General features: G+C 65.6%; 57 protein-coding genes. 50 read left to right on the top strand and 7 right to left on the bottom strand.

What is annotated here, in order from left to right:
• Positions 1-93 precede the first annotated feature (93 nt).
• The 30 genes from ACLQ7E_RS00690 to ACLQ7E_RS00545 all read left to right on the top strand — a co-directional run bounded on the left by ACLQ7E_RS00690 (position 94) and on the right by ACLQ7E_RS00545 (position 25,956).
• Positions 94-906: a sigma-70 family RNA polymerase sigma factor gene (locus ACLQ7E_RS00690; protein WP_411730599.1), complete on the top strand. Its 813-nt coding sequence runs from the start codon at positions 94-96 to the stop codon at positions 904-906.
• A 120-nt stretch (positions 907-1,026) separates the two neighbouring features.
• Positions 1,027-1,899 carry a flagellin gene (locus tag ACLQ7E_RS00685; RefSeq protein WP_411730597.1) on the top strand — a complete coding sequence of 291 codons (873 nt, stop codon included), beginning with the start codon at positions 1,027-1,029 and terminating at the stop codon, positions 1,897-1,899.
• 165 nt (positions 1,900-2,064) lie between these two features.
• The gene (fliD, locus tag ACLQ7E_RS00680) at positions 2,065-3,372 is read left to right on the top strand and encodes a flagellar filament capping protein FliD (protein WP_411730596.1); all 1,308 of its coding nucleotides are present in this window, start codon (positions 2,065-2,067) and stop codon (positions 3,370-3,372) included.
• Positions 3,373-3,374: 2 nt separating this feature from the next.
• Complete coding sequence (gene fliS, locus ACLQ7E_RS00675) at positions 3,375-3,785, top strand: flagellar export chaperone FliS (RefSeq protein WP_411730595.1); 411 nt, start codon at positions 3,375-3,377, stop codon at positions 3,783-3,785.
• A complete protein-coding gene (locus ACLQ7E_RS00670) occupies positions 3,778-4,107 on the top strand; it encodes a hypothetical protein (protein WP_411730594.1) in 330 nt (109 codons plus the stop codon). The genes fliS and ACLQ7E_RS00670 overlap by 8 nt, the downstream gene beginning before the upstream one ends.
• A 113-nt stretch (positions 4,108-4,220) precedes the next feature.
• Entirely contained in the window at positions 4,221-4,562 is a 342-nt protein-coding gene (locus ACLQ7E_RS00665; protein ID WP_411730593.1) for a flagellar basal body rod protein FlgB, read from the top strand.
• Positions 4,562-4,954 carry a flagellar basal body rod protein FlgC gene (locus ACLQ7E_RS00660; RefSeq protein WP_411730592.1) on the top strand — a complete coding sequence of 131 codons (393 nt, stop codon included), beginning with the start codon at positions 4,562-4,564 and terminating at the stop codon, positions 4,952-4,954. The genes ACLQ7E_RS00665 and ACLQ7E_RS00660 overlap by 1 nt, the downstream gene beginning before the upstream one ends.
• A complete protein-coding gene (locus tag ACLQ7E_RS00655; RefSeq protein WP_411730591.1) occupies positions 4,954-5,262 on the top strand; it encodes a flagellar hook-basal body complex protein FliE in 309 nt (102 codons plus the stop codon). Before ACLQ7E_RS00660 ends, ACLQ7E_RS00655 begins: the two co-directional genes overlap by 1 nt.
• Complete coding sequence (fliF, locus tag ACLQ7E_RS00650) at positions 5,262-6,860, top strand: flagellar basal-body MS-ring/collar protein FliF (protein ID WP_411730590.1); 1,599 nt, start codon at positions 5,262-5,264, stop codon at positions 6,858-6,860. Before ACLQ7E_RS00655 ends, fliF begins: the two co-directional genes overlap by 1 nt.
• Positions 6,860-7,888, top strand: a complete 1,029-nt coding sequence (fliG, locus tag ACLQ7E_RS00645) for a flagellar motor switch protein FliG (protein ID WP_411730589.1) — start codon at positions 6,860-6,862, stop codon at positions 7,886-7,888. Before fliF ends, fliG begins: the two co-directional genes overlap by 1 nt.
• Complete coding sequence (locus ACLQ7E_RS00640; protein WP_411730588.1) at positions 7,878-8,492, top strand: FliH/SctL family protein; 615 nt, start codon at positions 7,878-7,880, stop codon at positions 8,490-8,492. The genes fliG and ACLQ7E_RS00640 overlap by 11 nt, the downstream gene beginning before the upstream one ends.
• Positions 8,489-9,808: a FliI/YscN family ATPase gene (locus tag ACLQ7E_RS00635; protein ID WP_411730587.1), complete on the top strand. Its 1,320-nt coding sequence runs from the start codon at positions 8,489-8,491 to the stop codon at positions 9,806-9,808. Before ACLQ7E_RS00640 ends, ACLQ7E_RS00635 begins: the two co-directional genes overlap by 4 nt.
• Positions 9,808-10,233 carry a flagellar FliJ family protein gene (locus tag ACLQ7E_RS00630; protein ID WP_411730586.1) on the top strand — a complete coding sequence of 142 codons (426 nt, stop codon included), beginning with the start codon at positions 9,808-9,810 and terminating at the stop codon, positions 10,231-10,233. Before ACLQ7E_RS00635 ends, ACLQ7E_RS00630 begins: the two co-directional genes overlap by 1 nt.
• Complete coding sequence (locus tag ACLQ7E_RS00625; protein ID WP_411730585.1) at positions 10,230-11,057, top strand: C40 family peptidase; 828 nt, start codon at positions 10,230-10,232, stop codon at positions 11,055-11,057. Before ACLQ7E_RS00630 ends, ACLQ7E_RS00625 begins: the two co-directional genes overlap by 4 nt.
• Entirely contained in the window at positions 11,054-12,664 is a 1,611-nt protein-coding gene (locus ACLQ7E_RS00620; RefSeq protein WP_411730584.1) for a flagellar hook-length control protein FliK, read from the top strand. Before ACLQ7E_RS00625 ends, ACLQ7E_RS00620 begins: the two co-directional genes overlap by 4 nt.
• A gap of 13 nt (positions 12,665-12,677) precedes the next feature.
• A complete protein-coding gene (locus tag ACLQ7E_RS00615) occupies positions 12,678-13,184 on the top strand; it encodes a flagellar hook assembly protein FlgD (protein WP_411730583.1) in 507 nt (168 codons plus the stop codon).
• Between the two features lie 60 nt (positions 13,185-13,244).
• Positions 13,245-14,420, top strand: coding sequence for a flagellar hook protein FlgE (locus ACLQ7E_RS00610; protein WP_411730582.1), 1,176 nt, complete (start codon positions 13,245-13,247; stop codon positions 14,418-14,420).
• Between the two features lie 93 nt (positions 14,421-14,513).
• A complete protein-coding gene (locus ACLQ7E_RS00605) occupies positions 14,514-14,750 on the top strand; it encodes a flagellar FlbD family protein (RefSeq protein ID WP_411730581.1) in 237 nt (78 codons plus the stop codon).
• Positions 14,751-14,763: 13 nt separating this feature from the next.
• On the top strand, positions 14,764-15,585 hold the full coding sequence (locus tag ACLQ7E_RS00600; RefSeq protein ID WP_411730580.1) for a motility protein A: 822 nt from the start codon (positions 14,764-14,766) through the stop codon (positions 15,583-15,585).
• Positions 15,582-16,415, top strand: a complete 834-nt coding sequence (locus ACLQ7E_RS00595; protein WP_411730579.1) for a flagellar motor protein MotB — start codon at positions 15,582-15,584, stop codon at positions 16,413-16,415. Before ACLQ7E_RS00600 ends, ACLQ7E_RS00595 begins: the two co-directional genes overlap by 4 nt.
• A 294-nt stretch (positions 16,416-16,709) precedes the next feature.
• Positions 16,710-16,949, top strand: coding sequence for a hypothetical protein (locus ACLQ7E_RS00590; RefSeq protein WP_411730578.1), 240 nt, complete (start codon positions 16,710-16,712; stop codon positions 16,947-16,949).
• 638 nt (positions 16,950-17,587) lie between these two features.
• Complete coding sequence (locus tag ACLQ7E_RS00585; protein WP_411730577.1) at positions 17,588-18,511, top strand: flagellar motor switch protein FliM; 924 nt, start codon at positions 17,588-17,590, stop codon at positions 18,509-18,511.
• Positions 18,508-19,254: a flagellar motor switch protein FliN gene (gene fliN / locus ACLQ7E_RS00580; RefSeq protein ID WP_411730576.1), complete on the top strand. Its 747-nt coding sequence runs from the start codon at positions 18,508-18,510 to the stop codon at positions 19,252-19,254. Before ACLQ7E_RS00585 ends, fliN begins: the two co-directional genes overlap by 4 nt.
• Positions 19,255-19,256: 2 nt before the next feature.
• Positions 19,257-19,802, top strand: coding sequence for a flagellar biosynthetic protein FliO (locus tag ACLQ7E_RS00575; protein WP_411730575.1), 546 nt, complete (start codon positions 19,257-19,259; stop codon positions 19,800-19,802).
• Entirely contained in the window at positions 19,799-20,620 is an 822-nt protein-coding gene (gene fliP / locus ACLQ7E_RS00570; RefSeq protein ID WP_411730574.1) for a flagellar type III secretion system pore protein FliP, read from the top strand. The genes ACLQ7E_RS00575 and fliP overlap by 4 nt, the downstream gene beginning before the upstream one ends.
• Before the next feature lie 2 nt (positions 20,621-20,622).
• The gene (gene fliQ / locus ACLQ7E_RS00565; protein ID WP_411730573.1) at positions 20,623-20,898 is read left to right on the top strand and encodes a flagellar biosynthesis protein FliQ; all 276 of its coding nucleotides are present in this window, start codon (positions 20,623-20,625) and stop codon (positions 20,896-20,898) included.
• 2 nt (positions 20,899-20,900) lie between these two features.
• Positions 20,901-21,665, top strand: a complete 765-nt coding sequence (locus ACLQ7E_RS00560) for a flagellar biosynthetic protein FliR (protein ID WP_411730572.1) — start codon at positions 20,901-20,903, stop codon at positions 21,663-21,665.
• Entirely contained in the window at positions 21,662-22,777 is a 1,116-nt protein-coding gene (locus ACLQ7E_RS00555) for a flagellar biosynthesis protein FlhB (RefSeq protein ID WP_411730571.1), read from the top strand. Before ACLQ7E_RS00560 ends, ACLQ7E_RS00555 begins: the two co-directional genes overlap by 4 nt.
• Before the next feature lie 88 nt (positions 22,778-22,865).
• Positions 22,866-24,920 (top strand): flagellar biosynthesis protein FlhA, encoded by a 2,055-nt coding sequence (locus ACLQ7E_RS00550; RefSeq protein WP_411730570.1) that lies wholly within the window; start codon positions 22,866-22,868, stop codon positions 24,918-24,920.
• Positions 24,904-25,956 (top strand): hypothetical protein, encoded by a 1,053-nt coding sequence (locus ACLQ7E_RS00545; protein ID WP_411730569.1) that lies wholly within the window; start codon positions 24,904-24,906, stop codon positions 25,954-25,956. Before ACLQ7E_RS00550 ends, ACLQ7E_RS00545 begins: the two co-directional genes overlap by 17 nt.
• Before the next feature lie 200 nt (positions 25,957-26,156).
• Here the strand turns inward: ACLQ7E_RS00545 and ACLQ7E_RS00540 are convergent, their stop codons facing one another.
• Positions 26,157-26,942 (bottom strand): hypothetical protein, encoded by a 786-nt coding sequence (locus ACLQ7E_RS00540; protein ID WP_411730567.1) that lies wholly within the window; start codon positions 26,940-26,942, stop codon positions 26,157-26,159.
• Positions 26,939-27,922 (bottom strand): type IV toxin-antitoxin system AbiEi family antitoxin, encoded by a 984-nt coding sequence (locus ACLQ7E_RS00535; RefSeq protein WP_411730566.1) that lies wholly within the window; start codon positions 27,920-27,922, stop codon positions 26,939-26,941. Before ACLQ7E_RS00535 ends, ACLQ7E_RS00540 begins: the two co-directional genes overlap by 4 nt.
• Before the next feature lie 752 nt (positions 27,923-28,674).
• Between ACLQ7E_RS00535 and csrA the strand changes: the two genes are divergently transcribed.
• The 9 genes from csrA to guaB all read left to right on the top strand — a co-directional run bounded on the left by csrA (position 28,675) and on the right by guaB (position 39,583).
• On the top strand, positions 28,675-28,941 hold the full coding sequence (gene csrA / locus ACLQ7E_RS00530; RefSeq protein WP_411730565.1) for a carbon storage regulator CsrA: 267 nt from the start codon (positions 28,675-28,677) through the stop codon (positions 28,939-28,941).
• 182 nt (positions 28,942-29,123) lie between these two features.
• Entirely contained in the window at positions 29,124-29,420 is a 297-nt protein-coding gene (gene groES / locus ACLQ7E_RS00525; RefSeq protein WP_411730564.1) for a co-chaperone GroES, read from the top strand.
• Between the two features lie 60 nt (positions 29,421-29,480).
• Positions 29,481-31,088: a chaperonin GroEL gene (gene groL, locus ACLQ7E_RS00520; protein ID WP_411730563.1), complete on the top strand. Its 1,608-nt coding sequence runs from the start codon at positions 29,481-29,483 to the stop codon at positions 31,086-31,088.
• A 216-nt stretch (positions 31,089-31,304) separates the two neighbouring features.
• Positions 31,305-33,413: an acyltransferase family protein gene (locus ACLQ7E_RS00515; protein WP_411730562.1), complete on the top strand. Its 2,109-nt coding sequence runs from the start codon at positions 31,305-31,307 to the stop codon at positions 33,411-33,413.
• 493 nt (positions 33,414-33,906) lie between these two features.
• Positions 33,907-34,731: a hypothetical protein gene (locus ACLQ7E_RS00510; protein WP_411730561.1), complete on the top strand. Its 825-nt coding sequence runs from the start codon at positions 33,907-33,909 to the stop codon at positions 34,729-34,731.
• Between the two features lie 314 nt (positions 34,732-35,045).
• Positions 35,046-36,689 (top strand): glycoside hydrolase family 10 protein, encoded by a 1,644-nt coding sequence (locus ACLQ7E_RS00505; protein ID WP_411730560.1) that lies wholly within the window; start codon positions 35,046-35,048, stop codon positions 36,687-36,689.
• Positions 36,690-36,867: 178 nt separating this feature from the next.
• Positions 36,868-37,152, top strand: a complete 285-nt coding sequence (locus ACLQ7E_RS00500; protein WP_411730559.1) for a hypothetical protein — start codon at positions 36,868-36,870, stop codon at positions 37,150-37,152.
• Positions 37,137-37,952: an HTTM domain-containing protein gene (locus tag ACLQ7E_RS00495; RefSeq protein ID WP_411730558.1), complete on the top strand. Its 816-nt coding sequence runs from the start codon at positions 37,137-37,139 to the stop codon at positions 37,950-37,952. The genes ACLQ7E_RS00500 and ACLQ7E_RS00495 overlap by 16 nt, the downstream gene beginning before the upstream one ends.
• 125 nt (positions 37,953-38,077) lie before the next feature.
• On the top strand, positions 38,078-39,583 hold the full coding sequence (gene guaB / locus ACLQ7E_RS00490) for an IMP dehydrogenase (RefSeq protein WP_411730557.1): 1,506 nt from the start codon (positions 38,078-38,080) through the stop codon (positions 39,581-39,583).
• A 181-nt stretch (positions 39,584-39,764) separates the two neighbouring features.
• On the opposite strand, the gene ACLQ7E_RS00485 is transcribed toward guaB, so the two are convergent.
• The 3 genes from ACLQ7E_RS00485 to ACLQ7E_RS00475 all read right to left on the bottom strand — a co-directional run bounded on the left by ACLQ7E_RS00485 (position 39,765) and on the right by ACLQ7E_RS00475 (position 43,556).
• Positions 39,765-41,297: a putative bifunctional diguanylate cyclase/phosphodiesterase gene (locus tag ACLQ7E_RS00485; protein ID WP_411730556.1), complete on the bottom strand. Its 1,533-nt coding sequence runs from the start codon at positions 41,295-41,297 to the stop codon at positions 39,765-39,767.
• Complete coding sequence (locus ACLQ7E_RS00480) at positions 41,294-41,740, bottom strand: hypothetical protein (RefSeq protein WP_411730555.1); 447 nt, start codon at positions 41,738-41,740, stop codon at positions 41,294-41,296. Before ACLQ7E_RS00480 ends, ACLQ7E_RS00485 begins: the two co-directional genes overlap by 4 nt.
• Before the next feature lie 805 nt (positions 41,741-42,545).
• Entirely contained in the window at positions 42,546-43,556 is a 1,011-nt protein-coding gene (locus tag ACLQ7E_RS00475; RefSeq protein WP_411730554.1) for a hypothetical protein, read from the bottom strand.
• 250 nt (positions 43,557-43,806) lie between these two features.
• Between ACLQ7E_RS00475 and ACLQ7E_RS00470 the strand changes: the two genes are divergently transcribed.
• From ACLQ7E_RS00470 to ACLQ7E_RS00460, 3 genes are all read left to right on the top strand, one after another.
• Positions 43,807-43,962 carry a hypothetical protein gene (locus tag ACLQ7E_RS00470; RefSeq protein ID WP_411730553.1) on the top strand — a complete coding sequence of 52 codons (156 nt, stop codon included), beginning with the start codon at positions 43,807-43,809 and terminating at the stop codon, positions 43,960-43,962.
• 401 nt (positions 43,963-44,363) lie between these two features.
• Positions 44,364-45,800: a glycosyltransferase family 2 protein gene (locus ACLQ7E_RS00465; RefSeq protein WP_411730552.1), complete on the top strand. Its 1,437-nt coding sequence runs from the start codon at positions 44,364-44,366 to the stop codon at positions 45,798-45,800.
• Positions 45,801-46,031, top strand: coding sequence for a hypothetical protein (locus tag ACLQ7E_RS00460; protein ID WP_411730551.1), 231 nt, complete (start codon positions 45,801-45,803; stop codon positions 46,029-46,031). It abuts the gene before it with no gap.
• Between the two features lie 720 nt (positions 46,032-46,751).
• Here ACLQ7E_RS00460 and ACLQ7E_RS00455 read toward each other — a convergent pair.
• Positions 46,752-47,261 (bottom strand): VanZ family protein, encoded by a 510-nt coding sequence (locus ACLQ7E_RS00455; RefSeq protein ID WP_411730550.1) that lies wholly within the window; start codon positions 47,259-47,261, stop codon positions 46,752-46,754.
• A gap of 162 nt (positions 47,262-47,423) precedes the next feature.
• Here ACLQ7E_RS00455 and ACLQ7E_RS00450 point away from each other — a divergent pair, with 162 nt between their 5' ends.
• A complete protein-coding gene (locus tag ACLQ7E_RS00450) occupies positions 47,424-47,963 on the top strand; it encodes a GNAT family N-acetyltransferase (protein WP_411730549.1) in 540 nt (179 codons plus the stop codon).
• A gap of 33 nt (positions 47,964-47,996) precedes the next feature.
• Here the strand turns inward: ACLQ7E_RS00450 and ACLQ7E_RS00445 are convergent, their stop codons facing one another.
• Entirely contained in the window at positions 47,997-48,797 is an 801-nt protein-coding gene (locus tag ACLQ7E_RS00445; protein WP_411730547.1) for a DUF427 domain-containing protein, read from the bottom strand.
• A gap of 267 nt (positions 48,798-49,064) precedes the next feature.
• On the opposite strand from ACLQ7E_RS00445, the gene ACLQ7E_RS00440 reads away from it, so the two are divergent.
• The 7 genes from ACLQ7E_RS00440 (at position 49,065) to ACLQ7E_RS00410 (ending at position 56,545) form a co-directional block, all read left to right on the top strand.
• Positions 49,065-50,645 (top strand): J domain-containing protein, encoded by a 1,581-nt coding sequence (locus ACLQ7E_RS00440; protein WP_411730546.1) that lies wholly within the window; start codon positions 49,065-49,067, stop codon positions 50,643-50,645.
• Between the two features lie 118 nt (positions 50,646-50,763).
• Positions 50,764-51,582 carry a class I SAM-dependent methyltransferase gene (locus ACLQ7E_RS00435; protein WP_411730545.1) on the top strand — a complete coding sequence of 273 codons (819 nt, stop codon included), beginning with the start codon at positions 50,764-50,766 and terminating at the stop codon, positions 51,580-51,582.
• Positions 51,583-51,733: 151 nt separating this feature from the next.
• Positions 51,734-52,978: a DUF4872 domain-containing protein gene (locus ACLQ7E_RS00430; RefSeq protein WP_411730544.1), complete on the top strand. Its 1,245-nt coding sequence runs from the start codon at positions 51,734-51,736 to the stop codon at positions 52,976-52,978.
• 101 nt (positions 52,979-53,079) lie between these two features.
• Positions 53,080-54,225 (top strand): GuaB3 family IMP dehydrogenase-related protein, encoded by a 1,146-nt coding sequence (locus ACLQ7E_RS00425; protein ID WP_411730543.1) that lies wholly within the window; start codon positions 53,080-53,082, stop codon positions 54,223-54,225.
• A gap of 239 nt (positions 54,226-54,464) precedes the next feature.
• Positions 54,465-54,965 carry a PTS sugar transporter subunit IIA gene (locus ACLQ7E_RS00420; protein WP_411730542.1) on the top strand — a complete coding sequence of 167 codons (501 nt, stop codon included), beginning with the start codon at positions 54,465-54,467 and terminating at the stop codon, positions 54,963-54,965.
• Between the two features lie 252 nt (positions 54,966-55,217).
• On the top strand, positions 55,218-56,084 hold the full coding sequence (locus ACLQ7E_RS00415) for an SURF1 family protein (RefSeq protein ID WP_411730541.1): 867 nt from the start codon (positions 55,218-55,220) through the stop codon (positions 56,082-56,084).
• Positions 56,081-56,545 (top strand): DUF3817 domain-containing protein, encoded by a 465-nt coding sequence (locus ACLQ7E_RS00410; RefSeq protein ID WP_411730540.1) that lies wholly within the window; start codon positions 56,081-56,083, stop codon positions 56,543-56,545. The genes ACLQ7E_RS00415 and ACLQ7E_RS00410 overlap by 4 nt, the downstream gene beginning before the upstream one ends.
• The last annotated feature ends 97 nt before the right edge of the window (positions 56,546-56,642 follow it).

Raw genomic sequence — 56,642 nt, 5'->3', positions numbered from 1 at the left:
TGTTGGGGTAATTCGCATTTGGGGAAAAACGTACATGGCCAGTGGCAATAGCCGGTGGCTTGATCATCACTCAAATTGACAAGGACGATCCGGTTGGAGCGACAGGCACGCAACCAGTTGGTTATAGAGAACCTTCCCCTCGTCGGATATCTCGCGGCAGAACTTTGCGCCAAGGCGACGCACCTCTCTCGGGAGGATCTGGCATCGGTGGGTGCCATCGCACTCATTACCGCAGCGGATGCCTTCGACGACTCCTTAGGTGTTCCCTTTGGTGCATACGCCCGTCGGCGCATCCTCGGCGCTTTCGCGGACGACATGCGCTCGAACGACTGGGCAACCCGCGGTGCGCGAAAGAAGATCACTGAGACCCGCACCGTCCAGGAATCCCTGACGGCGGCCTTGGGTCGAACCCCTACGATTTCCGAGCTTTCCGAGGCCCTCGGCATGGACCAGGCCGCCACCCTTGCGGTTCTGAGCGACGCGTCTCGAACGGTGGTGTCGATCGAAGACACCATGAACGACTATTTGGTGTCCGGCACCGAGACCCCCGAAGAGGCCTTGCTCGAGGCGGAGCACACGAAGGTCATCCGGGACGCCGTTGCGGCCCTGCCCGAGAGCCTGCGCGTCATCATCGAACGCATCTATTTCAAGGGATCAACGGTGAAAGAGCTTGCAGCCGAAATGGGTGTCACCCATTCGGCTGTTTCCCAGCGCCGAACCACGGCCATGAAGTTGCTCCACGAGGGACTGCAAACGCGATATGTGCCGGAGCAGAGACCCGCACCCGAATCAGCAATGACCCGGGCTGCGACCCAGCGGCGCGACGTCTACCTTCAGGACTTTGGCGAGCGCGTGGCCGGCGGGATCGTGCGGCTCACCGACAATAGGGTCTTGCCTTCTGCGTAGCAGGCCCGAAAAATTTGTTTCCTTCAACCGCTAACAAGCGTTGAAAGACGGCCGATAGTCGGTGATTGAGGTCCACGGACGGACCTCAGAACAGACACCCGTCTCACGGAGGAATTCACCATGGGTATGCAGATCAACACCAACATCGCGGCATTGAACGCTCACCGCAACCTTTCCAGCACGCAGAACGACCTCTCCAAGTCGCTGGAGAAGCTGTCCTCGGGCCTGCGCATCAACCGCGCAGCCGACGACGCTGCAGGCTTGGCAATCTCCGAGGGCCTGCGCTCGCAGGTCAACGGCCTCACCGTTGCAGCCCGCAACGCCCAGGACGGCATCTCGGTCATCCAGACCGCTGAAGGCGCCCTGACCGAGGTCCACTCCATCCTGCAGCGCATGCGTGACCTTGCTGTACAGGGTGCAAACGACTCGAACAACGCCGATTCCCGTGATGCCATCAAGGCCGAGGCAGACGCACTTGGCTCCGAGCTGTCGCGAATCTCCGAATCCACCAACTTCAATGGCATCAACCTGTTCCAGGGCGGACTGGCGGCCGGACCGGCCGCACTCAACTTCCAGGTAGGTGCCGAGGGCGATGCTGCCTCGCAGATCACCGTCGACCTCGACAGCCTGGCCACCTCGCTCTCGGGCGTCGTGACCATGGTCGGTGGCACCGTTTCTTCCGATGCGGCCGGATTCGATGTCACCGATGCCACCACGGCCCAGGCCACCGTCGAATTGATCGACACCGCCATCACGAGCGTCTCGACCTCGCGTGCCGGCCTTGGTGCCAACCAGAACCGGTTCGAGTCGGCCATCAACACCCTCAACGTTTCCCGCGAGAACCTGCAGGCCGCAGAGTCCCGCATCCGCGACGTTGACATGGCTGCCGAAATGGTCAGCTTCACCCGCTCGAACATCCTGTCCCAGGCCGGTACCGCCATGCTCGCACAGGCCAACCAGGCCAACCAGGGCGTGCTGCAGCTCCTCGGCTAATAACCACCAGCCGATCAGCCGCTAGGCGTTTCCTGGAACCACATATGGTTTCGCTGAACACGCCGAGCATCCAACGATCTCCCGTGACGGGCATCGACTCACCGAGTCGGGGGCCCGTCACGGGAGATTCGCGGTATCCACACCAAAGCTAGAAGCGGAGACAACATGGGCATGGCACTCGATGGACTTGCCAGCGGGCTGGACACCACATCACTGATCAAATCCCTCATGCAGGTCGAGGCGATCCCGCAGAACATCCTGAAAAACAAGGTCTCGTCGACCAAGACCATGGTGTCGGCACTCCAGGCGCTTAACACCAAGGTGGCCGACCTGGCCACGTTGGCCACCAAACTTGCCAAGCCGGAGTCCCTGCAGCTTTTCAGCACCGCGGCAAGCTCCGAGGGACTCAAGGTGACCACCGCCGCCGGGGCAAGCGTTGGATCGCTGGACCTTACGGTGAACAAACTGGCCCAAAGCCAGCTACAGGTTTCCGATGCCGTCACGCAGTGGACCGAATCCAGTTTCTCCATCACCGTGGACGGTACCGAAACCGTCATCACGGCACAGTCGAATTCCCTGGATGACATCATTGCTGCAGTCAATGCCTCCGACTCCGGGGTCGAAGCCGTCAAGGTCTCCGCCGGCAACGGCCAATACCGGGTGCAGTTTTCCTCCCGCGAAACCGGTGCCGCGAACACCTTCACGATTTCCGGAACCGCGGTCCCGATGACACAGATCCGTGCTGCGCAGGACGCCGAGGTCACACTCTGGGCCGGCAGCGGGGCTGAGCAAACGGTCGGTTCCGCCACCAACACCTTCGCCTCCCTGCTGCCCGGGGTCGACGTCACAGTCTCAAAAGTCTCCACAGATCCAGTCACGGTATCCGTCGAACGCGACACCGAGGCAACCTCAAAGGTTGCCTCGGACCTGGTGGGTTCCCTCAACGGACTCTTCAGCTTCATTGCTGCCAATTCGTCTGTGACCATTGGAACCGGCGGTGCCACCAAGGGCATGATCTTTACCGGGGACAGCACCATCCGCGACGTCAAGCAACGCGTCATGGATGCCGCGATCATGCCGATTGACTCCAAGTCACCGTCGGAAATCGGCATTTCGATCACCAAGGACGGCAAACTCGAGTTCGATGCCGAGAAGTTCGCGACGGCCATGGCCGAGGATCCCGCACGCGTCGAGAGCGTGCTGCAAACCATTTCCTCCCGCGTCGCCACGGTGGCCACCGCCATGTCCGACAAATACGACGGGGCAATTACATCCCGGATCAAGGGCCAGGAATCCGTGGTGACCCGGTTGGATGACCAGATTGCCGATTGGGACCTCCGCCTGAGCAACCGGGAATCGACGCTCAAGCGCATCTACTCGGCCCTCGAGGTGCAGCTGAGCAATCTCAACTCCCAACAGTCCTACCTGACGTCGCAACTGGCCTCGCTCCCGACTACCAACCAATCGAAGTGATGATGAACGCCGCCCAGAAACGTGCCCAACTCAACCGCGAGGCAATCCTATCGGCCAGCCCGGCGCGCCTGCTCACCATGCTCTACGACCGTCTCTTGGTGGACTTGAACCGCGCCGAAGCTGCACAGCTTACCGAGAATTGGCCGGTGGCCTCGGAAAACTTGGTGCACGCCCAAGCCATCATTTCCGAGCTCAGCTCAAGCTTGGACGCCGCGGCCTGGTCGGGCGCCCCGGGACTGCAGAGCATCTATGCCTTCGCCACACAGCTGTTGATCGACGCCAACATCAAGCACGATCCGGCATTGACCCGGCAGGCGATTTCGCTGATGGAACCATTGCGTCAAACCTGGCACGAGGCCGCCATGGCCCCGGTCGCACCCGCTGCCGGCAATGCTGGCGTCCACATTGGCTGAGCAGGCGGAATTCACCGAGGCCCATCAGGCCTGGGTGCTGGTCCTGGACGGGCTGGCCGAGCACGTCGCCGGGCTGCGCGGTTGCGCCTTTGACGATTCAGCGCTTCTTGAACTGTCCACTGTGCCGTGGCAACCACCTGTCGGCATCGGCGATCTGCCGGCCGCCCTGGCTCCGCGCGCCGCGGCCCTGGTCGAAGAATTGGAAGAGCTGCGGCCTGCACTCCTGAAACGACGGGATGAAACGGTGCGGCAGCTTCGCGCAGTCGTAGCCGTCCCGCGCGATTCTACGGTGACCTCCGTCTATTTGGATTCGGTCGGATAAACCAAACAGCTAACGGTCAACCGTTGGTTGCCGATTGTCTTTTATGAGCACGGATAGCTCACTTCCTTTTGCGCCCACGGATGGGCCACGCAACGACCTTGGAGCGATTCGTCGTGTTCAATTCCGTCACCTCCCTGGCGCTGGAAAGTGCCTTGGATGGCTTGGCCCTGCGCCAGCGTGCCATCGCAAACAACATCGCAAACGTGAACACACCCGGCTACCAGGCCCGCCGCGTTGAGTTCGAGTCCGCGCTGGCCAAGTCCGTCGCCGAAGGCAACGGCCAGACCGCCGCCACCACGTCCACCTCGCTGGAGCCCACGCGTCTTGACGGATCCAACGTCAACCTGGACACCGAGACGCTGTCCAACATCGACACCGTGTTGCGCTACCAATTCGCCACGCAGGCCGCATCGGGGCCGTTCAACTCCATCCGCACCGCACTTCGGAGCAACTAATGCTTGACGCAATCGGAATCGCAGGCAGCGCCCTGACCGTTCACCGCAAATGGCTTGATGCCGTGTCCGACAACCTCGCCAACGTGAACACCGTCACCGCCACCGACGGCGAGGCCTTCCGGGCACGCTACGTCCTGGCCCAGGCCGGAAGCGAAAACACCGGCGTGTATGTGGCCGGCACCGAGTTCGGCGATGCCGAGGGCCGCATCGTGCACGAACCCAACCACCCGCTCGCGGACGAGGAAGGCAATGTCCGTTACCCGGACATCGACATGTCCGAGCAAATGGGATCCCTGATCATGGCCCAGCGCGGCTACCAGGTCAACGCGGCCGTGGTGGACCGCGCCAAGGAAACCTACCAGGCAGCACTGCAGATCGGACGCAACCAGTAATGGCCTTCGAAATCGGCCCCGTCGCCGGCGTTGCCCCCACCCTGGCCAGCGGCTACCTGAAGCCGGCCGGCGCTCCGTCCACCGACGGATCCGCCTTTGCCACCGCCCTGGGCGGGGCCGTGGACCAGGTCCAGTCCCTGCAGGCCACGTCCAATGATCTTTCGATCAAGGCAGTGACAGGGGACTTGACGGACATCCATGCCGCCACGCTGGCCTCGACGCGTTCGGCGGTCGCGCTGGAAATGGTATCCACCTTCCGGAACCGCGGCGTTGAGGCGTTCAACGAGATCATGAGGATGCAAGCCTAGTGGCCAACGTTCCAGCACCGTTGACCAAGGCCATGGATGCCGTGCGCGGCTTCAGCCTGGCACAGCGCACCATCGCCTTGATTGGCGTAGCCGTCCTGATCCTGGGAACCATCGCGTTGGTGACCTTCATGAGCCAGCCCAAGATGACGCCGTTGTTCACGGGCCTGGCACCGGAAGACGCCGCAGGGGTCGTTGAGCAACTGAAGACCGACTCGGTTCCATATGAGCTCACCGGGGGAGGCGGGACCATCTTGGTGCCCGAGGCAAATGTGTACGACTCGCGGCTCAAGGCCGCCGCAGCCGGTCTGCCCAGCGCCGGAACCAGTGGATACTCGCTGCTTGACGACATGGGCGTGACCTCGAGCGAATTCCAGCAAAGCGTCACCTACAAGCGGGCGCTCGAGGGCGAACTGGCCACCACGATCCAGGCCATGGATGGCATTAATCTTGCTTCGGTCAAGCTTGCCATCCCCGAGCAAACCGTCTTCGTGGATTCAAAGACCAATCCCACCGCATCGATCTTCGTCGAAACCAAGCCAAACATGTCATTGGGAAGCGACCAGGTCCAGGCCATCGTGCACCTGACCTCCGCCGCCGTTGACGGGCTCAAGGCCGAGGACATCTCCGTGGTGGATTCGACGGGCAAATTGCTTTCCGCAGCAGGCGTCGGGTTGACCGGCGGCGCCGAGAAACAAGCTGCCGACTACGAAACCCGGGTTGCCGGCGTCATCCAGGCCATGCTTGACCGTGTGGTCGGGCCAGGCAACGCCACGGTCGCGGTGGCCGCGGACCTGAGCCTGGAATCGGCCGAACGAACCGAGGAATCCTTCACCAACCCCGAAGGCGAACCCGCGCTGACCGAATCCAGCAAGGAAGAGGAATACGAGGGCAGCGGCGGTGCCGGCGCAGGGGTGCTGGGCCCGGATAACATCGCGGTGCCCGGAGGCACCGATGGCGAGGGGACCTTCACCTCCACCGACAACCAACGCACAAACGCGGTGAACAAGGTGACCGAAAACCGCTTGATACCCTCAGGCAACCTCAACCGCCAGAGCGTCTCGGTCGCCTTGAACTCCGCCGCCACCCAAGGTCTGAGCATTCCGGACATCACCCAGATGGTCAGCACCGCGGCCGGGATCGACGAGGATCGCAACGACACAGTGAACGTCTCGGTGGTGCCGTTCAACGCCGACGGCGCCGCTGCCGCGCAGGAGGCTCTGGCAGCTGCCGCCGAGGCCGAGACGGCAGCACGCACGGCGGAGCTGCAGCGCACACTGATCATTGCCGGGGTCATTGGCCTGGCCCTGATCCTGGCCGCCGTCTACGCGCTGTATGTGCGGCGCAACAAGCAAAACCGCGAACCCGTCGACCTGGGCGAGTTCCGCGACTTCACCCCGCTGCCGCCGGCACCGGCACCGGCCGAGGTCACGCACCCGGACACCATGGCCATCAGCCAGGTTCCGGCCGCGGCTCCGGTGATGGCGCTGGCCGCCCCGCACCACGTCAAGCGCGACGAGCTCGCGGCTCTGGCGGCCAGGGACCCGGCCAAGATGGCCGACTACCTGCGCACCGTGATGGATGACAAGGGAACCGAATAATGCAACAAGGACCCGGCACTGCCCGGAAGCTGACGGGCACCCAAAAAGTGGCCATCATGCTGATGCAACTGGACCAGGACGACGCGGCGGAAGTCATGCGCCAGTTCACCGAGTTCGAGGCAGACGAGATCGCCGCGGAGCTGGTGCGCCTGCGCCGGGTTGACTCGGCACTGGTGGAGGAAACCATCCAGGAAATCCATGACTTGGCCACCTCCGGGAAACCCAGCGCCCGTGGCGGCCGGGACATGGCGGCGGGCCTGCTCGAGGCCTCCTTTGGCAGCGAGAAGGCCAACACGGTCATGAACCGGCTTTCCTCCACGATGGCCGGGATGACCTTTGAATTCCTTGACGGCACCGAAGCCGCCCATATCGGTTCGCTGCTTGACGGGGAATTGCCGCAAACCATTGCCTTGGTCCTGGCCCACCTGCGCCCCGAGGTTGCCTCGGCCGTTCTTGCCGGATTCGAGGGGCCGCTGCGCACCGACTCCGCCAGGGCCCTGGCCACCATGGGCACGGCCGTGCCCGAGGCCGTGCGCGTGGTGGCTGAAGAACTGAAGAAACGCACCGGATCGGTCATCACCACCCTCGAACCGCTCGAGACCGTCGGCGGCATCCAGCCGTTGGTCGATATCCTGAACCGCTCGGACATCACGATCGAAAAGGACCTGCTTTCGTCCCTGGACGAACGCGATCCGGAGCTGGCCGAGGAAGTGCGCTCGCGCATGCTCTCCTTCGCGGACCTGGTCAAGTTCGATCGCCGCGACGTGCAACGTGTGTTGCGTGGCGTCGATGCGACCACGCTTGCCTTTGCCCTCAAGGGCGCCGCGGCCGAGGTCGAGGAAACGATCCGTGCCAACATCTCCGACCGCACCAAGGAAATCCTGGACGCGGAGATCTCTTCCATGGGCAGGGTGCGGGTCTCGCAGGTCGAGGAGGCACGCGCCGACGTGGTCCAGTCCATCCGGGCCCTGGAAGCCAGTGGCGAGATCACCATCAAGCGCGGCGACGAGGAAGACTATGTCCTCTGAGCCGATGGCCTTCGAACCGGCGCACTTCGGCGCGCTGGATATTTCTGCCGCGTCCCGGCGCGAGCAGGGTGCCTCGCAGGCGCACGGATACGCCACGGGCTACGCCCAAGGCATCCGTGCCGCAGAGGCCGTGGCCAGGACCCAGCGCGAGGATCTGGCGCGGGCAGCGGCAAGTGCGGAGGCCGCACGGGCGGCGGAACACGCCGAGGCGGTTCGCGCCCTGGGAGCCGCAGCCACGGCGCTGCATGCACGCACCGTCCCGGTGCTGGAGGAAGCCTCCACCATGCTGGTGGAATCCGCCCTGCTCTTGGCCGAGAAGATCGTGGGCAGGGAACTGTCCAACGACCGCTTCGGCGCGAAGGCGGCATTGGACCGCGCCCTGAGCGGCATCGATGAGGCCACCGTCCGCCAGGTCCGCATGAACCCGCAGGACCTCGCCCTGCTGGAGCTGGACACGGTTCCGGGAACCGGGATCGCGCTGGTTGCCGATCCCGCGCTGGCCCGCGGGGATGCGCTCACGGCCTTTGACGAGGGATTCCTTGACGCCCGCATCTCCACCGCCCTGGAACGGGCCTGTGCGGCGCTGCGCGGAGCAACCCCATGAGCCTGGACGCGCAATCCTGGCCCGGCCTGGGCACGGCACTGTTGGCAGCGAAGCCGGTGAGGATGGGCGTGGTGAGTTCCATCGTCGGGTTGGGGCTCGAGGTTTCGGGCCTGAACGTGCCCATGGGCACGGTGCTGGAGATCGGGGACGACAAGGTTGCCGCCGAGGTGGTTGCCGCGCGCCGCGACACCCTGCACTGCATGCCGCTGGGGCCCATGGAAGACATCAGGGTTGGCGATTTCGTGCACAGCAGCGGTAAGGCCGCCTATATTCCTGTCGGCCCGGGCCTGCTCGGCCGGGTGCTGGACGGGCTGGGCCAACCCATTGACGGCCTTGGCCCGCTGGGGGAGCACACGCTGGTCCCCATGGAGCACCAGGCACCCGCGGCACTCGAACGCAGCCGCATCACCACCGCGCTGCAACTCGGCGTCCGTGCCATGGACACCCTCACCGCGGTGGGCGCCGGCCAGCGCATCGGGCTGTTCGCCGGATCCGGCGTCGGCAAGTCCTCGCTGTTGTCCATGATTGCCCGCGGCACCACCGCGCAGGTCAATGTCATTGCCTTGGTGGGTGAGCGCGGGCGCGAGGTTCGTGAATTCCTTGAAGAAGATTTGGGTCCGGAGGGACTGGCCCGCTCCATCGTGGTGGTTTCCACCGCGGACGAACCCGCGCGCATGCGCCTGCGCGCTGCCTTTGTGGCAACTCGCATTGCCGAATCCTTCCGCGAATCCGGTGCGCAGGTGCTGCTCATGATGGATTCCCTGACCCGCGTGGCCATGGCCCAGCGCGAAATCGGGCTCTCGGCAGGGGAACCCCCGGCAACCCGCGGCTACCCGCCCTCCACCTTCTCCCTGCTGGCCCGGTTGCTCGAGCGTGCAGGGACCTCGGCCGAAGGATCCATCACCGGGATCTACACGGTGCTGGTGGACGGCGACGACCACAACGAACCCATCGCCGACGCGACGCGTTCGCTGCTTGACGGGCACATTGTCCTGGACAGGAAATTGGCGGTTTCCGGGCATTTTCCGTCCATTGATGCACTTGCCTCGGTGTCGCGCGTCGCCTCCCGGGTGACCAGCAGGGAACAAGCCAATGCCGCCGGCACGCTGCGCAGGGTCATGGCCGCGCGCCGTGCCGTGCAGGACCTGCTGGATGTCGGGGCCTACCAGCGCGGAAGCAACCCGTTGGCGGATGCCGCGGTCGACCACGAAGCTGCAATCAACCGATTCCTGCAGCAAAGGCTCGAGGAGCCGGTGCCCAGCGCCCACTCGTGGGCCGAACTTCACTCATTGCTACGGAACATGGGGGTGTCCTGATGTCCAGGGGATTTGCACTTTCGGGCCTGCTGCGATTGCGCGGACTTCAGGAGACCAAGGCTGCTGGCGACCTTGCCGCCGCCAATCGGGGCCTGCGCCAGAGGACCTTGGAACGAAACGCCATGCGCGATGCCATGGCCTCTCCCGAGCAGGCCCCGGTGGACAGCGCGACGTTGATGGCCTTGGTCGCATCCCGTGCCTCCGCGCGCGGCATGCTGCTGGAACTGGACACCCTTGTTTCCGCCCTGGACGGGCAGGCCGAAGATGCCCGCGAAAATCATCGGCAGGCCCGCAAGGAGCTCAAGGCCCTTGAAAAACTGGCCGACCGCCACGAGGCGAAGGTACGTACCGAAGCACTGTCGCGTGAGCAATTGCTGCTCGACGACCTGGGTGCCACCAACGCTTTTGAAGGGAAGACATCGTGAGCTTCAGCGACATGGCCACGCGCATCGGAGCGATCCAATCGACGCTGTCCCGCGTCAGCGGAACGCCGGTCACGGCGAGCGTTGATGCCTCGCCCGCCGGCAACACGGCAGCAGCCACGTTGGCCGGTTCCGTCGCGGGGCTCGGGGCAACCTCGGCGGCACTACCCACGACTCCGGCGGCGTTCACCCAGGCCCTGCAGCAGGCCATGGCACCGTCCGTGGCGGCCGGCCCGATCACCCCTTCGCCGGCACCAGTGCCCTCCCCGGCGCCGGGTTCCGGGGCGGCAGTGGAGCAGCCCAAGGCCGTGCGCAACGAGCCCCCGGCAACGGCGGACGGCGTAGATGGCTCGGACGTGGTGCAGACGGCGAAGAAGTACCTGGGAATCCCGTACGTGTGGGGTGGAAACAACCCCAAGATCGGCCTCGACTGCTCGTCATTTGTGCAGCACACCTTCAGGGACCTGGGAGTGGAACTTCCCCGGGTCGCCCGACAGCAGGCCAAGGAAGGAACCGAGGTTCCCTCACTGGCCCAAGCCAAGCCGGGGGACCTGATCGTCACCCGGGGAGGCGGCCATATTGGCATCTATCTGGGAGACAACAAAATGATTCATGCCCCGCGTCCGGGGGAAAGCGTGAGCATCAGGAAACTCTTTGAAACCGATGCCACGATCATGACCATTCGCCGGATTGTGCCCTCAGAAACGACCGGCGCGGCCGAGGCAAAGGCCCCCGCGACCGCCAAGGCGGCCGCCACGACGCAGCAGGCCGAGCTGACCGCGGCCGCGCAGCGCGCACTCTTCTCGAGCGCGGTGAGCGGCGCATGATTCCGTTTCTGCAAACTCCCGCTGCACTGCCGCTTGCCCCTGGCGCATCGGGCGGTGCCCCCGCATCCTTGACGTCCCGGAGTTCCCAGAAAACCGGAACTGCTCCGGCAGGCCAGTTCGCCGAGGTCTTCGCCTCCATGATCCCAACGGCGCAAGCCCAGGGAAACCAGGGCGCCGCGGCGGTCGCCGATGCAGCGATTGCCCAGACCGAACCGGGGATCACTGAAGGCGGGCAACCGGCAAGCCGCTCCCCGCAAGTCGTGTCCGTCGGATCGGAGCCGGTGGAAACCGCGGCACCAGGTACACAGGCAACCAGTACAGCCGCATCGGATGCCGGCCTCGTGATGAGCCAGCGGGCGCAGCATCCGAACTTCTCGGCTCCTGCCGTCCTGCCCGCCGGATTCCCGGCGCATTCTGGGTCCGGATCACCGGCCCCAATTGCCATCGGGTCCGCTCCGGTCCGCGAAACCGGCAACGTGGCGGCGGCCGGTTCCGCGGTGCCCACCGAGCCCACCGAACCGGCAGGAGCGGAGCGCACCGCCGAGGCCGCTTCCGTTTTGCACGTCCCCGGTCCCGGCCCACAGGAGCCGTTCCCGGTTGCTGTCGCGCCGGGGCTGGAAGTGCCATTGCCCGGGGCCGAGACGTCACCGGAAGTTGCGCCGCTGCCGGAAGGCGGCACCTCCCTACCGGTGGCACCCACGCCCGAGGCCACTGTCGCCGACCCCGATCTAACCGCAACCCCGTCACCCCAAGCACTCGCAGTGCCCGCCGGCGTCGGGACCACCGGAACCACGGTTCCATTGGCGGCAGGCACGAACGCGACGACAATCGTCACCGGGCCAACGGTCCCTGCGGTGCCGGCCAGCGGTGCGCGGGCGCCGGAACCCGCTCCGGGTTCCGCCGGTGCGCAACACGACTCTGCCGCCGGGGGAGAAACCCGGAGCAGCGATGCAGCCACGGTCCTTGCTGCCACCGAAGGGGTTTCCACCGTCGCCAACACCGCGGCCCAGTCCATCCCACCGGCTGTCGGCCAGACCGGTGCCAGGATTGCCCCCGCCGACACGTTGGCATCCGCCCTCGTCTCGGGCCATGGGGGCATCTCGTCCGTCGACTCGCTCGAGGCAGCTGCCACGGAAAGCCCGCTGGTGCGCACCCAGGCACCGGCACCACTCCACCGGCAACTGCTCGGCCCCATCGCCACCCTTGCCGCCGGACCGAACGGGGAGCGGACGCTGAGCGTGAACATTGCCCCCGAGGCGCTGGGCCCCATCACCGTCAAGGCACTCCTGGGCGGGGACGGCATCCGCATGGAACTGTCGGCACCGACGGACGCCGGGCGCGAGGCCCTGCGCGCCATGCTTCCCGAATTGCGCCGGGAGCTGGCGGCCACGGGCTCTGGAGCCATCACCCTGGCCACCGGCTCGGATTCCTCCGCCACACCGGGAGGCCACACCGGCAACCCGAACGCGGGCGGTTCGGATGCACGTCCCTTCGCCGGCTCCGCTTCGCCGGGCTTGCGCACCCGCGACGAACCGGCACCCGAAACTCCGGGCCAGGAGACCTCCCTGGCCCAGCACTCCACTTCCCATCTCGATGTGATGGCCTAGGAAGGACAACCCCATGACAGTGCCACCCATCGACGCGACGCAATTCGGGGCCTCGGCCGCTCCCGTCCGTGCTCCCAAACAAAGCATGGACGGCGAGGTGTTCCTGCATTTGCTGGTCACCCAGCTGGCCAACCAGGACCCGAGCTCGCCCATGGACACCAACCAGATGATTTCCCAGACGACCCAGCTGGCGTCCATGGAACGCATGAACACGCTCAGCGCCACCCAGGAAGCCTCGCTGGACATCCAGCAGCGCCTGGCCGCATCCTCGCTGATCGGCCAGGAAATCACCACCGGCGGGGAACCTCCGATCACCGGTGTGGTCACCGCGGTGTCCTTCGCCGGCGGCGAACCGGTCGTCACCGTGGGGGAGCAGCAGATTCCCTACGCGCAGATCATCGGCATCGCGGCACCCGCCGCACCGGGTCCCGATCCGGAGCAGGACACGACGCTGGAAACCCCGCCCGAGGGCGGGGAACCGGTGCCTGAGGCCACCGACCCGGATGCCATCGGCGCCTAGGCGCCCACCCCCAGATTTCTTGTTCCACCCAATTTCCTCCTACGCAGAAAGACACCCCCAATGCTTCGTTCACTGTATTCAGGAATTTCCGGTCTTCGCGCCCACCAGACCATGCTCGACACCACCGGCAACAACATTGCCAACGTCAACACCTCGGGCTTCAAGTCTTCCTCCGTCCAGTTCCAGGACACCCTGTCCCAAATGACCCAGGGCGCCACGACCCCGGGCGATAACGCCGGCGGACGCAACCCGGCCCAGGTCGGCCTCGGCGTGCAGGTCGCCGGCATCTCCACCAACTTCGGGCAGGGCTCGTCCCAGAGCACCGGACGTTCCTCGGACATGATGATTGCCGGCGAGGGCTTCTTCGTCACCCGCTCGGGAAACGCCACCTCACTGACCCGCGCAGGCGCCTTCGAGTTCGATGCCAACGGCCGGCTGACCAGCCCCGACGGGGGCATCGTGCAGGGCTGGATGGCGCAAGGCGGGCAGCTGGCCACCGGCGGCGCATTGACCGACGTCGCCCTGCCCCGCGACCTGGTCGCCCCGGCCACCGTGACCAGCACCGCGGGACTTACCGGAAACCTGCCCAAGGAGACGGCCGTCAACGGTACCGTCGTCCAGGACAAGGAAGTCTTCGCTGCGGACGGCACCAGTCGCACGCTGGCCATGACCTTCACCCGCACCGCCGGCGGCTGGGCCGTGGCGGCCGATGTGGACGGCGGGGCCCCGAGCAACGTCACCCTGACTCAGAACGCCAACGGCACGCTGACTCCCAGCGGCCCCCTGAACGTCGGAGGCATCACGGTGGACCTGTCCCAGGTCACCGGCTTTGCGGGCCTAAAGACCGTGTCGATCAGCGAGCAGAACGGCAGCTCGGCCGGGACGTTGGAGTCCTACACCCTGGGCTCGGACGGCACGTTGACCGGAACCTTCTCCAACGGTGCCCAGCAGGCCATCGCACAGATCGCCCTGGGAACCGTGGGCAACCCCGCGGGCCTGCAGAAGACCGGCGGCTCGGGCTACACCGTCACCGCCAACTCCGGCACCGTCGAATACGGGGTTCCGGGGGACCCGGGCATGGGCACCATCTCCGGCGGGATGCTGGAAATGTCCAACGTCGACCTCTCCCAGGAGTTCACCAACCTGATCGTCGCCCAGCGCGGCTTCCAGGCCAACGCCCGGATCATCACCACCAGCGACGAGGTCCTCCAGGAACTGGCCAACCTCAAGCGCTAAGTCACCGGCGCGAGCCACCGAAGGGCTGTCCCGTTGGCTAACGGGGCAGCCCTTCCTGCCGAGAGTGATCCACTGAAAGGACGGGGTGCTTCAATGATCGTTGTAACCAGGCTCAACGCCACACGCTTTGCGATCAATGCCGACCTCATCGAGCGGATCCAGGAAAGCCCCGACACCGTGGTGTTCATGGTCAACGGCGCCAAGTACGTGGTCACCGAAACCATGGAAGAGGTCATTTCCCTGGTGGCGGCACATCGCGCCCGGGTGGTCTCGCTGGCGCGGTACTACGAGCCGCCCCAACCATCCGTTTCGCCCCTGACGCATCGATAAGAGGACGCCCCACGTGGATCCAGCAACAATCATCGGCCTCCTGCTGGCCTTCGGCGCCATGTTCACCATGCTTTTCATGGAGGGTGCTTCCGTCACCTCGATCCTCCTGCCGGCCCCCATGATCATCGTGTTCCTCGGAACCATCGCCGTGGGCATCGCCAGCGGCACCATCAGCGACATGATGATCGCCTTCAAGGCCCTTCCCTCGGCCTTCCGCGGCAAGATCGCCCCGGTGGGGGAGCTGATCACCCGGCTGGTGGAATTGGCGGACCTCGCGCGCAAGGACGGCCTGCTGGCCCTCGAATCCGAGGCCAGGGAAACCAAGGACCCGTTCCTGGGCCGTGCCCTGCAGTCCATGGCCGACGGCATGGACGGTGACGAGCTGCGCGACCAGCTTGAGGACGAGATCTCCACCCGCGAACGCACCGACGCGATTGCGCACAAGTGGTTTGCCACACTCGGCGGCTACGCGCCCACGGTGGGCATCATCGGCACCGTGATCTCGCTGACCCACGTGCTGGAAAACCTCTCCAAGCCCGACGAGCTCGGCCACATGATCGCCGCCGCCTTCGTGGCAACCCTGTGGGGACTGGTCTCGGCCAACTTCATCTGGCTGCCCATCGGCACGCGCCTGCGCCGGCTCTCGGAACTCGAAATCGACAGGATGACCCTTGCGATGGAGGGCGTGCTGGCCATCCAGGGAGGCAGCCAGCCGATCCTGCTCGAGGAGAAGCTGCAGGCCATGGTCCCGCCGCACGCACTGGGCAAGGAGAGCCGCAAGGAATCGTTGTCGGGTCCCAAGGCCATGCTGGAAGACTTCAAGGAAGCCGCGTGAGCGGGGGCCGGAGCAGCAGCCGGCGCGGCGGCCGGAAGGGCCGCCAGTCTGCCGGGTCCGGGCACGACGGACCCGACGAGCGCTGGATGGCCTCCTACATGGACATGGTCACGGTGCTGATGTGCCTGTTCATCGTGCTCTATGCCATGTCCACCGTCGACCAGGACAAGTTCACGAAGCTGAAGAACTCGCTGGCCACCGGGTTCGGCACCGAGCAGAGCGTCACTGTCGACACCGCGGAGGGGATCGTGGTCCCGCCCGAGCTGGTGGGCACCGAGGGATTGCTGGCCAGCAGCCAGATCGACGGGCAGACCAAGGAAGCGCTGCTCGCCCTGGCCCAAGACGAGGAGGCGGACCTGCTGCAGATCAAGGACCGCATCGAAAAGCGGTTGAAGGATTCCGGGCATTCCGGGGCGGCGGTGTTTTCCATCGACAACCGCGGGCTCACCGTGCGACTGGTCAGCGCCGAGACCTTCTTTGTGCCCAATAGTGCCGAGCTCACCGACAACGCCCGAGAGATCATCGACGCCATCGCCCCGGTGCTGGCCCCCACGAAGCGCTACTTCGAGGTGGAGGGCTTCGCGGACGTGCGCCGCCCGGTCGAGCCCTATCCCACCAACTGGGAGCTTTCCGCTTCGCGCGCCACCGGCGTGCTGCGCTCCCTGGTCGAGGACGGGGGAGTCAAGGCGGCACGGATCTCCTCGGTGGGATACGGGGATGCCCGGCCGGTCCCAGGCAACAAGGACCTGTCACTGAACCGCCGGGTAGACATCGTGGTGCTGTCCAACCAGCCCGAGTCGGTCAGGGACCTGCTGACGCAAAGCCCGTAGCCAGACACCGTGCACGCAACCTAGCGGGGTCTCAACCTTTCCTCGGCCCTCAGGCCGGGGAAGGACTTTGTGCTGGACGTATCCCTCTTCTACTTCCCGTCAGGGTGTCGTAGGGTTTTGCCAAGGGAGCGGAATCACGTCACTTGGGGAAGTTGCGAGGGGCCGCTCCGGGAACACTTTTGGGGAAGTGGGTGGTGCCCAATGAGACACCGTGGAAACAAAGTGCCTTCAGGACCATTGGAAGCGCGTGTCCTTGCGCCTTCCGGAAGGCCCCGGCGAACGATTCTGACATTCGTGTTCTTCAATTTCTTCCATCTGGATGTTGCCTGGCTGGCCGAACAAAGAACCGAGGATCCCGCCGTCGGCACCGCGATGCTCCAGAGAGATGATGCTTCAAGGCAGGGTCGTGCGTTGGTCTGCTCTTGCATCCGTGCCAGCGACTTTCGGGTAATCTCCTTTCCCGATCCGGAGTGCCTGCAACACGCCTATCTGCCGGGATTGTTGACTCTTCATGGCTTCCGGAGCTTGCCATGATGGGCCACGCGGAGACGGGCTCACTCCACTATCCGCCGCGACTGTTCAATCCTCGTGCCCGTCACCATCCGTGGTGAAAACTCTGCTCTTGCTCTTACAGTCACCGAACGATCAGGTAGGCAGCAATCCCAATAACCGCTAGAACCAAAATCCCCAAACCAATGTTCTGCCACAGAAGCGGAATGCGTGGACCTTGGCTGTAGTAGCGACGCTTACTCATGATCAGCCTCCAAGTCTTTGAAATGTGATTCCCGTACAGGACCCACAGTCCAAGCTACCTGCCGTTCCTGACAGCTCGCTCAGTTCGTCGCAACCCGCGGCGGGCTTTGCCATGCTCGCGAATCCGACTATCTGCCGTGATTTTTGACTCTTCACGGCTTCCGGAGCTTGCCATGATGGGCTACGCGGAGACGGGCTCACTCCACTATCCGCCGCGATTGGTGAGTGCCAGGAGTACAGGAAGTACTACCTGGACGGGTGGTATTGCCGGGAGAATGGCAAAACGGTCCGGGTTCTCCGGAGGCGAAAAACGCAAACTCCCAAGTCAGTTTGATACCGTCGGTTCGACGAAATTCCGGGACGAATATTTGTCCCCCGCCCGCTAACCGATCGGCCATCACCTGCCGATAGTGGTGCCAGTGACGCTCTTGCCTGCGGAACACCCCGGTGCGGGTGGGCCCAATCCAACATCCCCGAACCCGGCCGCCGCCGTCGTCTATGACTTCCGCCGGCCCACGACCCTGGCCCGCGAACATGCGCGCGTGCTCGAGCTGGCCTTCGAGACCTTTGCCCGCCAATGGGGCACCCAGCTGACGGCCAAGATCCGGGTCATGTCGCAGGTGTCCATGGAACACGTCCTGATGCTGTCCTACGACGACTACGTCGCGGGCCTGCCGCCTGCCACCACCATGGTGCTCTGCGAGGCCGAGGGGCACGGCGCACGCGCCGTCATCCAGTTCCCCGCCGCAGACGCACTGAACTGGGTCTCCCACATGCTCGGCAGCCCCACCGCCACGGACGTCCCCGAACGCAAGTACACCCGCATCGAGCAGACCCTGGTGCGCGGCCTGATGGACGAGGCACTCGAGGACCTGCACTATTCCCTGGGCGCCCTGCTGCAGCGCCAGCTTGTGGTGGCAGGAATCCACCACAACTCCCAGTTTGCGCAGGCCGCCACGAAGTCCGAGATCGTCATCGCCGCTTGGCTGCGAGTCCGCGTGGGCGAGCGCAGCGCCCTGGCCTCGGTCGCGGTGCCGGCGGAGATGCTTCTGCCGCAACTCGGGGAAACCAACCCGCGCACCCCGGTGGAGAACGCCGCCGAGCTGCTCACCGAGGCGATCGCGGGGGTCCCGGTTGACGTGGCCCTGGCCCTCGGCCCGGCATTCGTCACCCCCGGCACCATCCTGAACCTGGCCGTGGGGGATGTGCTGCCGCTGCCGCACCCCGTCCACCGGCCCTTCGAGCTGTCAGTTGACGGCCGCCGCCTGGGCACCGCCGCAGCCGGTACCCGCGGCGGCCGGATCGCCGCCGTCGTCGTTTCTACCGAGGAGAGTCCCTCTTGAGTCCCGAACCATCATCCATCCCGGTCCTGCATTCGACGGCGCTGTATTCGGCCGCCGCCGAGGCGCTGGCAGGCATGCTGCCCACCACCTCCCCGGTCACCGCGGTGCTGCATTCAGGCGCCCGCGACGCCTCGACGCTTGGGGGGTCCGGCGAGCTGGTTGCCGCCGGCTTCGTCGGCCAGCACTCCGCCGACGTGTTGCTCTCCGTGGCCGCCCCTCTGCTGGGAGGTGCCCCGGGTGGGCCCGGCTCGCTGGTGTCCGCAGCCGACATCCTGCGTCCGGCCCTCGAGGCCGCCACCGGCGTGCTCGGCGCGGGCGTGCTCTCCACCGATTCCGCGGTGCACGCCGATGCGATGCTCTCGGACGCCGAGACCGTGTGCTTTGAATTGCGCAGCGCCGGGGAAGAGATCGGCTTCTTTGCCATCCGCATCCGCAACAACGAACCTGCCTCGCTGCCGGCCGGCACCGGCGCCGAGGCGCGCGAGGACGTGGCAAGCCGGCTGGGCCGAATCAACAACGTGGAAATGGCGTTGACGGTGGAGATCGGGCGCACCCGCATGTCCGTGCGCGACGTGTTGGGCCTGGAGCCCGGTGCCGTGGTGGAACTCGACCGCTCGGCCGGGGCCCCGGCGGATATCCTGCTCAATGGCCGGCTGATCGCCCTGGGCGAGGTCGTGGTCATGGACCAGGACTACGGGGTGCGCATCACCCAGATCCTCGACGTGAACGAGGTCCAGTCCTAGCAGTGGAATCCTTCTTCTTGGTGCTGCGGGTGATCGTCTCGCTCGCGGCGGTCTTCGGGCTGTTGTTCTACCTGCGCAGGCGCCTGCTGCCGCGCTTCGGTGTCCCGCGCGCCTCGCAACTCACCGTGGTCGAGCGCCAGGGCCTGGGCCCGAAGTCCTCCGTGGTGCTGCTTGACGTGCAGGGCAGGCGCTACCTGCTGGGCGTGGCAGAGTCCTCGATCAGCGTGCTGGATTCCTTCGAGGCCCCCGAGCCCGTGGTGCCAGACCCGCTTGAACAGGTGAGCGCCCCCGCCACCATGGCCGAACGCTCGCGCGCCTTCGCGGCCAGCCTGAACGCCATGCGTCTGGGACCGGTGTCAGCGAACGATCCACGGGTGGACGATGTGGACCCGGACGGACCGCAGTCGGCCGTTGGTGCGACCGCAGCAACGGCTCTGGCTTCCTCCGCGACTTCCTCCGCGCCCTCGGGCGCGCTGGCCGGCTCGATTCTGGCCCCGGACACCTGGCGTCGGGCCCTGGCCGCCGTCCGCCAAGGACGCGGCGCATGAGCGCGCTTCGCACCTCCCTGCCCCCGCGAACCCGGCTGGCACTGCTGGCCGGGCTGCTCTTGGTGCTGCTGGCCATGCTTTCCTGGGCCGGCACTCCCGCCGCGTTGGCCGCGCCCATCGACCCCGGGGCACCGGGGGACAACGGCGGGCTGTCGGTGGAAATCAACGGCCCCAACGGCACCCCGAGCTCCGCAATCGTCACCCTCATCGCGATCACGCTGCTCTCGGTGGCCCCGGCGCTGCTGCTGATGATGAGCTCGTTTACCAAGATCTTCGTGGTCCTGGCCTTCACCCGCAACGCCCTGGCGCTGCCCACCATCCCGCCCAACCAGGTGCTCGCCGGCCTGGCGCTCTTCCTCTCCCTGTTCATCATGGCCCCGGTGCTCACCACCATGAACGAGGTGGGCGTGCAACCCTACCTGGACGGGAGCATCGACCTGTCCCGGGCGCTCGAGGTCGGGGTCGTGCCGCTGCGGGAGTTCATGCTGGCGCACACCCGCGAGGCCGACATCGCGCTGATGACCCGCGCCGCGGAACTGCCCAACCCCGCCACCCCTGCCGACGTCGCGCTGACCACGTTGATCCCGGCATTCATGATCTCCGAGCTGCGCGCTGCATTCATCATCGGCTTCGTGATCTTCGTGCCGTTCCTGGTCATCGACCTGGTGGTCTCCTCGGCACTGATGTCCATGGGCATGATGATGCTCCCGCCGGTGATGATCTCCCTGCCGTTCAAGATCCTGCTCTTCGTGCTGGTGGACGGCTGGGGCCTGGTCATCACCGCACTCATCGGCTCCTACCGGATCGGCGGGGGCTAGAGATGGACCCGAATGCCGTCCTGGACATCGGCCTGTCCGGGCTGCTGGTCGCCGCGAAGCTTGCCGCCCCGGTGCTGATCACCTCGCTGGTGGTGGGTTTCGCGATCTCCCTGTTCCAGTCAATGACGCAGATCCAGGAAATCACCCTCTCCTTCGTCCCGAAGGCCGCCGCCGTCGCGATCGCGCTGCTGGTCTGCGGGCACTGGATGATTGCAGAAATGGTGCTCTTCACCAACGAGCTCTTCGAGAAGATCCCGGCCCTGCTGGGAGGCGGCTAAGGATGCTGGCCACCGTGCCGCTTCCCTGGCTGGAGGTGATGATGCTCGCGGCGGTGCGCGTCACCGCGTTCCTGGTCATTGCCCCTCCCTTCTCGCACAACGCCATCCCGCTGCGGATCAAGGGCATGCTCGGGATCGGGCTCGCCCTGGCCGTCACCCCGCGCCTCGGTGCCGGCTACGAATCCCTGGACACCGGCCCGTTCCTGGCCGCCATCGTCGCCGAACTGGTGGCGGGGGCGGCCATGGGTTTCATGGTCATGCTGGTTTTCTCCGCCATCCAGTCAGCCGGCAGCCTCATCGACCTCTTTGGCGGCTTCGCCATGGCCCAGGGCTTCGACCCCCAGTCCATGATCAACGGCGCCCAGTTCACCCGCTTCTTCCACTTCGCCGCGCTCGCCCTGCTGGTCGCCTCCGACGGGTACCAGCTGGTGCTCGCCGGGCTGTTCCGCTCCTTCGCCGTCATCCCGCTGGGCGGCGGGATCGGGCTGCCGTACGTGGCGCAATCCCTCGTGGGCGCGGTGGGGGAGATGTTCGTGGCAGCGGTGCAGATCGCCGGTCCCCTGCTGGTGGTCCTGGTCCTGGCCGACATCGGCCTGGGCCTGCTGACCCGCGCCGCCCCGGCGCTGAACGCCTTCGCCATGGGCTTCCCGCTGAAGATCATGCTGACCCTCGCGCTGGTCGGCACCGTGTTCGTGGTGCTGCCCGCGCTGGTCTCCGCACTGGTGCGCGGCGCCCTGTCCCTGCTTTCGGGGGTGACCGGGCCTTGAGCCAGGATTCGGGGGAGCGCAGCGAAAAGGCCACCGCCCAGCGCATGAAGGAAGTGCGGGAGAAGGGCAAGACGACCCGCTCGCAGGACCTTGCTGCCTGGCTGGGGATCGGGGCCGCGGCCCTGATGCTGCCCGGGGTGCTCGTGGCGGCCGATCAGGCGGGCCGCGCGCAGCTGGAGGCGGTGCGCCGCATCATTGCCGACCCCGATCCCGAGGCCGCCGTCGACGCGCTGGGGACCGGGCTGGGTTCGCTGCCGGCCTCGCTGCTGCCCCTCTTCGTGGTGGTGCTCGTGGTCGTGGTGGCCACCGCCGCGCTGCAGGGCGGGATCACGTTCAAGAAATTCAAGCTGGATCCGGCAAGCCTGAACCTCATCACCGGCATGCAACGGGTCTTCGGACTCCAGGCCCTTTGGCAGGGACTCAAGGCACTGCTCAAGGTTGCAGTCATCGGCCTGGTGCTCTGGTTCGTCGTCGCCTCGCTCATGCCGCTGCTCTTGCAATCCGGGTCGCTGCCGCTGGCCTCGCTGCTGGGCGCCGGGTCCGACGGCGCCGCCTCGCTGATCCGGGCCTCGGTCATCGCCGGGCTGGTGCTGGCGGCCGCCGACGTGCTGGTGGTCATGCGCCGGAACCGCAAGCACACCCGGATGACGCGCAAGGAAGTCACCGACGAGAACAAGCGCACCGACGGGGACCCGCTGATCAAGTCCCAGCGCCGCGCGCGGCAGATGGCGATGAGCCGCAACCGCATGATCGCGGCGATCGCCGATGCGGACGTGGTGATCGTGAACCCGACCCACGTTGCAGTCGCGCTGCGCTACGAACCCGGTAAGTCCGCTCCCCGGCTCGTGGCCAAGGGCGCCGGAAACATCGCCACGCGCATCCGCGAGGAAGCCGCCGAGAAGCGCGTGCCCATGATCCGCGACGTCCCGCTGGCCCGGAACCTGCACGAGGTCAGCGCCATCGGGGACGAGATCCCTGCAGAGAGCTACAACGACGTGGCACGGGTCCTGGCCTTCGTCATGACGCTCAAGGCCCGCGGCACCGCGCCCGGCGTCCACACGGTGCCCGGCGCCCCGCCACCGGATCCCGGGCGGCGGGCGGGCACTCCATGATGCCGCAGACCCGACGCCCGCCCAAGACCCAAGTCCGATCCACGCCCCAACCTCCGGCCAACCAACCTGCCCCAAGGAGCAAGACCGAATGAAATTTGCTTCCCTCTCCAAGATCGCGGTGCCGCTGGGCGTGGTGGGAATCATCATGCTGCTGGTGGTCCCTGTCCCCGCGGTCCTGCTGGACATGCTGATCGCAGTGTCCATCCTGTTGGCCCTGGTGATCCTGCTGACCACCATGTTCGTCAAGCGGCCGCTGGACTTCTCGGTCTTCCCCTCGCTGCTGCTGGTGGCCACGCTGCTGCGCCTGGGCCTGAACGTCGCCTCCACCCGGCTGGTGCTGGGCAACGGGTATGCAGGTGAGGTCATTGCCGCCTTCGGGTCCATCGCCGTGGGCGGCTCGCTGATCATCGGCTGCGTGATCTTCCTGATCCTGATCGTCATCCAGTTCGTCGTGGTCACCAAGGGCGCCGAGCGTGTTGCCGAGGTCGGGGCCCGCTTCACCCTCGACGCGATGCCGGGCAAGCAGATGGCCATCGACGCGGACCTCAACGCAGGGCTGATCACCGACACCCAGGCGCGCGAGCGCCGCGCCGAGGTCGCCGCGGAGGCAGACTTCTACGGCGCCATGGACGGCGCCTCCAAGTTCGTCAAGGGCGACGCCATCGCCGGGCTGATCATCATCATCATCAACCTCGTCGGTGGCATCGCCATCGGCATGATCTCCCGCGGCATGGGGATTTCCGAGGCGCTGAACACCTACGCGTTGCTGACCATTGGCGACGGGCTGGCCACGCAGATCCCCGCCCTGCTCATGGCCGTGTCCACCGGCATGATCGTCACCCGCTCCAACGCCTCGACCGACATGGGCTCCACCGCCTCGAAGCAGCTGGCCCAGTCGCGCACCGCGCTGCTGATCTCCGGGTCCGCCGCCATCGCCCTGGCCCTGGTGCCCGGGATGCCGAAGCTGCCCTTCGTGCTCATCGGCGCACTGCTGATCCTCACCGCCCAGCGCATCAAGTCCAACCTGGCCAAGGAGGAAACCCGGGCCGCGGTGGCGCGCCAAAACGAGGCAGCCGTGGTGCCGAGCGAAACCACCGAGGACCTGATCGAAAAGATGCGGGTGCACGCCCTGGAGATCCAGCTGGCCCCGGACCTGGTGGACGTGGTCAACGGGGGAGGGGATGACCTGCTGGCCCGCGTGCGCGCCCTGCGCCGCCGCGTTGCCATGGAAATGGGCATCGTGCTGCCACCGGTGCGCACCCGCGATTCCGTGGACCTGCCCCCCGCCACCTATGCAATCCGGATCGCCGGCGTCGAGGCCGGGCGCGGCACCGCGCCGCGCGGGAAGGTGCTGGCACTGGGCGAGCACCTGGACTCGCTGCCCGGGGTGTCCGTGGTGGAGGCGGTCTTCGGGCTGGCCGGCAAGTGGGTCCCCGCCGAGCTGCGGCACAACGCCGAGATGGCCGGGGCCACCACCATTGACAGGGTCTCGGTGATCGTCACCCACCTCTCCTCGATCGTCCAGGCGCAGGCCGCGCGCCTGCTCACCCGGGAGGACGTGCGGGTGCTCACCGATGCGGTGCGAGAGACCAACCCCTCGGCCGTGGAGGAACTGGTGCCCTCCCCGTTGTCCCTGGCGGAGGTCCAGCGCGTGCTGCAGGGCCTGCTGATCGAAGGCGTGCCCATCAACGACCTCGGGCGCATCTACGAGGCCCTGGCCCTGCGCGCCAAGGCCAGCACCGACCCGGAAGGGCTCATCGAGGCAGCGCGCACCGCGCTGGGCCCGGCCATTGCAGCCGGCTACCTGGAGGGGAACACGCTGCGGGTGGTGATGATCGACCCCGTGCTGGAACAACTCATGCTCGAGGGGCTGCGTCCCTCCGAGGCCGGAAGCCAGATCATGCTGGACGCGCAGCGGTTGGAAGCCGTGCTGGCCTCGGTCAAGCAGATCGCCGGGGAGCTGGAGGTCCGAGGCCTGTCCGCGGTGTTGGTCTGCGCCCCTGCGCTGCGCCCGGCGGTGCGCCGCCTGCTGGGTGTCGCCCCCGGTTCCATCCCGGTGCTCTCCTACCAGGAGGCCACCGCCGGCGGGGCAGAGATCGAGACAGTGGGGGTGGTGCGCGGTGCCGATGCGATTTCGGCTTGAGGGGCCCGGCCTGGCGGAAATCCACGAGCAGGCAGTCGCCGAATACGGGCCACACGCCCGCATCGTCTCGGCCGAGCGGGTCACCGTCGGAGGCATCGGCGGGTTCCTGGCCAAGACGCACCTCGAGGCCATCATCGAGGTGCCCGACGAGCACGCACCTGACGGCCACGTGCTGGAGTCCGGGGCCGTACCGGAGCCGCAGCGCGCCCTCGAACCCGCCCGGAAACCCCGGCCGCCGAAGCCCGCTTCCCCGGCGCTGAACACCTTCGCTGCCAACGCGCTGACACCGGATTCCACTGCAGTATCGGGCGGCATCGACGGGCTGCTGGCGCGGGCCGACGCCGCCGAGCTGCGCTTCGCCCCGCAGGCACCCGGGTCCGCCGACAGCGTCGCACTGCCGCCGCTGCCCGGAAGGCCCGACTTCGACCGCCTGCTGGACAGCCAGGCCTTCGCCCTGGAACCTGCCACCGGATCCCGCGCCGCCGGCGCACCCCCGGCAGGGACCAGCGTCCCGGGGCATCCCGGGCGCCCGGCCGCGGCGCCGGGCAGGGATGTCGTTCCCTCGCCGCTGGCCGGACCCGGGGACCTGGTCGTGGTGATCGGGCTGTGGGGCGATGCCTCGATGGCAGCGGGGGAACTTGACGACGGAACCGCCCTGCGGCGCAACGCCGGGGATTTGGCGCAGAAGTTCGATGCGCAGGCCCTGGCCCGCAAGCCCATCATGGACCGGCGCGGCATCCTGAGGGCGCGTGCCACCGCCGTGGAAGACGGAGTGCCCCTGCTCGTTTCGGTGGCCATCAATCCGCTGCTGGCACTCCCTGCGCAACTGCAATTGCTCGAGGTGCTGGCGCCTGACCAGCTGTGGGCAGCGGTGGATGCCGGGCGCAAGGCGGAGGACACCGCCGTCTGGGTCAAGCAAGTTGCATCGGCGTGCGGGATCTATGCGGTGGTGTCCCTGCACGCGGAAGAGACCCTGTCCCCGGAATCGGTCGGGGAGCTGGGCTTCCCGTTACTCGAGGCCAGGGGCCCTTCCTAACGTTGAGGAACCGGACGGAGAGGCCGCAGTCGATCATGCAGGTGAGGGCGTGGGGCTGTTGGCGAAATGATGGAAGCAGAATCCAATTGCCTGACGCAATTGCGAGTATTTCCATATGAAAAGCCTGATCTTGACAAGGCTTTACTGGCAGACCCCGCCCAGGCCGGCGTCCTCACCACGCCAAAATCCGAAGAGCCCGTTCAAGCGATATGCCTTGAGATGAGTGCTGCAAACCTAAGCCGGTTCAGATAGCCCGGTACCGGGAACCCGGTATTCTTCCGGGTGACCTTGCCTGCCAGGTCCTTCAGGATGCGCGCAGTATCTTTGCGGAACCCGATCGGATCCGGGTTACCCAGGAGCCACTCGATACTCGGGTGCGCGTCACGAATTTCGGGCAGACTGTGCAGGTCGGCCAGATCCTTCTCTGACCCACGATCTTTCCAGCTGTGGGCCTTGAGAACCACGGCCGCTTCCAGGTTGGGAATCCGGGTCTGGTACTCGATGATTTCAGTGCCACCGAGATGCGCTTCGACGTCGATGACCAGTGCCGGTGTCATCAAGGCGAACCGCAGCTCAGGCAGGGTGTCGACCTGACCGACCCCGGGGACAGACTGGGCCCGGATGCCCTGGGCGGCTCCGGTCCGAGCGAGCAACAGATTGATCTCGATCCGCTGTTCAGCACCAACGTCCTTGAACCAGATGTTCCCTCCCGTCTTGGTGAAGTTTTCAGCAACCAGGCTCTGAGCGACCGGCTTAACAACCTCGACGCTTCCCAGCGCGGCGTCCGCATCCGCCGTGGACCGGAGCACCGCGTTCGCCGTCGGGTAGACGTGAAGCAGCATGCGGACCATGTGACCGCCGATGATTCGGTAGTCGCCGCGATCTGCCACCGCCTGGGCCACCGCTTGCTGGGCACGGTAGCCGAGCGCATCCGAGATGCTGATGGCGTGGACGCGCACTTTGATTGGTGCGGTTTCGTCCGTCACTGCTTACTCCCGATTATCAGTTCCTTGAGGTGACCGGCAGCCTCCACGCTGTCGATTTCACCGCTGGCCAGGACATCCCAATAGACGATTGCGGCATCGGCCAAGGCAGGTGCCCCGGATTCTGGGCATGGTGTGGCCTGGGCAAGGCGCCACAATGTTGGGTCCCTCGGAACGCACGTGATGAGTGTTGCTTCATCCGCGGGGGCCGGGACGAAGCCATCGCCGCCAAGGTCGATGGGACTGTTGACGTAGATGCGCCCACGGGAAGGCAATTTCCATGGAGCCAGCCGGTCGGCAGCCACGTCACCACTGATCAACGGACGTGCATCAAGCAGCTCGGCGACTTTCGCAGCCTGGAGTGTCTGCTCAACAATCGGATCCAGGCTGTACCAGCCGAATTCCGGGCCGCTTGAACCGGGGTATTCCTCCACCCAATGTTCCAGGAGCCTGGCCTTGTTGGCGGCCGACAATCCGCTTCCGGCATCTGCGACAAGGTCCCCGAGCTGGCGGGCGGCATTGGATACGGATTGCTGACTCGTGCCGAGCAGTTCGGCGATCGCCGGCTGTCGCAGCGGCTCAGAGGAAAGAAGCAGGCAGCGGCCAACAGCCCAGCGAACCCACGCTGCCCGTCCGGAAGGACGTCTCCGTGCCGGAGCTGGGGCGGTCTCCTCGCCTGCGTAGACGGATCCGCGAAGCACCAGCTGGAGCGGGCGCTCGGTAAGGACATCGAAATTCCCCGCCTTGGCTTGTTCGAGCATATTGGGAGTGATTGTTCGACCGACGAACAGGGGACTGGCAGGGGACCGGCGATGGGAGGAAATGTTGCGGACCGCGTGGGAGGTGATGCGATCCACGGGAAGGATCGGCTCAACCAGAACGGGCTCCCCTGTCGGCGAGCGAAGGAGCCAGCTGCGGTCGGTGGTTCCTTCGCTGATGGCGACGTCGAGTTCGCGCAGTAGTGCAACCACATCGACTTCCATGAGAACCTCCAACAAGTTTGATCCCGAGTAACGGGTTATTGCTTGTTGGACAGTCCATCACAAGTCCGGTTACAATTCAAACCTTTTGACGAACATGCGTGATCAGACGGACGACTACGCAGCTCCCTCACTATCCCTGTGGCGCTGCCTTCGCTCCTCAGCCACCACCCACTTGGCATCTCTTTTGGGATCGTTCCGGCTACGCCTCCACGCCCTCGTTGATGGCGCGGACACGCTCTTACCCCTTCCTCGAACTGAAGATGGTCAAAAGTTCTGCAGCGCCGGATCCCAGGCGAAGCCCATACCGGAACTAATCCAGCAGCACGCCGGCCCTGCCAAGGATTTTCGGTGGTGCGGCACCTGCCGAGGGGCGGAACGGGTTCTCCAGGGGGCTCCCGTGAGTTCATGTGAGTTTGGTGAGCTTGGCTCCATTCGGTGCATGCGGGTGACCAGCGAGGTTCTTGGAAAAGGAGGCGTTGCCCGGGTCGTTGTTGACTCGGGCAACGCCCGCGCGTTCTCGGCCTGTCACTGGAAGAGGTTCTTCCAGAACTCGACGATGAAGCGACCGTTCCCTTCCGCGCTGGGAAGACCTTCACTACCGGCGCTGTTCCTTGGCGGTGGTGCCCGCAGGGAAGGTGCTCGATAGCGGCTGGACCCGTGCTGGGTAACACCGTACGCACCTGCCCCCCCACCTCGGCTGCGGCGCGCGCCCAAGGCCGAGGTGGCGCAGGGCGCTGGGCTATGATTGTGCGGTGCTGGTACTTACGCGGAAGGTCGGAGAACAGGTCCTGATTGGCGAGGACATCGTGGTGACTGTCCTCGATGTCAAGGGCGATTCGATCAAGATCGGCTTCGACGCGCCCCGCGGCATCAAGATCCAGCGGGCCGAGATGCTGGCCGCCGTGACCGAGGCCAACCAGCAGGCGGCAGCTGCCGCCACCGAGGCTGCCGAGGCCCGCCTGAAGGCCCTGTTCCCTGCCTCTTCCAAGCCCGCCGCACCCGGTGCGCCGAGGGCGTAAAAAACGACGCAATTAGCACTCACCTTGACCGAGTGCTAATGGTTGCCTAGAGTCATTCATGGCGCTTGTTGAATCCAACAAGCGTTGAAAGCCTGAGGTAATTCACCAGCTGGCACCGCGACGACGGTTGGTACCACCCGAACGGCCCGTAAACCATTGGCAACTCACGCAAAGGAGAGACGATGTCCGTCTCCATTAAGCCTCTCGAGGACCGCATTGTCGTCCAGCCGCTCGAAGCAGAAACCACCACTGCTTCCGGACTGGTCATCCCCGACTCCGCCAAGGAAAAGCCGCAGGAAGGCAAGGTCGTGGCAGTAGGACCGGGCCGCGTCGATGACAACGGCAACCGCGTTCCGGTCGACGTAGCCGAAGGCGACGTCGTGCTCTACTCCAAGTACGGCGGAACCGAAGTCAAGGTCAGCGGTGCAGAGTACCTGGTGCTCTCGGCACGCGACGTCCTGGCCATCGTCGTAAAGTAGTTTTCCTCATAAAGCCCCGGCCCCTGGCCGGGGCTTTATGTAGCTTATAAGGAGCAAGACATGGCAAAGCAGCTAGCTTTTAACGAAGAGGCGCGACGCGCCCTCGAAGCGGGCATTGATAAGCTCGCAAACACCGTCAAGGTGACCCTCGGCCCGCGCGGCCGCAACGTGGTGCTGGCAAAGGCCTGGGGCGCACCGACGATCACCAACGATGGCGTGACCATCGCACGTGAGATCGAGCTGGAAGATCCGTACGAGAACCTCGGCGCACAGCTGGCCAAGGAAGTCGCCACCAAGACCAACGACGTTGCAGGCGACGGCACCACCACCGCCACCGTGCTCGCACAGGCCTTCGTCAAGGAGGGCCTGCGCAACGTTGCCGCAGGTGCCGCCCCGGGCGAAATCAAGCGAGGCATCGAAGTTGCCGTTGAGGCAGTGGCAGCACGCCTGGCCGAGAACTCCGTTCCGGTCGAGGGCAAGCAGGTCGCCAACGTCGCCGCCATCTCCGCACAGAGCGAGGAAATCGGCGAGCTGTTGGCCAAGGCCTTCGAAACCGTGGGCACCGACGGCGTCATCACCATCGAGGAATCCTCCACGACCGCCACCGAGCTGGTTGTCACCGAGGGCATGCAGTTCGACAAGGGCTACCTTTCCCCGCAGTTCGTCACCGACCCGGAGCGCCAGGAGGCCGTCCTGGAGGACGCGCTGATCCTGGTCAACTCCGGCAAGATCTCCACCGTGGCGGAGTTCCTGCCGCTGCTGGAAAAGGTGCTGGCAGCCGGCAAGCCGCTGTTCATCGTCGCCGAGGACATCGAGGGCGAAGCCCTCTCCACCCTCGTCGTGAACAAGATCCGCGGAACCCTGAACGCCGTGGCCGTCAAGGCCCCGGGCTTCGGCGACCGCCGCAAGGCCATGCTGCAGGACATTGCGATCCTCACCGGCGCGCAGGTTGTCTCCCCGGACCTCGGGCTGCAGCTGGACCAGGTCGGCCTCGAGGTGCTGGGATCGGCTCGCCGCATCACCATCACCAAGGATTCGACCACCATCGTTGACGGTGCCGGCACGGCCGAGGATGTTGCAGACCGCGTCTCGCAGCTGAAGGCCGAACTGACCCGCACCGATTCCGAGTGGGACCGCGAGAAGCTCTCCGAGCGCCTCGCCAAGCTCTCGGGCGGCATCGGCGTGATCAAGGTCGGCGCAGCCACCGAGGTCGAGCTGAAGGAACGCAAGGCACGCATCGAAGATGCGGTCTCCTCCACCCGCGCGGCCCTCGAAGAGGGAATCGTTGCAGGCGGCGGCACCGCATTGGTTGACGCCCTCGCGGTCCTGGACACCGACCCCAACGTGCTCGCCCTCACCGGCGACGCCGTTGCAGGTGTCGCCATCGCACGCCGTGCACTGGTCCAGCCGTTGCGCTGGATTGCCCAGAACGCAGGCTTCGACGGCTACGTCGTCACCGCCAAGGTCACCGAATCGCCGGCCAACGAGGGCTTCAACGCCCTGACCGGCGTGTACGAGAACCTGATCGACGCCGGTGTCATCGACCCGGTCAAGGTCACCCGTTCGGCGCTGCGCAATGCGGCATCGATCGCTGCCCTGGTGCTGACCACCGAAACCCTCGTCGCCGAAAAGCCGGCCGGGGACACGGGAGCAGCACACCAGCACTAAGCGCCTCCCTTGAGGTGGTGCACCGAGCGCCGCCGGACTCCCGGCTTCCACCACGCCATAGTGCGTGTTGCGAGGTTGGGGGACCGGCGGCGCTCGGCGTTGGGGCGTCGATGCTGGGAACCCGCTGTAACGAACTGATAACGGTCTTTGGTAACGTTGGATGCCCATGCCCAACGTTCCGGGTGTGGGACGCTGTCAATTTTTCAGGATGTACCGATGTCGATTTCCTTTCCTGCGCCTAGCGTGGCAGGGCGGAGTCCAGTTGCTGCCCCCAAGCCCGTATCCGGTTTCAGGCCCGAACTCCAGGGCCTGCGGGCGCTGGCCGTCGTGCTGGTCATGGTCTACCACGTCTGGCTTGGCCGGGTTTCCGGCGGCGTGGATGTGTTCTTGTTGCTCTCCGCGTTCTTCCTCACCGGAGCCTTCATCCGCAAGGTCGAGGGCGGACGGCCCCTGGCCCTGCTGACCTACTGGCTCAACGTCTTCCGCCGGCTGCTGCCGGCCGCGGTCCTCGTGCTGCTGGCCACCATCGCGGCGAGCGTCGCGTTGCTGCCCAAGGCGCGCTGGAGCTCGATCATGGAGCAGATCACCGCCAGCCTCTTCTACTCCCAAAACTGGCAGCTGGCCCGCGACTCGGTGGACTACTACGCGGCCGAGCACGCCACGGCCAGCCCGCTGCAACATTTCTGGTCACTCTCCATCCAGGGGCAGGTCTTCATCCTCTGGCCGCTGTTGCTGGCGGCGGGCATGCTCCTGTGGCGGACGCTTCGCGCCAGGATTCCCGCTTTGGGCTACCGGATGACCATGGGCATTCTCTTCGGCACCGTGTTCGCGCTCTCCCTGGCGTACTCGATCCACACCACCGCCACCGCACAGCAATGGGCATACTTCGACACCGGTGCCCGGCTCTGGGAATTTGCGCTGGGTTCGCTTCTCGCCATCTTCCTGCCGTTGCTCCAAAGGCTCCCCGCGGCCCTGACCGTGCCCCTGGGCTGGCTGGGCCTGGGTGCGATCCTGTCCTGCGGCATGCTGCTGCAGGTCGAGCACGAGTTCCCCGGCTACCTGGCGCTGTGGCCCACACTCGCCGCGGCGTTCGTCATCATGGCCCCGGACAGCCGGTTCGGCGTGCAGCGGGTCCTGTCGGCACCGGTCCTGGGCTGGCTCGGAAACCTCTCCTACGCGCTGTACCTCTGGCACTGGCCGGTCATGGTCTTCTTCCTCGTCGAATCCGGAAACGAACGCATTTCCCTCGGCGCCGGGCTGGGCATCATGCTGGTGTCGCTGCTGCTGGCCTGGGCCACGACGCACATCGTCGAATCTCCCATGCGTTCCTGGCACTGGCTCTCGGCCAAGCGCCGGCGCGCGGGGCTGAGCATTGCCGTGCTGCTCTCGCTGGTGCTCGCGCCGCTGGGCGGCTGGGAGCACCGGGTCGCCGCCGAGGAGACGCGGGCCGCGTCCCAGGCACAGGTCGATAACCCCGGCGCGGCGATCCTGGACCCGGGGTTTGGGCACGAACCAAGCTCCGAGGCTGTGATGGTCCCGCTCACCACCAAGCTCGATGAGGAATGGTCGAACTTCGGTGCCGACTGCACCGGGGGCTGGGCCCCCGAATCGCCGGCCATCGAGCACTGCCAGCAGGGCGGGAACCCTCAGGCGGAGAAGACCATCGTGCTGGTGGGTGATTCGCACGCCCAGCATTGGAGCGGCGCGGTGGATGCCATGGCGCAAAAGCACGGGTGGCGCTGGGTCCTGCTGACCAAGCCGTCGTGCCGCTTCGGCGGGCCCTCGGAAACACGAGGCGAGGAATGCGGGGCATTCAACGCGGCCGCCGGCCAGTACGTGCTGGGGCACAACCCGGACGCGGTGATCACCCTCGGGTCCTTTACCGCCCTTGGCCCGGACGCGTCCGGACGCTCGGCGGGGGAGCAGGAGCGGGTGGTGCCCGACTACGAGGCCGGAATCCGCCCGCTGCTTGCAGCCGGCATCCCGGTCGTGGCGCTGCGCGACACCCCGCGCTTCACCACTCCCGTGCCCGATTGCGTGGACAGGTTCGGGGCGCAGGCCCCGGAGTGCAGCGCCCCGGTTTCCGAACTGATGGCCGCGACCTCGCCGCTGGACGGGCTGGCGGCGGGAGGGGCCCTGGGGGAGGCCTTCTCCACCCTGGATATGACCGACCAGCTGTGCCCGGACGGGATCTGCCGGCCAGTCATCGGCAACGTGCTGCTCTATCTGGACCAGTCGCACTTGACCAGCACCTTTGCCAGGACCACCGCGGCGGAATTCGAGAAGCGCTTCCTCGCCGCGGTTAGAAGCTCCATCAGCGATTAGTGCCCGATTGCGGATCTGAATCCCGCAGCAAAGGACAAGACGGACGCTGTAATTGAACCATCGACGGATAAGGACACTGCGACTTGCGCAGCCGAAAGCACATTGGAGATCTTGATTCCCAGGAATGGAAAAGAAAATGACCGAAAGTTCGCCTGGGCACCGATTGCCGAGAGTTTCCCAGACCTCGCCGGGGATTGATTCTTGGTGTTATTGGTCAGGGAAGCCAGGGGGGCTAAATTATCCGTGATGAAGCATTGCGGACCTGTTGCGTACGACGTGGTCTGTCCGCACGTTGGCGGCAACGGGTTCGTGGACCCGGACCAGTCCCACCCCGCCAGGAGCCACGCCAACGTTACAGCCGCCCAAAGAGAACCTCATCTGCGCGCTTGCCACGCGTGGTGGTCGGTTCTAACACGCAGTTGACGTGAGACACTCGTAATATGTCTTGGGGACCAAAAAAATATACATCTGTTACAGAAAAATGCTCTTTCGAATGGCGAAAGGTGATTGTTATTTTCCGGGCTGTGCTAGGAAAATCATTGAAGAAATCGACGGTGAGCCAATAATGGCCGCGAGCATCGACCATATTCGTGGCGTGGAAGTTGGGTCTGCGCGCTATGGCAAGGCGATGAAAGGGACGGAACGGTCGGAGTTCGGTAACCTGATCCTCTTGTGTACGTCCCACCACAAGGTCTTGGACCGGATGCACCCGGAAGATTTTCCGGTGGATTTATTGGAAAGCTGGAAGAACGAGAAAGAAGCGGGCAGCGGAGAAGAGATTCTTGAAACACTGACCGAGTCGAATCTGGAAGAAATCCTAACCACGGCATTTACGAATGCAGGTCCACGCCGCGAGATCCACGTTGGATTAGCCGCGGCATTCATGATGCCTGGAAACTCGTTCAAAATACCTTTCGAGCACCTGGCCGAGACCGTTAAAGCGGCCAGTCGTATCACGGTGCAGTCACATACAGTGTGTGTCACGATCACGAACTCGGATTCACGCGATGTGTGGCTCGACGACGTTTCCATCCGTTACATGCTCGGATCGTTGACTGCGCCAGGTCGTGCACCGGCTATTTCTTACCGAGGTAGAAACGTATTTGCTTCACTAAATCCTCAGACGCCATGCCGGATCGCGCCGGGTGATTCTGTGGTCTGGATGATGAAACTTCAGGCCCTTCTGGAATTCCGCGAGGCGGTCTTGGCGGACGGGGGAACCGTTTCCGGATTCTTCGCAGCTGCCCGTTTGTGCTCGGGCGAGAAAGAAGAATCAGCTGTGGTGGATTGGGCACACGCGGAGTTGGACATCATTTGAGGACAGTTGTCCGAGGCCAGTCGGGCCAGTCGGGGCAACCGGCATTGGGTTGGACTGGCCGACGGATCAGCTATGTCGATGCCGCTGTAAACGATCGATCGGGCGGGGCGGACGTTTTGGCGAAATAGATGAGTTCGGCAACCGCATGCGTCCCCGGGGCATGAGGCAACGCGTAACCAAAGTGCCGCGCAAGCGTGACGCCGAAGGCCTTTCCCGGCATCACGGCGCGGCGTAACGTTGCCTGCAAGCGGCCGAACGAACCTGCCCGGCCGTGCCCCTTGTGCACCATCGGAGGCAACGCCATGAAATCGGAAATGGCACCATCGTCCTTGGCCCTTGCGCATCCCTTGAGCCGGCGGGCCGTGCTCTCGGCGGCCGTGGCAACCCTGGCCGGGGCCGCGCTGGGCCCCGGACTCATCGTGGCCCCCGCCGCTGCGGCGGTGATCCGCAACCACATCTACACCGTCTCCTCGCGCAACACCTTCACTTCCACGACCTACCCGCGCACCGAGTTCCGCGCGCTGTGGACCGCCAGCGTGGTCAACATCGACTGGCCCTCGAAATCCGGGCTTTCCGCGGCGACCCAGCAGGCCGAATTGCGCTCGGTCCTGGACCTGGCGCTCTCGCGGAACCTCAACGCCGTGTTTCTGCAGGTCCGCCCCGCAGCGGACCGGATGTGGATGTCCACCCTCGGGGAGCCATGGTCCAAGTACCTCACCGGCACCCAGGGCAAGGACCCCGGCTACGACCCGCTGGCCTACGCGATTTCCGAGGCGCACAAGCGCGGGATCGCCCTGCACGCCTGGATCAATCCCTTCCGCGTGTCGATGGACACCTCGCTCACCTCGCTGGTGGCCAGCCACCCGGCGCGGCTGAACCCGAGCTGGTCCTTCGCCTACGGCCCGCGGCGCTACTACAACCCCGGGATCCCGGCGGTGCGCACCTACATCCGCAACGTGGTCATCGACATGGTCAAGCGCTACGACGTGGACGGGGTGCACTTCGACGACTACTTCTACCCCTACCCGGTGGCCGGTAGCTCGATCCCGGACTCCTCGACCTACAACACCTACAAGGGGTCCTTCACCTCCATCTCTTCCTGGCGCCGAAACAACATCAACGTGTTCGTCCGCGACACCCACAACGCCATCCGGGCAGCCAAGCCCAGGGTCGTGTTCGGCATCAGCCCTTTCGGCATCTGGGCCAATAGTTCCTCCAGTACCCTGGGCTCGGCCACCAGCGGGCTGGAAAGCTTCTATGCCCTCTACGCCGACACCCGGCGGTGGGTCAAGGACGGCTGGGTCGACTACATCGCGCCGCAGCTCTACTGGTACCAGGGCTACACCGTGGCCAACTACAACGTGCTGGTCGACTGGTGGGCCAAACAGGTTGCAGGGACCAACGTCAAGCTCTACACCGGGGAGGCCGCCTACAAGGTCGGAGACCCCAACACCGCGGCATGGCAGGACCCGAACGAGCTGCGCGACCACGTGACCAAGTGCCGCGCCGTGCCGGCGGTGCGCGGCCAGGCGTACTACAACACCACCGCTTTCAGGGCGAACAAGCTCAACGCCATCGGGATCCTGAAGGCACGGCATTACGCGCGGCCGTCCCTCCCGGTTCCCTATGCGCAGCTGAACGCCACCCGCCCGTACACCCCGACCATCACCAAGGCCGTGCGCGAGGGCACCGGGGTACGGTTGAGCTGGACCTCCAGTTCCAGCGGCGAGCCGCTCAAGCTCATCGCGATCTGGCGCTGGGAGTCCACCGGCTCCGTCGTCCCGTACATCCAGTCGACCGCCACCTACCTGCGCGCCGTGCGCCGCCGCACCACCTCGGCCCAGTCCTGGCTGGACTCCGGCGTGGTGCTCGGGCACTCCTACTGGTACATGATCCAGTCGATCAGTCAGACCGGGACCGACTCCTTGCGTGCCACCGCGATCTTCATCAGGGCGTGACGAATCCCTCGTTCGGGGGCATGGCTCCGATCATGGCATTGGGGGATGTTGGGGAATTTGCGCCGGTAACGGCTGCGAGCGTCAATGGCGGCACGGACACGATCGCCACGGGTGCCTCGCCGCCCGCGCGATCGAGGCTGCTGTTGCGCGGGATCGTCGTGTCCGCCGCCGTGGGGTGATGCTGCTTGGACCGCTGCTGGCCACGGGCGGTGAGGGCCCGCAGCGCTTTGGCTGGAACATGTACGCCCGGTATGTGTCCGTGCCCGAGGCCGAGGTGAGAACCGTCGAGGGGACGAAGGAGCAGGTTTCCCTTCGGGAGGTTGTCTCCGGGCTGCGGATCGAAATCGACTACTTCGCACCCTCCGCCGAATTCCTCTGCCGCACCCGGGACGATGTCCTAAGCGTGCGCGTGTGGAACGAAACCCCGGCGCGCGAGGAGGTCTTTCCATGCTCCGGATTCTGAGTCGCACCATCGACGCCAGGCCCCTGGCCATGGGCAGGATCCTCGTGGGGCTCGCCTCCCTGATCGTGGCCACCGAGTGGTTTTCGACGCTCGGCCGGCTTTCCACCGGCACCCGGCTCTCGCTGCCCTACTTCGATTCGATGCCGGCCATCGGGCAATCCGCGGTCTTGGCCATGTTCGGAGTTGCCATGGTGGCGGGCCTCGGAGCGGTGCTGGGGATCGCCGGGCGCCTGCCGATGATCCTCGTTTGTGCCACGTCAGTGGCGGCGCTGGCGGCGGATAAGCAGGCGTTCAGCAACCACCTGGTGCTGCTGGCCCTGCTCGCGCTCTACCTGTCTTTCAGCGGGGCAGGCCTGACCCTGAAAGTGGGGGCGTGGAATCGGGAAGTCCAGGTGCCGTATTGGCCGGCCTTCCTGGTGAAGGTCCAAATCACCACCGTCTATGCGTGGACGGCCATCTCGAAGATCAACGAGCAGTTCCTGTCGGGGGAGGTCATCGGCCACCACCTGCGCGACTGGGTCCCCGTCTCCCAGCAGCTGCTACCGCTCCTGGCGCTCGGCAGCGTGGGGGCGGAGCTGTTCCTGTCAGTGGCCCTGTGGATCCCCGCGCTGCGGCCGATCGCGTTCCTGGTCGGTGCAGGGTTGCACCTGGGCATAGTGCTGATGCTCACCACCGCGATGCCACTGATCGCGTTCGCGCTGATCATGCTGGCCGGGTACGTGTTGTTCGCCCACGATGCCCTGCGCGGACGCAGGGCCAAACAGGGAATCCGGCCCGAACGCCGGGCGCTCGCCGGGTAGCCGCACGGCCGCGCTGGATCGCCGCGAAACGTTGCGTTCGCCACACCACCGATGCGGGGAATGTCGCTTGGGGGTGAAGCGTTCTAGGATGTAATCAATCCCCGCACCGGCGTGAAAGGTCCCCCGTGACTGAGTTCAACCCATTTGCCTTTGAAGGCCTCACCTACGACGACGTTTTGCTGCTTCCCGGCCCGACGGATGTGATCCCTTCGGAAGCCGACACCAGCACGCGCCTGACCAAGCGGATCAACATCAACATCCCGTTGCTTTCCGCGGCAATGGACACCGTGACCGAGGCCCCGATGGCCATTGCCCTGGCCCGCCAGGGCGGCATCGGCATCATCCACCGCAACCTGTCCATCGAGGACCAGGCCAACCAGGTGGACCAGGTCAAGCGCAGCGAATCGGGCATGATCACCAACCCGGTGACAGTGAACCCCGGGGCGACGCTGGCCGAATGGGACGACCTGTGCGCGCACTACAGCGTTTCGGGCCTGCCGGTGGTGGATGAGAACCGCAAGCTGCTGGGCATCATCACCAACCGCGACACCCGCTTCGTGCCGCGCGAAAACTACATGACCACCAAGGTCTACGAGGTCATGACGGCCATGCCGTTGATCACCGCCCGGGTCGGCGTAAGCCGCGAAGAGGTCATCAACCTGCTGGGCAAGCACCGCATCGAGAAGCTGCCGCTGGTCGACAACGACGGCCTGCTCCAGGGATTGATCACCGTCAAGGACTTCGACAAGGCCGAGCAGTACCCGCAGGCCACCAAGGACGACGAGGGCCGCCTGCGCGTCGGCGCCGCCGTTGGCTTCTTCGGCGAGGGTTATGACCGCGCCATGAAGCTCATCGAATCAGGTGTCGACGTTCTGGTGGTGGACACCGCCAACGGCCACTCCCAGGGCGTGCTGGACATGATCGCCCGCCTGAAGAAGGACCCCGCGGCCAAGCACGTGGACGTCATCGGCGGCCAGGCAGCAACCCGCGAGGGTGCCCAGGCACTGATCGACGCCGGCGCCGACGCCATCAAGGTCGGCGTGGGCCCGGGCTCCATCTGCACCACCCGCATCGTCGCCGGTGTTGGCGTACCGCAGGTCACCGCCATCTATGAGGCGGCCAAGGCAGCCATCCCTGCAGGCGTTCCGGTCATCGCCGACGGCGGCCTGCAGCACTCCGGCGACATCGGCAAGGCACTGGTGGCCGGCGCCGATTCGGTCATGCTCGGCTCCCTGCTGGCAGGCACCGCCGAGTCCCCGGGCGACCTGGTCTTCATGAACGGCAAGCAGTTCAAGGCCTACCGCGGCATGGGCTCGATCGGTGCCATGGAAACCCGCGGCAAGAACACCTCCTTCTCCAAGGACCGCTACTTCCAGTCCGACGTGCCCTCCAACGAGAAGCTGATCCCCGAGGGCATCGAAGGCCAGGTCCCGTACCGCGGCCCGCTCTCGGCCGTGGCACACCAGCTGGTCGGCGGCCTGCGCCAGACCATGTTCTACGTCGGTGGACGCACCATCCCCGAGCTGAAGAACCGCGGCAAGTTCGTGCGCATCACCGCCGCGGGCCTGAAGGAATCCCACCCGCATGACATCATGATGACCGTCGAGGCGCCGAACTACCGTTCGCGCTAAGACTTCGTCTGATGTGAAGGCCCCGGCCACCGGCTCCCGCAACGGAAGCCGAGGCCGGGGTCTTCGGCGTTTGTTGGTCTCGGGCCGAAGGACCGCCCGTGGCCGGATACGGGTGTTGGAGTTACCTGCAGTGGCTTGTTCCCGCGCCTCGTTGGCCGAATCGGGGCGGCGCAACACGCGCTCATCTGCACTGGCGCAAGACTTCCGCGAATCCCTTTGCTTCGAGGGGGCGGCCGTAGAGGAATCCCTGTACCGTGCCGAAGCCCATGGCCTTGAGTTGGTCGGATTGCCCGCTGGTTTCGACGCCTTCGACCACGCATTGCAGATCGCAGGCGTTGATCAGGTCGAAAATGGCCCGGAGAAACCTTTGCGGCTTGGTATCGATGGCGATGTCTTGAACCAAGGACCTGTCAATCTTGACCCCCGCGACCGGCAATTGCCTCAGGTAACTGATCGAGGAATAACCGGTACCGAAGTCGTCGATGAACACCTCCACACCCATGTTCCGCAAGGCCAAGAGCGTGTACTGGTGCAGGTTGTCACCTGACATCAGCCGATTCTCGGTGATTTCCAGGGCCAGGACGTTGGCAGGAAGATCATGTAGTCGCAAAGCCGCGCGGATAAGATCCGGGAAGCCGAGATGATGCAGTTCCCGTGAGGTGACATTCAAGTGCACCTTGAATTCTGCGTCCACGATTCCCAAAGCCCGCCAGCCGGCCAAGTCGGCCAGCGACCTGTGGAGCATGCACTCCGTGAGTTGCCCAATCATTCCCGATTCCTCGGCCACGTGCAGGAACTCACCCGGTCCGATCAGGCCATGGCCCTTGCGCTGCCACCTGACCAAGGCTTCCGCTCCAAGGACACCCTCACCATCAAGTGAGTGCAGCCCTTGATACACCGGAATGAACTCGTTATTTCCCAGCGCCGATTGCAGGTCGGTAATCATTTGGGCCCGCTGTCTGCGTTCATGAAGCATGTAGGGCTCGAACTCAACCACCTTCTCGGTGTTCGACCGCTTTGCCACGTACATGGCGGTATCGGCTTCAATCAGCAATTGGTCTGCGGCATCGTTTGCCTCGGCCCGGACCATTCCCAAACTCGCGCTCGGGGAGAGGTGAATGCCGTCGATAATCATGATCTCGTTCATGGCCGAAACGATTCGCTGTCCTATCTCCATCGCCCCGTGCTCGGGCATGGGGATCAAGACGGCGAATTCGTCACCACCGAGTCGGGCGACGAAGTCTTCGGACCGCACCGACGCGCTCAATCTAGCGGCAAGGTTGCGCAGCATCTTATCGCCCATGTCATGCCCATAGGTGTCATTGATGCTCTTGAATGCATCCAGATCCAGCAGCAAGAGAATGGGTGCTGTCTGTCCTTCGCCAATGCCCTCAATGGCGGAATCGACCTCGCGTACGAGGGCCGAACGATTGGCCAGTTGCGTCAACTGGTCGGTGTAGGCCATCTTCGTCATGTTATCTCGAGCGATTTCAAGCATGTGGGTTCGTTCGGACACTCGCCGGTCAAGCGTGGAATACGCACCCTGAAGTTCGCCCACCATGGCATTTATTCCCACGATGATGGCATCGATTTCGTCGCGCTGGCGGCTCGGCTGCAACAAGGTGCCAAAATCCATGTCGGCAATCCGGAGGATGGCGTCGACGATTTGCCTGATGCGGGGATCTGCCCCCGGCGCCTGCCACACCACGGTCATGGCTTATAGAGGAAGGCGATGGCTTCCTCCCGCCCCTCGACATAGGCACACAGGTGCTCAGGATGGAGGTTGCGCATGAAGAATCGGGCCAGAACCTGATCCGCCGGGCCCGAACCAAGCAGCGCCACGCGAACATTTCTTGAGAACTTGCTAAAGACACGGGCAACATCCGTATCGACATTGCTGAGTCCGGAAATGTTGGCCAAAAGATGCCCCGTCTTGGTTTCAAGACGGGAGGTGAGCGCGTTCAAGATGTCCTGCACCATGGATATCGTCAGCACCGTGCCAGGCGTGAAGCTCACTTCGAGCAAGTCATCGTCGAAATAACGAATCTGGACGTGTGGTTGCGTGCTTTTCCAGAGCAGTTGTGCCGCTCCGGGCGCCACCACTTCCGATGCAGTAGCCGGCTCCAACGTATCCGTGGAATCACCCAGGATGGTCATGGGGATACTTCACCCAAATGGGCTTGCGTGGAATGTCCCCGCCGGGTAGTTCGCGGTTGAGGGTGTGGATCGCCTTGGGACAACCAAGCCGAACAATTCGTGTTCCCCGGCTTCGCGACCGGATACGGCACGGGTTTGGCCTTGCGCGCCAGGTTGGCTACTGGCAGGGGTCGCGAGTGTTTCCCTGCGCACCATATGCATGTCTGCAAACCTAGCCCGGAGCCAGTCGAATCACTATCCAGCATCATCAAAACTATTTGCCCCCAAGCAAAATACTGTCGACCTTGATCTAATCAAAGCCGAGATTACCGCGTCTGGCCTTGATCATAACGCACGATTCCAGCCAGGTTTGCGCAACGTCACACTGAGCAATGCGACGCCGGGGTTACCGAACGAGTGACGGTTTCCCTATCCATGCCTGGCACCGCGTCGCAAATGCCCTGTTCGATTCCCCAAATAAGTAGTGTTCACCGTCCTTTGTTACGCGGCCTGGTCGGCGGGATACGCAAAAAGTCAAACGCATTTGGGGTTCGGAATCAGCTACGGGTGCAGGTTCTGGGGCGTGGCCAGACTCCGGTTCTTCCTGCCAACGACGCCGGAGCGTCCAATGGTCTCCGGGTGGCCAAGGCCATCCACGAAAATGAGGGACCGGAAACCCCTTGGGAAGCGAACCTCCGAGGTAGTGTGGCGGCCCCGGGTTCAAAGCCCGGATAGTGGGTCCAAGAGCACTGCGCTTTTGCCGTTGAGCCTTCCGACCAGCTGACTGGTAAGCGGCAAACTGGCAAGCGAAACAGGCTCTTCTCAGTTAGACCGCGGGTCCCTGGCGATCTCTGCGCTCAAGATTGGCCATGGAGTCTTGGATTCGGCCCGCGTTGCCGCGTTCACGCTCGGCCTCCGAATGGCGGCCCAGGTCGGCGAGGATCTGGGCCCAGAGGACATGGGCCGAAGCGTCTTCCAACACTTGGCCCTCATCGGTCGATCTGGTGGCCAGCTCCAAAATTTCGCTCGCACGGGCCAGCTCGCCCGTGGCGACATTCCAGCGCGCCCGTGTCACGGAGAGGCCAAGGAGTTCCGATGCGCTGCCCCCGATAATGCCGTAGGCCAATTCGGCCCGTTCGATGCAATCGTGTGTCTTCTCATTGGCGACACCTGCCTGCAACTGCATATCGGCGCTGGCCTTGTTGAACCTGGCCCACACATGGATGTCATTGGCAAGCCGCAGGAATCCAGCTGCCCGGCCATGGTATTCCATTCCCTCGGAGGTCTGGCCGTGGGCGAAGGCCAGGTTTCCAAGCGTCCAGTATCCGTGCCCCGCCAATTGCGCGTCCGAGATTTCACCCAGTGTCTTGGCCAGCAGTTCACGCAGCCCCCACGCCTCGTCGATCTTGTCAGCCTCGACCAGGCTGGCAATGAGCGACTGGCAGGCCTCGGCCCGTATGCGGAAACTTCCCTTCACGGACTCCAGCGTAGCCAGCGCCTGGCGTGCACTCTCGATTGCCGGTCCATGATTTGACTGATTTCGCAGAGCGGCGGCTCGCAATATCAGGGTCTTGGCCTTCAGCACCGGGTCCAGTTGGACTATTGGGGAGTCGAATAGCAGCTCAGTAGTTTGCAGCGAAGCGCCATAGGCGCCGGCGAGAATCTGGCATGTTCCGAGGATATGCAGGAATTCGCACTGCTTTTCTGCGTTCCCGATGGCACCGTAGGCACGAACGCATTCGTCGGCGGCAGCTGCAATTAGTTGCTGATCCCCTGAAAGCCTTGCTTTTCTGTAGCCAGCTTCAACACGGGCAGATTCTGACTCGGGCGAACTCAATGGCATTTCTCAATTATGCGTCATGGTGGCACCCCCTGCAGCGGCCTTAACACGGGATGGCCGCCGGCGGACCTGCTTCGCCTGCAAGCTCAGCGGAGGCAGGGACTTCACATTTCAAATTAAGGGCAAATCGTTACAGGTGAGCATTACAATCGACCTTTGGGGTGCCGGTTCCTTTATGGGCCGTCGACATATACGGGCCCGACGCCGCCCCACTTGACGAATACCAATCAATTGAGACGGAGTCACCGTGAAGAAATTCGTAGGTTCAGTATTGGCGACCATGCTGTTTGCAGGAGCCCTGTTCGTGGGTGGAGCTGCGGATGTCCAGCAGAGCCACACCGATGAAGCAGCCCAGGCCGCCGGCATTAGCCGAACCTTGGGCAACAACAACTGGCCGCTGTAGCTGTATGCCGATGGCTCGGGCAATCGCCCGGGGCCTTGCACTCGGAGACCTTCGTTCGGTGAGAGGGGCCAGAATGTGTTCCATATCGGTGGGCGCAGCATCCCGGGTCTGAAGCAATCGCGCAGGCACAACAACAGGATGACCGACCGGGACCCGAACCAGGGTTCACATTGGTTCCGGGTCTGAATCGCAGGTTCTCATAGTTGGTCCGGATCGGACCACTGCGGGAGCCTGCATTCTGTTGGCTGGGCTGGTTTGCTACTCCGGCACAGGCATTCGCCAAATTGCCGAGAACAAGTCGACGTCCGGTCCCGCAGTCCCGGACAGTGATCTTGGGTGGACACCGGGTACGTGTATCGGTGGGAACGGGCACCAGCGCCCGGACTGGTAGCATTCCCCCCATGCGAGAAGCAAAGTTGCGGCGATCGGTGGGGATCGTCATCGCGGCGTGCGTGTGTGGCGCTGCCGGAGTGCTCTGGATGGTCGCGGCCGCTGCCAAGCCGACGGCAATCGAAAATCCCATACACCGGATGACCCTGGGGATCTGGAACATCCTATACAACGGGCAAGCCCCTGGGCTTGTGGTGCTTCTGGCCGCAGTTGCCCTGGCCACGGTGCTGGCAGTCGGCGTCGGTGTGGCGGACTGGCGCATTGCCACGCGGACGCGACGCTCCTCAAATGTCGAATCTGCGCCGCTCGCGCCAAAGATCGTGATGATGGAAACCCGTGGTGTCTATGCCGGCCCAGTTACCGTCACGGTTCTGATCCCGGCGCACAATGAGGAAGCTTCGCTGCAGGCCACCATCGACTCACTGATGGCGCAGTCGCACCCGCCGGAGCGCGTGGTTGTGGTGGCCGACAATTGCACCGACTCAACCGTTGCCCTGGCCATTCGGGCGGGCGTCGGGGTCTTCGAGACGGTCAGCAACACCAAGAAGAAGGCCGGTGCCCTCAATCAGGCGCTCATGGCGAGGCTCCACGACCTGGCGGAAAATGACGTCGTGATGGTCATGGATGCCGATACGATCCTCGATGACAAGTTCCTGGAGGTGGCGCGCAAGCGTTTCACCGACGACCGGGCACTGATGGCGGTGGGCGGACTTTTCTACGGGGAAGTAGGCCATGGGCTGCTTGGACAGTTCCAGCGAAACGAGTACATCCGGTACGCCCGAGAGATGAAGCGTCGACGCGGACGAGTCTTCGTGCTCACCGGCACTGCCTCGATGTTCCGTCCCCGGGCGCTGCGTACCGTCGCAGAGAGACGAGGCACGGCGCTGCCCGGCACAAACGGCGACGTCTATGACACCACCGCGCTGACCGAGGACAACGAGGTCACCATCGCACTGAAGTCCCTCGGCGGCCTGATGATCTCCCCGGCGGAATGCACCGTGGTCACCGAGCTGATGCCCACATGGCGCATGCTGTGGGCGCAGCGGCTTCGCTGGCAAAGAGGGGCCTTGGAAAACATCGGAGCCTATGGCGTCACCCCGCAGACCCTGCGCTATTGGGCCCAACAGTTGGGCATCGGGTACGGCGTCATCGCCTTGGCCGCATATCTCGTGCTCATAGTGGTCACGTTGCTGTCCATGGACAATTGGATTTGGTTCCCGTTCTGGATGGGGTTGGGGCTGGTCTTCATCATTGAACGTGTCGTGACCGTGTGGAAGGGCGGATGGCGCGCACGGCTGCTGGCGATGACGTTGTTCCCTGAACTGCTCTTCGACTCGTACCTCAACGTGGTCTACGTGAAGGGCGTTGTGGACATCGCCCTGGGCCGGCAGGCGGACTGGAAACATCTTGCCCATAACCGAACCAGTGAAGAGTTGGAGGTGGCCTAAGTGATTTCACTTTCTTCGAGATCTGGCTTTCCGACCGGGATCTTGCTGCCGGAGTCTGTGATGCGAACGGATCTGTTCACTATCTTGATGATGTTCGTGGCGATCAATACGCTGATCTATGTTTCCCTCGCGGTGGCCAAGATTCTACCGAAAATACACCCCACGGACTGGGTGCGGCGCCGTGGCCGGCGCTCTGAAACCCGCAGCATCGACCCTGACGCGCCCGTGTAGGGCCGCAAGCCAAAAGAGGATAGCCAGGTCGGTGCGTGGCTGCAGTGGTCCGCTCGGGCAAGTTGGCGTTTGATTTGTGGCATGCGACGAGAGTCCGGACTGCCATGTGGAAAGGGGACTCGGTTGCCTAGGGTTTTCAGTCTTAGGGCATCCGGTGACACATTTCGTCCGGCCCCGAGGCTTCTCTATGCAATGCAAGGACCCGAACCCCGACCGCGGGGGGCGAGACTGTACTGCGTCTGGCATGGGCGTTATCCAACTGTTTGCGAATAGTAATGCCAAAGCAGTTGGGCATGACAACAAAACGTAGGTAGGCTGGGGGACTGGTCCTGCCTCCCCCAAGCGCAGGGCCATGTCGGAAGTAGCTGGTTACCCCCAAGTGCCAGTTCCTTCCAAGGGAGATACACCGCAGACCCCAAGCTGTCGGTTCTCCGGGCAGGGTTTTGCTGATACGTCAGCGGGTCCCTGCCCCTTCCTTTTGCCATGTGACGCTACGCCAAGCAGCATGGTGATGAAAGCATTCCTGCGGCATTTCCCATACTCGACTTGGGGTGCCAAATACTTGTTAGTCCCGGGCCGACTACTTGCTCCGTGTACGCGAGAGGCCCCGAATCCCTGCGTCCCCGGCCCCGAGCAGCCGGTGAAGCCCTTCGAGTCCGAGGACGTCGTGGTTTGGACCCGGGTCCACGACAAAACACATTGCCTGACGGAGGGAAGTGTCTATGCGATCGTTGACCGACGCGATGCGTTGCCGGTGGCTTCCGGTTCCGGTGTGGCCGCCAGCCCGTGGTTCCCAGCCGTGGCCGCAGACAGCCTGCGTCGCAGGTGCATGGAATGCAGCACCGCAAAGATCACCGCGCCGAGGGCCGCTCCGGCGGTGTTGGCCACGACGTCCAGGAACGAGCCAAAACGGTTCGGCAGCAGTAGCTCCTGGCCGAGCTCGATGAGGAAGGACGCGGCGAGGCCCGCGGCCAGCGGGTGCCACCACTTCCTGGTCCAGGCCGCCACGATGTAGCCGAACGGCATGAAAAGCAGGATGTTCGCGCCGAACTCGATCTTGTTGTAGCCGATGAACGAGGGCATGCCATGTGCATGCAGCCACCCGATGAGACCGGTCAGGCTCCCGCTGACCGGACGATCCACCGGGGTCGGCCAAAAGGCGATCAGCACCAATGCAAGAAGATAGGCAACTGCGAGGATGGCGGCGAAACGAACATGTGGTTTGGTCATCGGACTCAGTCGGGGTGGAGGGAATCGTGGAGGTGGCACGGCCGGGAAAAACACGGCTCGGCGCCGAGCCCAGTTTACGCCACGGCAACAGCCGGCGCCCGGTCCCGCGGGGGAACCGGCCGCCGCGGGAAGACGGGTGTGCCGGGAGCTCGGATTGCGTCCATGGAGACCGCCGCGAACCCGACACCACACGCCGCCGAGGTGCGCGATGCGATCGAAGAGGACGCCTCGGCCCTCGCGGAAGCCCTCGTCAAGGCGTGGCGCGCCGCCTATGCCGGCATCATCGAAGCCGGATTCCTGGACGGGATGAACGTGGAACTCATCACCGGGCGGTGGTCCCTGACCTTGGCCGGAGGAACCGTTTCCCGCCCGATCGTGGCGGTGGTCGGCGGGGAAGTCGTGGGCTTCTGCCAGTTCGGCGTGCCGCGGGACGAGGCGGCCACCGGCGTCGGTGAACTTTATGCCCTGAACCTGCTGCCTGCCTGCTGGGGCCGCGGGCTGGGGACCCTGCTCCTGCGCGAGGCGTCCAACCGGTTGTGCGCGGCCGGATATTCCGAGGCCTACCTCTGGGTGGCCGACGGGAACCAGCGGGCCATCGACCTGTACCTGCGCCATGGCTGGCACGACGCGGGGAGGACCAAGGCAGAGCGGCGCTTCACCCCGCCGCTGTTGGAGCGCCGGTTCCGCATCGGGCCCGACTGACCAGGGCCCCGTCCCGGGTGCGCCGGGCAACGGTTACCGGAAGGGCGAATCCGGACGGCCCAGGCGGTGCCCGTCAACCAGAAGGTCGGTGCGCTCGTGGTAGAAGGCGACCAACCCTGCGATCGCAGCGGATTCGGGCAACGGCTTGGCGTAGCTCCAGGCGACGTTCCGGCCCCCACTCGCCGGGGCCCAGTAGTTGGCGGTTCCCTTGTACGGGCACATGCTCGAGGTCTCGGTGGCCACCAGCACATCCCACCTCACCTCCGCGGACCTCAGGTAGTAGCGCGGCGGAAGGAGCGTTTCGAAGAGCACGACCGGGTGCGCGGACTCGGCCAGCACCATGCCTTCGAGTTCCACGCGCACGGCCCTGCTGCTGGGAATGATGTCGATCCGGCAGAACGGGTCCCGCGGGTGGGCGTGGATGGGCTGATCCTCTTCCAACCAGTCGAACGCCCGGAAATCAAGGAGCACCATGCCCGGCAGGTCCGGATCCGCCAGCCGGAAGGCTGCCGCTTCAAGCGCGTGCCCGGGGACCTGGACGTCCAGGGCGGTGCCGTCGGAGGTGTGCAGCGCAAAGGCGTCGTCGGGCGTCAGCACCATGGCCTCGTCCGGGGCACGCATTGCCTCCGCCCGGGATTCGGCAAGGTCGGCCAGCACGTCGGTCTCCGGCACGGCGTAGATCGGCACGGTTCGCCGCGGTTCCCAGATCAGCACCGCGTGCGTGGTGTCCAGGACGGGCTGCCCGCCGAGGCTCGCACGAACCCGCTTGGAGGTCGGTTCGTACCTCAGGGTGGGCAATGCCTGGTTCAACAGGTGTGAAATTCGGGTGGCCACGGCGCCAGTATGCGCCCCGCCCGCCGCGGGGTCAACGCCGAGAAGCGTCCCGGGCCAGGGGACCGGGCGGCGCCCCGGCTCCCGGGCGGATGCCCCCGGATGAAGGGGGGTGGGTGCACAATCGCCCAACCCCTGCACAAACCGGCCGCATCTTGGTATGTTCGGGTGAACATCACGGATGCAACTCGCGGTCTTGGGGACCGCGAATGGGGGGATGGGGGGCGTCATGGTCGGTTGGGGATCCGTTGGCCGACGGGGTGCAGCAACGTGAACGGGGCCAACCACTATGCCGTGCTCGGGGTTGCCGTCACGGCGCCGCTGGCGGTGATCAGGGCCGCGCACCGCGCCCAAATGCGTGAACACCATCCCGACGCGGCCACCGGCAGCGAGGCCATGGCCAAGGCCCTGAACGAGGCGCTGCGGGTATTGCAGGATGCGAAGCTGCGTGCAGCCTACGATGCAACGCTTTCCCTGGACGGCGCGGCCGCCACCGGGAACCGCCGCGATGCCACCAAGGCGGAGGCCGCTGGATACTCCCGCAGCTCCCGGGCTGCGGCCACGACCGAAGCCGAACGCCAGGCCCGGGCGGCCCGCGTGCAGGCCCAGGCGCGTGCCGCTGCCGCCGACGCGGTGAAGCGGGAGCGGGAACGGGACGCTGCCAGGGCCCGCCGGGAAGCCGGGGCCCGGGGAAACGCCAGGTGGTTTGCCCGGCAGGATCCAACGCGCCTGGCCGGCCTCGACGTCTTTGCGCGCAGCGACATCAGGCTCTCCTCCATGCGCTGGCACATCAGTGAATACCCGCCGCTGAACATCCGGGAGGCCCCGCGCCGGCGATCGGTGCTGCCCCGGATATTTGCCTGGCTGTTGCTGGCCATCAACACCGTGTTGGCCTGTGCGCCCGCGCTGGTCGCCGCCCGGGGGAACCGCGCGCCCGCGGCAACGGCGATCCTGCTGCTGCTTCTGGTTGCCGTTCCGGCGCTTCTGGGCGGGTGGGCGCGGGCACGTGGCCGCGGGGGACCCTGGCCGGTTCTTCCCTATGTTCTGTTCCTCGCCTATGCCGGCGGCTTCCTGGTCCCGGCGCTCGCCGGCGGACCCGGTTCGAGCCCAGGGCCGCTGCTCTGGCTGGGCTCCTTTGTGCTGATGGTCGAAACCTTCCGGGCGACCGCGGCCCCGCGCCGCCGGCAGGCCGGGACGCTGTTGGACCAGAACCAGATCCGGGGGCGCGTGCTCTGGGAATTCGGCCCGGCTCCGGAAGCGGAAGCTGATCGGGCCGAAGGCGCCGCCGGGGACGGAACCGGGGGATCCCGGGTCGGGGAAATCCTCACCGGGCAGCTGCTGGGGAGATTGGACCGCCTGCCCGGAAGCCGGACGATCCACCCGCTGGCCTTCCCCGCTGACCCGCGCCGGAAGGTCGGCCATGGCGTGCTCTGCGGCAATCGCCTGGCCCTTCTCGACTCCGTGCATTGCCCGGGCGGCCAGTACTTTTGGTGGGACGGCAGGCTGGTGGGAAAACTGCCCGGCCGCGGGACGGAGGAAATCGAGAACCCGTTTCCGCTGGCCGTGGCTGGATATCGCCGGCTGTTTCCGGAGCTCCAGGTGCGCGGCTGGTCGGTGTTCCACTCCAGCGACGGAACGCAAATGCTGACCAACAACCAGGCTTCCGGAGAGCTGCCGCGTCTGGCCACGGCGGACATGGCGCTGCGCGAGGTGGGCGACTGGCTGGCCGCCGGGGAACCACACATCGTTGACCGGGACGCCTTTTCGCGCCTGGTGCTCGGCTTCGGCCGGGGCGAACTCCTTCCAGACGGGCCATCGGGCGCGACGGCAGGCGGGAAAGGGACCGGATAAAAGGGGTATCGGCCACCGGTGACTCAGCGGTGTCCCGGGCCTATCATGGGGACAACCCATGGGCACGCCACGCCGCGGGAAGCGGGGGTGCACGCCCATACGTCGCAAGGAGCCCACGATGCGCGACACCGATCAATCCATCAGCCGGTACGCCACGGGGGACGCGCGCGAGCGGCTGTTTGCGGCGCTGCGGGCCTCGGGCCTGGTACCGGAGGTCCTGCAGCCCGACGCCCTTGCCGAATCCGACCAGTTCCATTCCGGCGGCACTGCCGCCACCGGGGACGTGGCCCGGGCGGTGGGCATCGGGCTGGGCACCCGGGTGCTGGACGTGGGCAGCGGAATCGGCGGCCCCGCGCGCTTTTTTGCGCAGCTGGGCGCGGTGGTCACCGGCGTGGATGTCACCGAGGAATACGTGCGCCTGGCCCGGGAACTGAACGCCGCCTGCGCCATGGCAGGTTCGATCACCATGCTCCTGGCCCCGGCGCAGGACACCAAGCTGCCTGCGGGCTCCTTTGACGCGGCGGCCATGCTGCACGTGGGCATGAACCTGGCCGACAAGCAGGCGGTGTTCACCGAGGTGCATCGGCTGCTGCGCCCCGGGGGAGTGTTCGGGGTCTATGACCTGATGGGCACCAACACGCTTGGCTATCCGTTGCCGTGGGCCGACGCGGCGTCGGCGTCGTATGTGGAATCCGACGAGTCCTACGTCAACCACCTGCGCGCCGCGGGGTTCATCGTCACCGAGAACACGGACCGCAGCGCGGCGGTGCTCAAGCAGATGGCCGAGGAAGCGGCCGCCGAGCGCCTGTCCCCGACGCCGCTGGGCGGCCTGAACCTGCTGGGATCCGACCCCGAAGCCCGGGTTGCCAACGAGTTGGCCGCCTTTAAATCCGGTGCCCTGGCGCCCCGGCTGCTCATCGCGGTGCGCCCGGTCTAGCGCCAATTCCCCTTCCGAGGAGCCGGAGCGCCCGCACGGGCGCGGTGTTTGCCTCCGGCTGCCCCACGTAGAATGTGTCACTGGCGCTGCCTCCCTGGCGTGCGGGAGAAACCCGCGCCTGCGCGCACACGCAACACATAAGGAGCACACCGTGGCCCAACCGAAGAACCTGAAGAAACTTACCCGCACCCGCATGGATCGCACCGGCGAAAGCTACACCACCGCCCGCAAGGCGATCCTGTCCGCGACGCCGAACCGCCCGGCCAGCACCGAGGACGCCGCCGCCGCGGCCGCGGCAGCCGAAGAGGCCGAGCTGCCCGAATACCCGGCCCCGGAAAACGTCGTCCAGTACGATGCCGGGCTCTGGCACCGGGTGCTCACCCAGGCCGGGGTGACCCACCCGCTGACCGGCGAACCGCTCTCCGAGGCGCTGCTGGCCGGGCTTGCAGGCGGCATCGGCTTCATGGCGTTCACCTTCGTCTACGAGGAAGTGACCACCGCAACCGTGGTCACCCGGGCCCACCCGGAGCCCTACACCGCCAACCTGCTGGCCCGCTGCGGGGCCACGCTCAGCGAGCGCACCACCGGCAGCGCCCGCCTGGCCGCCGACTACCTGGACGCCGGGCTTGATGCCGGCCGCGCCGTGGTGGTCCGCGCCTCCGTCGCCGCCCTGCCCTGGATCGACGCCGACGCCGTCGAGGAATCCGACTCCATCGACCTGGTGGTCGTTGGCGAACACGAAGATGACCTGCTCATCGACGACGGCTCCGGCTCGCTGACCCCGATTGCGCCTGCGGACCTGGCCCTTGCCCGCGGCAAGCGCAAGAAGGACAAGCACTGGCAGGCCTGGGTCCCGGAAAGCACCGGCCCCGACGCCGCCACGCTGGCCGCCAACGTGCGCGAGGCCATCGCGCAGACCACCGGGCGCCTGCTGGGCACCAGCGAGCTGGAGGGCATCCCCGCGCACTTCGCCAAGAACTTCGGCGTCCTGGGCATGAACAACTGGGCCGAGAAGCTGCGCGACACCACCACCGCCAAGGGCTGGACGCGGATCTTCGCCGAGCCCGCCCGCCTGGAATCGGGCCTCGGCCAGATCCTCGGCTTCCTCACCGACACCCGCTTTGGCGGACTCGGCGCGCTGCGCGGCCAGTACGCCGACTTCCTCACCGAGGCCGCCACGCTGCCCGGGCTCGAGCCGCTGGGTGCCCATGCGGCCGACTACGCGCACCTGGCCCAGGACTGGATCGTCTTCACCGACCTGATCGACCCGGCCATCGATCCGCAGAAGCGCTCCGCGCACTTCGCCGAGCTGGCCGACCAGCTCGAGGTCATCGCCGCGGCCGAGGAGCGGGCGGCAACAGCGCTGGCCGACACCCTGGGCGCCCTGGGCGACTGACCGCCCGAATCGGCGTTTCGCCCCCCATGAGGCACGTCACGCAGGCGGGGAGCGGGTCCGGCGAAAGCCCGTCCCCGCCGGTGGGCTGATAGGGTGGTGCGGTGACTTACGAGATTGAAATCGGCCGCTCCAAGCGCGCAGCCCAGGCGTACTCCCTCGACGATGTGGCGATTGTTCCCGACCGCCGCACCCGCGACCCGCAGGATGTCTCGGTGGCCTGGCAGATCGACGCCTATAAATTCGAGACCCCGATCCTGGGCGCACCCATGGACTCGGTGATGTCCCCGGCCACCGCCATCGCGCTGGGCAAGCTCGGCGGCCTGGGCGTGCTGAACCTCGAGGGGCTGTGGACCCGCTACGAGGACCCGGCCAAGGTCCTCGAGGAGATCGCCGCCCTGCAGTCAGCCAACGGCGGGCACTTCGACCCGGCCATCACCGCACGGCTGCAGGAGCTTTACACCGCGCCGATCCAGCCCGAGCTGATCACCGCCCGACTGGCGGAAATCCGCGACGCAGGCGTGACGGTTGCAGGCTCGCTGACCCCGCAGCGCACCCAGGAACATTACAAGACCATGCTGGCCGCGGGCGTTGACGTCTTCGTCATCCGCGGCACCACCGTCTCGGCCGAGCACGTGTCCAAGACGCACGAGCCGCTGAACCTCAAGCAGTTCATCTACGAGCTCGACGTCCCGGTGATCGTGGGCGGCGCCGCAGGCTACACCCCGGCGCTGCACCTGATGCGCACCGGTGCCGCCGGCGTGCTGGTGGGCTTCGGCGGCGGCGCCTCGGGCACCACCCGCCGCGCGCTGGGCATCCACGCGCCGATGGCCACCGCCATCTCCAACGTTGCAGCTGCCCGCCGCGACTACCTGGACGAGTCCGGCGGACGCTATGTGCACGTGATCGCCGACGGCGGCCTGGGCACCAGCGGCGACATCGTCAAGGCCATCGCCATGGGCGCCGACGCCGTGATGCTGGGCACCGCGCTGGCCCGCGCCGAGGAAGCCCCGGGAGCCGGCTGGCACTGGGGCATGGAGGCCACGCACGAGAACAACCCGCGCGGGGACCGGGTCAAGGTCGGCACCGTGGCACCCCTGGAGCAGCTGCTCTTTGGCCCCTCGCACCACACCAACGGCACCTCGAACATCGTGGGCGCGCTGCGCCGCTCGATGGCCACCACCGGGTACTCGGACCTGAAGGAATTCCAGCGCGTCGACATCGTGCTCTCTCCCTACGAGGCCGACTAGCACCGACCGCCAACGGCGACCGGGTACGATCCGCCCTTCCTCCAAGGAAGCGGCGGAACGCACCCGGTCGTTGTGCGTAAGGGCACATCCTTGCCACCCGCCAGGCGTCCGCGCCGACACGGCCCGAAGACCCCGCCGCGTGCCGGGCGCGGGCCCGTGTACGCTACAAAACAGCGGCGCACCCCCTGGGCGCGCCGCCCTTCCCGACCGTTCGCCACCACCTTCCCCGAATCGATGCCATGACCCCCACCCAGCCGACGCCTGCAGTCGAGGACACTCCAGGGCTGACCACCGCGGCCATGGTGGTCCTTGAGTTGGCCGCACCCACCCGCGAGGAGGCGGTCGCCGTCCTGGCCGAAAGGCTCCTGGCCGCCGGCCGGATCGCCGATTTGCCCGGCTTCCTCTCCGATGTCCACCGCCACGAACACCAGCTGGCCACCGGGCTTCCCGGCGGCATCGGCCTGGCCCACGCCCGCAGCCCATTCGTCCAGGCACCCAGCATCGCGGTCGGCGTGATGGCCTACGGCCACGGCCTGGACTTCGGTGCCAAGGACGGCGCCGCGCACGTGGTGCTGCTGCTGGCCACCCCCGCATCGAGCTATTCCGGACACCTGATGATGCTCGCGGCGCTGGCCCGTTCGCTGGCCAAGGAGTCCTTCCGCGAGTCCCTGCGCCGCGCCAACGACGCCGGGGTCATTGCCGAGCTGATCAACTCGACCGTCGACTTCTCCACCGTCTGACCCGGGAACCGTCTGGGCCCGGCCCCGGAGCGCGATCTTCGCGCACCGCCCGCCGCGGGTGTAATCCGCGCCACATTGGCGCCCCAAATCACCTGGGGGACTCCCTCTGCCGGGCACGACCGTGACCCTGGCTGCGGCCGGGAATGCGCACCCTGGCCTGCCTCGCGGGGCGGCTGCGCACCGGCGCGAACGACCCGGGGCCACATTTCGTTCCATTGGCTCTTGCACACCCACTCGAAGTACGGTGGTAGTGTGCTGAAAACTGCCCTCAAACCCCGTTGGATCCTGGCCTTGGTCGGCGCCCTCGTAGTTGCCACCGGCTTCGTCCTGCTGAGCCAATGGCAGTTCAACCGGTCCCAGACCGAGGCGCCGCCGCCGGTGACCACCACCGAGCGCGTTGTTCCGCTCACCGGACACGTCAAGCCCGCCGTCGACCTGTTGGCCCGCGACGCCGACCAGATGGTCTCGGCCGCCGGCACCTTCCTGCCCGGCAAGCAGGTCCTGGTGAAGAACCGCATCGAGGATTCGCGGACCGGCTACTGGGTGGTCGCCGCGTTCAAGATTTCCGGCGCGCCCGATGGCAACATCATCCCGGTGGTGCGCGGTTGGCAGCCCGACGACGCGGCCCCGGCCCCGGCGCCCGCAGGAACGCTGGAAATCACCGGCCGGCTGCTGCCCACCGAGGCCCCGGTCTCCCAGGACGCCGGCCAGAGCGCGTACGCCTCGCTGTCGGTGGCCGAACTGATCAACGTGTGGGACGTGCCCTCCTACAGCGGCTTCGTCGTCGCATCCAGCGTGAGCGGCGCCGACGGGGCCGATGTTTCGGCCGCGGCGACAGGGCTTCTCCCTGTCCATGTCGGCCCGCAACCCCAGGAACGCCAGATCAACTGGCTCAACATCTTCTACGGCATCGAGTGGGTCGTCTTCGCCGGCTTCGCGGTCTTCCTCTGGTACCGGCTGGTGGCCGACGACTTCCGCCGCCAGCAGGAGGACATCGCCGATGCCGCAGCCCTGGCCGCAGGCCTGGACCCGGCGACCGTGTACCAACGCCAGCTCCACCACGAGAACCCGACGCCAGACTCCCCGAACCTCGAATCCCAACACAAGGACCAGTTGTGACAGAAGAAAACTCCGCCCCCAAGGTGCGCCGCTTTGCCGGCACGCCCTCCCAGATCCGCAGCGCCGCCACCTTCTACAAGGTGCTGGCCTACGCCACCGGCGTGATGCTCTTGCTGCTCTGCGCCGAAATGATCGTGAAGTACTTCTGGCACCTGGAGCTTTTCATCGGTGGCACCCTGCTCGATGGCGGTTCCAATGCCGTCGGCCTGGTCAACCGCGCCGACATCGCCGGCGGCGTCAATATCTCGCTGGCCATCCTGATCATCCACGGCTGGATGTACGTCGTCTACCTGCTGGCCGACTTCCGCCTGTGGTCCCTGATGCGCTGGCCGTTCAGCCGTTTCATCACCATCGCCCTGGGCGGCGTCGTGCCGCTGCTCTCCTTCTTCATGGAGAAGAAGGTCCACGGCGAGGTCGACCGCGAGCTGGCCTCGCACCCGCAGGCCGCCAAGCGATACTGACAACGCAATACGCCGCCAGGGGGCAGTCTTCGGATGCGCCTAGTGGGCCTACCAAGACCCCCCCGTTTTTATTTGCCCCCCACCCACGCCCGTTACG

Source organism: Paeniglutamicibacter sp. (assembly GCF_046714615.1).
Taxonomy (GTDB): Bacteria; Actinomycetota; Actinomycetes; order Actinomycetales; family Micrococcaceae; genus Paeniglutamicibacter.
Note: the sequence above shows the minus strand (reverse complement) of the source record. Positions and strands in the feature narration are given on the sequence as shown.

What these genes read in the sequence shown, in the direction of transcription:
- ACLQ7E_RS00685 (WP_411730597.1), top strand. Translation starts at nt 1,027, where the DNA reads ATGGGTATGCAGATCAACACCAACATCGCGGCATTGAACGCTCACCGC.
- fliD (WP_411730596.1), top strand. Translation starts at nt 2,065, where the DNA reads ATGGGCATGGCACTCGATGGACTTGCCAGCGGGCTGGACACCACATCA.
- fliS (WP_411730595.1), top strand. Translation starts at nt 3,375, where the DNA reads ATGAACGCCGCCCAGAAACGTGCCCAACTCAACCGCGAGGCAATCCTA.
- ACLQ7E_RS00660 (WP_411730592.1), top strand. Translation starts at nt 4,562, where the DNA reads ATGCTTGACGCAATCGGAATCGCAGGCAGCGCCCTGACCGTTCACCGC.
- ACLQ7E_RS00655 (WP_411730591.1), top strand. Translation starts at nt 4,954, where the DNA reads ATGGCCTTCGAAATCGGCCCCGTCGCCGGCGTTGCCCCCACCCTGGCC.
- fliG (WP_411730589.1), top strand. Translation starts at nt 6,860, where the DNA reads ATGCAACAAGGACCCGGCACTGCCCGGAAGCTGACGGGCACCCAAAAA.
- ACLQ7E_RS00640 (WP_411730588.1), top strand. Translation starts at nt 7,878, where the DNA reads ATGTCCTCTGAGCCGATGGCCTTCGAACCGGCGCACTTCGGCGCGCTG.
- ACLQ7E_RS00635 (WP_411730587.1), top strand. Translation starts at nt 8,489, where the DNA reads ATGAGCCTGGACGCGCAATCCTGGCCCGGCCTGGGCACGGCACTGTTG.
- ACLQ7E_RS00630 (WP_411730586.1), top strand. Translation starts at nt 9,808, where the DNA reads ATGTCCAGGGGATTTGCACTTTCGGGCCTGCTGCGATTGCGCGGACTT.
- ACLQ7E_RS00620 (WP_411730584.1), top strand. Translation starts at nt 11,054, where the DNA reads ATGATTCCGTTTCTGCAAACTCCCGCTGCACTGCCGCTTGCCCCTGGC.
- ACLQ7E_RS00615 (WP_411730583.1), top strand. Translation starts at nt 12,678, where the DNA reads ATGACAGTGCCACCCATCGACGCGACGCAATTCGGGGCCTCGGCCGCT.
- ACLQ7E_RS00610 (WP_411730582.1), top strand. Translation starts at nt 13,245, where the DNA reads ATGCTTCGTTCACTGTATTCAGGAATTTCCGGTCTTCGCGCCCACCAG.
- ACLQ7E_RS00605 (WP_411730581.1), top strand. Translation starts at nt 14,514, where the DNA reads ATGATCGTTGTAACCAGGCTCAACGCCACACGCTTTGCGATCAATGCC.
- fliP (WP_411730574.1), top strand. Translation starts at nt 19,799, where the DNA reads ATGAGCGCGCTTCGCACCTCCCTGCCCCCGCGAACCCGGCTGGCACTG.
- fliQ (WP_411730573.1), top strand. Translation starts at nt 20,623, where the DNA reads ATGGACCCGAATGCCGTCCTGGACATCGGCCTGTCCGGGCTGCTGGTC.
- ACLQ7E_RS00560 (WP_411730572.1), top strand. Translation starts at nt 20,901, where the DNA reads ATGCTGGCCACCGTGCCGCTTCCCTGGCTGGAGGTGATGATGCTCGCG.
- ACLQ7E_RS00550 (WP_411730570.1), top strand. Translation starts at nt 22,866, where the DNA reads ATGAAATTTGCTTCCCTCTCCAAGATCGCGGTGCCGCTGGGCGTGGTG.
- ACLQ7E_RS00545 (WP_411730569.1), top strand. Translation starts at nt 24,904, where the DNA reads ATGCGATTTCGGCTTGAGGGGCCCGGCCTGGCGGAAATCCACGAGCAG.
- ACLQ7E_RS00535 (WP_411730566.1), bottom strand. Translation starts at nt 27,922, where the DNA reads ATGGAAGTCGATGTGGTTGCACTACTGCGCGAACTCGACGTCGCCATC.
- groES (WP_411730564.1), top strand. Translation starts at nt 29,124, where the DNA reads ATGTCCGTCTCCATTAAGCCTCTCGAGGACCGCATTGTCGTCCAGCCG.
- groL (WP_411730563.1), top strand. Translation starts at nt 29,481, where the DNA reads ATGGCAAAGCAGCTAGCTTTTAACGAAGAGGCGCGACGCGCCCTCGAA.
- ACLQ7E_RS00515 (WP_411730562.1), top strand. Translation starts at nt 31,305, where the DNA reads ATGTCGATTTCCTTTCCTGCGCCTAGCGTGGCAGGGCGGAGTCCAGTT.
- ACLQ7E_RS00510 (WP_411730561.1), top strand. Translation starts at nt 33,907, where the DNA reads ATGGCGAAAGGTGATTGTTATTTTCCGGGCTGTGCTAGGAAAATCATT.
- ACLQ7E_RS00505 (WP_411730560.1), top strand. Translation starts at nt 35,046, where the DNA reads ATGGCACCATCGTCCTTGGCCCTTGCGCATCCCTTGAGCCGGCGGGCC.
- ACLQ7E_RS00500 (WP_411730559.1), top strand. Translation starts at nt 36,868, where the DNA reads ATGCTGCTTGGACCGCTGCTGGCCACGGGCGGTGAGGGCCCGCAGCGC.
- ACLQ7E_RS00495 (WP_411730558.1), top strand. Translation starts at nt 37,137, where the DNA reads ATGCTCCGGATTCTGAGTCGCACCATCGACGCCAGGCCCCTGGCCATG.
- ACLQ7E_RS00485 (WP_411730556.1), bottom strand. Translation starts at nt 41,297, where the DNA reads ATGACCGTGGTGTGGCAGGCGCCGGGGGCAGATCCCCGCATCAGGCAA.
- ACLQ7E_RS00480 (WP_411730555.1), bottom strand. Translation starts at nt 41,740, where the DNA reads ATGACCATCCTGGGTGATTCCACGGATACGTTGGAGCCGGCTACTGCA.
- ACLQ7E_RS00465 (WP_411730552.1), top strand. Translation starts at nt 44,364, where the DNA reads ATGCGAGAAGCAAAGTTGCGGCGATCGGTGGGGATCGTCATCGCGGCG.
- ACLQ7E_RS00455 (WP_411730550.1), bottom strand. Translation starts at nt 47,261, where the DNA reads ATGACCAAACCACATGTTCGTTTCGCCGCCATCCTCGCAGTTGCCTAT.
- ACLQ7E_RS00450 (WP_411730549.1), top strand. Translation starts at nt 47,424, where the DNA reads ATGGAGACCGCCGCGAACCCGACACCACACGCCGCCGAGGTGCGCGAT.
- ACLQ7E_RS00435 (WP_411730545.1), top strand. Translation starts at nt 50,764, where the DNA reads ATGCGCGACACCGATCAATCCATCAGCCGGTACGCCACGGGGGACGCG.
- ACLQ7E_RS00420 (WP_411730542.1), top strand. Translation starts at nt 54,465, where the DNA reads ATGACCCCCACCCAGCCGACGCCTGCAGTCGAGGACACTCCAGGGCTG.